The organism is Polynucleobacter meluiroseus (genome assembly GCF_900205755.1).
Taxonomy (GTDB): domain Bacteria; phylum Pseudomonadota; class Gammaproteobacteria; order Burkholderiales; family Burkholderiaceae; genus Polynucleobacter; species Polynucleobacter meluiroseus.
The window spans coordinates 1-54,658 of the sequence record NZ_OANS01000001.1; the positions used below are offsets into that span (position 1 = coordinate 1).

Consider the following 54,658-nt stretch of genomic DNA (forward strand, 5'->3'; position numbering starts at 1 on the left):
CTTTACTTTATCGGCATCATTTACTACATCATGACTAATGCGGTAATTCCTATTACCAAAGCGGGTGAGTGGAGAACAGTGATTGATGTAATCGCCGTTAGCACTTATGTCATCGCAGGATTACCATTAGTTTGGATTGCCCTACAAGAACTAGGGTTAGTTAATAAGGGGCTAGATCAAATGGCAAAGTTAAAGATCCATGCTATTTGCGTAGCGTTATTTTTAGTATTTGGTCATGTGGCAATGATTTCAGGAATGCTTGATCCTGCGATATTAGGCTACCAAGCTCCGCGTTCAATGGAGATGAATCATGAAGCGCCAGCAGAGCATGCGGGTCATATGAAGTAAGTATTTAAGGTGGATTAGACATCCTCGGCCCTGGTGGATTCTGCCCCGGGCCACCAAGATTTAAATAATGCCCTGCTTCGTGCGGGGCATTTTCTTTTGGTCGGGTGGATGAGATGATCACTTGACAAAGCGTACGCTTTTGCGTACTATTTTGAAAAGGAGCGAAATCATGACCACATTAACCGCAAGCGAAGCTCGAGCAGGCCTCTACCGATTGATTGATCAAGCGGCAGAGTCACACAAGCCAATAGTCATTTCTGGTAAGCGAGCAAATGCTGTTTTAGTTTCTGAAGAAGATTGGAGCGCTATTCAGGAGACGCTTTATCTATTGGCAATTCCAGGAATGCGTGAGTCAATTAAAGACGCTATGGCTGAGCCTATTACTAAAAGCAAAAGGGCATTGAAGTGGTGACTTGGAATTTAGCTTATTCCAAATATGCCATTAAGGACGCTAAAAAACTATCCGCCGCAGGTCTTAAAGATAAAGCGCAGACTTTATTGGATATTTTAGAAGTAGACCCCCTCCAAAATCCGCCGCCTTATGAGAAGTTAGTTGGCGATCTAAAAGGGGCTTACTCACGGAGAATTAATATTCAACATCGCTTAGTTTATGAAATTTTGCGCAAGGAGAAGACGGTTCGAATCTTAAGAATGTGGACTCACTACGAATAAAGTAGGCATTAGTCTAAGTGTGGATGTGGGCATCCTGTAGCCATGGTCTATTCCGTCCCGGGCCACCAAGAATGACCAAAACCACCTTCGGGTGGTTCTTTCATTTGGGAGCAAAGAACCAGATTTCCTAGGGGGTATGATTTGGTATACCAAAGGGACATTTATGAGCGAAATGACAAACCAAAACAGTATCGAAGCCGAAGCGCAGGCATTAGAGCGCCTTGCGGTCAAAATGATCCAGGATAAAAATTGGAATGCCCTAGAAAAAATGCTCGATCCAGTCTGCCAATTTGTTAATTCAAATGGCGCCTATGATCGTGAGAGTGCTATGTCATTAATGCGGGAAATGAATCTTGGTCCGGTGGACTTTAAAGACTTTAAGGTAACGCAGGCTCAAGATACCCTTATCGTTAGTTTTTGGCTTGCCGCTATTGAAGATCGTAATGGCGCAGCGCTCTCCTTAGAATATTTCCCTCGTTTAAGTGTTTGGAGAAAGGGCGATTCCCAGTGGCAATGTATTGCATATGCTGATTTAATTTCAGAAAAAATGCCCAAATAGATTCAAGCATCCTAGCGCCTGGATCGATTCTGCTCCAGCCACCAAGAAAACACCAAAACCACCTCAGAGTAGTTGTTGCTTCGCTTAAAAGAGTGCTGGAAGCTATTAAAGCAAGATCTAGGGAATGGGGTGCGCGACGTTTGTGAGTGGGAACTAGTTATCCCCAGTCCTATCAAAGATTGTATTGGTTCGAGTTAGCGCTTGGTTTAATCATTACCAAGACCAGCTTCAAGATAGATTCTGACTAGGTCCTGCAAGGAATCTGCACGCATCTTCTCCATAACTCTTGCCTTGTGAACTTTGATGGTGGCATCAACTATCCCCAACTTTACTGCAGCTTCTTTATTTAATAGGCCTTTGACCAATAATTCACAAACCTCTTTTTCCCTTGGCGTTAGAGTTCGAAAACATTTTTTGGCATCCAATTCTTTAGTCAGTCGAATCAGCCGTCGCTTATCAAGCTCAAGAGCGTCGCTCACTGCCACCAATAAATCTTCGAGATTAAACGGCTTGAATAAGAAATCAATCGCCCCATTTTTGAGCCCTGCCACAATTTGACTAGGATGACTTTGGCCGCTGATGAAAATAATAGGCGTTCTACGACCTAGATCTAATAGCTTTTGTTGCAGCTGAACACCCGTCATGTCAGGCATTTGCATATCTAAAAGAATCACGGCTGGAGAAATCGGGAGAGATTCTTCCAAAAAACTAATACCAGATTGGTAATGATTTACGGTATAACCTACTTCGCTTAGCATTCTAGAAAACGAGATGCGCATTGACTCATCGTCATCGATTATGTAGACATGCCCAGATTTAATCATAAAAATAATGTTGTCTAAGTTATTAATAAGCCAATTTAAAATAATGCAAATTCGATGGATATTAGCCTAAGAGCTAGGTCACGCCAATTCAAAATATCGTTTTAGATTCCTTCTATTTATACTTTTCTCAGGGTAGTAATATTCCAGGAAATGAAGTACGCTATCGAACTTTTCTTCGCTCTTACGGCCATCATCTATTGGGGCTTAGCTATTGGTTCCAAACATTTAATTCCAACAAAGAAGATTACCCAGCCCGAGGTATTTTGGTATGTGGCGCTATGTTCGTAATTGAATCACCAGCGAGCCAGCCTTCCAGCTATAAACCCAGCGCACAAAAAATAGTATTGACTAATTTTTTTAGAAATCGCCAACCTAAGATTGAGTTTGAAAAGTAGGGGCAAAAGGGGCTCATCGGAAAAGATTGGTGAATGTTTGAGCTGATAGCCTCGCTCCGTTCAGCACCTAAAAATTATTAAATTTACTTGCCGATGGTTGATTAATACTAGATATTCTATTTATTCATGGCGTCATGCATAAAAAATAAATTAAAGGTAAAGTGATCATGTAATTTAATAAGGAGACTGAAATGAATCGTATTAAAAGTGTATTAATTGGTTTGATCGCTACAGCTGCATTAGCTGCGTGTGGCTCTATGATGGGTGGAGCAATGGCGCCTTACACCAAAGTAGACAATGGCATGCTGGTGGGTAGCAACAATATGACTCTGTATACCTTTGACAAAGACGCTGCTGGTTCAGGCAAGTCTGCGTGTAATGGCCCATGTGCCACTAATTGGCCACCACTGTTGGTTGATGGTAGCGCAGCAGCATCAGGTGACTATTCTGTTATTACTCGTGAAGATGGCAAGAAGCAATTAGCGTATAAAGGCAAGCCCCTGTATTTCTGGGCTAAAGATACTAAGCCAGGAGATAAAACTGGTGACGGCTTCTTAAATGGCGCTTGGCATATCGTAAAGATGTAATAGTGTCAGCGCAGGAATAAATATCCTGCGCCTCGGTGGCACACTGAGTAAATAATGCCCTGCTGACGCGGGGCATTATTTTTTGATCCAGCGAGTTTAAATTATCTAGATTAGGATGAGACTTTAATTCACAAAGTAAATAAGCAAATTCATATGAGTCAATTCAATCGAAGCGTTCTGACCTTAATTATTGCGCTCTGCAGCTTATTAACAGTGTCCCAAGCTGAAGCAGCCCTAGTCGATAATTTAAAAGATGGACAACATGTATTGTTAATGCGGCACGCAGATGCGCCGGGTTATGGAGATCCAGCGGGCTATGTAATAAGTCAGTGCGCGACCCAACGTAATTTAGGTGATTATGGAAAAAATCAAGCCAAAGCGATTGGCTCTTGGCTAAGTAAGCAAGGAATAGACAAAGCGCAAGTGTTCAGTAGCCCTTGGTGTCGATGCTTGGATACCGCACAGCTTCTGAATTTGGGTTTTGTAAAAACAGAATCATCACTGGGCTCTTTCTTTGACGATATAAGTCTAGAAAAGAAACAAACAAAAGAATTAAGACAATTAATTAAAAGCGAATTAGATAGGCAAACAAAAGAACCCATTATTCTCGTTACACATCACGTGAATATTCAGGCATATACTGGCAAAGTTGTTGACGCGGGTGATATGGTTTTAGTTAAAGTAAATAAGAATGGGGAGTATCTTTCCCATGTAATTTACCCAAGCCCTAAACCACGGGGCGACAGTAAATACTAATTGGAGAAATTTATGAAATATCTATTTATGACGTTTTTACTGCTAGCGTCTTTAATCGGAGGCTCATGGGCTGCAGACACCGCCCCGATTGCATCGGATCCAGCCTGGTTAACTGAGGCAAGGGCAAGCATTAAGGCCGAAAAATATGATCAGGCGATTAAGCAGTTACAAAGCGCCAATGACACAAGTTCAGCTGACTGGAATAATCTTTTGGGCTATAGCCTACGCAAGAAGCGCCCACCAGATTTAGCAGGGGCAGAAAAGTACTATGAAGCCGCTTTAAAAATTGATCCAAATCATCGTGGTGCCCTTGAGTATTACGGGATGCTCAAATTAATTAATAATGATCTGCCTGGAGCTGAGGCATTATTGGCAAGATTAAAGAAGGTCTGTACTTTTGGCTGCGAGGAATATTCTGATTTAAAAGAGGCTGTACAAAAATATAAGTCGAAAAAGTAGGACTTAGAAATCAGCAGGATTAGTTAATTTTATTACTGGATGCCAAGAAACATCAAAACCATCTTCGGATGGTTTTTCATTAGCCGCATTTATGCAGGTTAATTGCACAAAGCTTATGAATAAATCAAAAACAAGTTATTAAGGATGCTTAATGAAAGACTGGTTATACCGACGCTCTAATATTTAAATACTGGGACTATTTCTTAGCATCACTGCAATAGCTGGAATTTTGATCCCCTTCCTTTGCAGAATGACAATGAATTATTTTGGTATTGTGATACCAGAGGCTCACAGTCATGGCGAGGCTGAGGTTCAAGTCAATCTGTTTGCCGGCTGCGCAATTTTGCTTATTTTTTTACTGAATGAAAATCAGGTTAATCATCGTCAATTAGAAAGTTCAGCCGCTTTAGAGGCGAGCTACATTAATAGCCTTGACTGTTTACTGCTTCGTTTTGGGCACCCACAAGCAATTGCTTTAAGAGAAGATGCATTCCTTTACATTCAATCCATTGTGGAAGATGAGTGGCCTAATTTGCATAAGGGTATTCAGAGTGACAAAACCCACATGCTTTGGCGCTCCTTATCAAGAAAGCTTATTGCCTTGGATCCAGAAAATTCGCGGCAATCCTTGCTTTATCAAGATATTCTGACTAAAGGCGATCAATTGCCTACTGCTCGTGAGTCTAGGTTGCAGGCATCTGCAGTTGGATTGCCCGATGTATTTTTCTACGCGATTATGGTTTGCATAACGCTATTGCTGATCAGAAATGGCGCAGTGATACAAACGTCCGGGGTCACTATATTAGAGGCCTTGCTACCAATTATGCTCGGCGCCTTGTTGGCATTATTGGTGATTACAGATCGGCCATTTAAGGGGGAGTACTGCGTTCATCCCACGGCCTTTAGAAATGCGATTAAGTCGATAAAGACGCGCACGAGCTAAATTGAGCCGTTAAAGAATGCTCTTACGTTAATTTAATGCAGTCTTGAATCCACGACCTTGGAGTGAAGATATGGGCAAGAGTTAAAACCCAATTAAATCAACCGATATTTAAGGGTTGGACGTATTAGCAGAAATGCAAATATCAACCTGATGCGTAGTATTTTTGTTAAAGTATTATTAGTTACAAAATTAATGAGATAAAAATGATAATCAAAAAAATACTTCTAGTTCTTGCGGCTTTAACCAGCAGTTTGGCGCTTGCGCAAACAGCACCGAATATTGTTGGAACTTGGGAAGCAGTTTCTGCTGTGAGTGCGTCCGGCGGTACCGAGGACCGGCAACAGCGCTCAGTGCTATCTAGCAAAAAAGATGCCGCTATCTTAAAGCTCACTATTACTACTCAAGAAGGCGCAGCCTTCCGAGGCGAGACGGCTTGGCAAGAGGGTATTAAGAATGTGGTAGTAGGAGTGTTTCAAAGAGATGGCAAAACCATCATTATTTCTAGCGACGTGGCAGTGGGCTCAGGATATGTCGAGAACAATGAAATGGAATACTGCAGCGCTAGTGTATTAACAACTAAAAATAGAGCTAGTTGCACCATACTTAAAAAAGTAAAATAAACGGAGGTTTTGCTCAGTACCTCCCCGAGCTTCCTAGAAATACGACAACCACCTACGGGTGGTTTTTTCATTAAAGCAACTCAAAAGCCCCAAACAGCAAATCTTAGTTTGTAGCAAATTAGTCAAAGTTAATCGAAGTAATCAGTTTGATCACCCAGTTATCGCTATTTGCAGTCACACCTTTACCGACGCCGAAATTGAAAGTTGATTTGTCATATTTGGCGTCCATAACTAAGTAAGTGGTATGAGGCTGTTGTGTGAAGTTATATAAGCTTTTGTTCGGTAAGTTATCTGCGTAATACTCTACCCCCACATCAACCGTGCGGGTGATTCCGTAAGCTACTTTAGCTGATGGCGAGAACGTTGCAGAGCTTGTTTTATTGAGCGTGACATCAATACTAGGATTGACGGTAAAGCGCCAGTCTTGTAGTTGAAGGGCTAATATGGGCGTGAACTCATAAAAGGTAGTTTCATTGCCGCCCACATCCTTAATGTAGTTAATTTCATTCTTTACACCATAATGCCAAAGCCCCACCTCATCATGAGTGGGGATATACATATAGCTAATTTTTCCACCGTTGACATAACTCACCCCGTTGTAATTGCTGAGATAAATATTCGCCCCGATTTCACTTTTTTCAGTAATGCCGTAACCGTATTCAAGCCGCATCTGAAACACATCTGTTTTAAGGCTCTGCGACGCCGGAGCTTGAAATAGGTTTGTTTCTAATTCATAGGCGGATTCTTGATAGTTCGCAATCAATTCATCATGAACCTTGATTTCAAAAGGAGCCGCATGCGTAATGCCAGCCATTCCGAATAAGCAGATAAACAATCCACAAGAAGTAAGCGACCTGCAAGAAAAGGACATGATTAGAGCAACTCAATTCCGAAGTGTTTCATCATCATGGCGAACAGTCCAAAGCAAACGATAGTTACCAGCACGCTAGCCCCCATCGTTAGCCAGAAGCCAAACTTTGGGAGCAGGTAAGAGAAAATCAGAAACATGGGTAGCGTTGGAATGACATACCAAAATGTGTAATAGGCGTGGTTGGCTATTTTCTCTTCGCCTTGATTTTCTATAAAAAGCCAAGTGAGAGTAAGTAGCGTCATTACTGGCAATGCTGCTACAAGGCCGCCTAGCCGATCACTTCGCTTGGCTATTTCAGAAATGAAGACAACCATTCCTGCGGTAAGTAGATATTTTGTAATGAGCCAGGTCATCTGGGCCTTAGAGGAATCGGTTAAGCCTTAGTATAAAAGCCGAATAAGATATTTCCGGCTTTTGTCTAATCTGCCTGTGTCTTAAGGTAGTTTTTTTATTTGTTTGGGCGTACAAATCAATTCATGAAATTGATCAAATTATTGCTGATGATCGCCCCTTTATTTTCTGTTTCGGCGCAGGCGCAGATATTAGACGTTTCATATGAGGACGATGCTCCCACTAGAACGCTTCATCTGCCGGCAATGAATCCTCAAGCGGTGGTGTTACTTTTTTCAGGGGGCAGCGGTATCTTACGATTACAAAATGACGGCTCAACTAACAGCCCCCATACTTTTGTGAGATCTAAAGAATTATGGTCTCAATATGGAATTGACGCCGTTCTTGTTGACACTCCCTACGGGCTAGGCGACGGAAGAGGTAACGCAGGATCTACTCGGGACCATCAACAAAGAATTTTTAATGTAGTGAAGTTCTACAAAGAAAAACTGAACTTACCCATTTGGCTATTTGGCCACAGCATGGGAAAGGTTAGCGTTTCAGAATTTGTTAACGGTGGTAAAGGGCAAGCTCAGATGACCAATGGCGTAATTATTGCCGGCACCTATCAAACAGTTTCAATGGAGGAAGATGAAAAACTACCGGTATTGGCAATTCATCATCTTTACGATGGGTGTGCGAGTACTCCCAAATCAACTTCAGAGAGGGTTATCAAGAGCAGACCTAAAGATTCGCGATCTCAACTAATTTTGATTGATGGCGGTATTAGTACGGGTGCTGAGTGTATGTCGTTTTCCCATCATGGCTTTAATCAAAACGAAGAGGCACTGGTTAAAGAGGTCGCGGAATTTATTTTGAAGAAATAGGATTGAGACTCTTTAGTCTTAATCGGTTGCCAAACTTAACTCATATTGAGGGTTTCTACTTAGGCATGATCTTCTAAAAAATAGTTATTCTTAATGCAGGCTTAAATTATTGTGGAAAAGGCGCCCATGAACACAGAGAACTTTAGCAACAGAAGAAAAATTATCACCACGGCATTGGCGGGTGGCGCCAGTACTTTGTTGCCTGCTTGGGCACTTGGAGCTGAAAAGACTACCTTGCCATTCGCTTACGGCGAGCGAGAGCTCATGGCTTTTCCAGAAAAGAAGCCGATGATTGTGCTAACTTCCCGTCCGCCTCAGCTGGAAACGCCATTTAAGTATTTCGATAATCATGTGATTACCCCAAATGATGAATTTTTCGTTCGTTATCACATGGCTGGCATCCCAACCTCAATTGATCCCAGCACTTATAGGTTAAAAGTTGGCGGTAATGTGGAAAAGCCTCTAGAGATTTCTTTAGAAAGCCTGAAGAAGAACTTTCCCTCGCAAAGAATTGTTGCTGTTAATCAGTGCTCGGGGAATAGTCGTGGATTATTTGAGCCCAGAGTGAATGGTGGACAGTTAGGCAATGGTGCGATGGGTAATGCTGCCTGGGTCGGGGTCTCCTTAAAAGACATTCTCAATGCGGTAAACCCCGGAAAGGGCGCAAAGCAAGTATCTTTCAATGGTCTAGATCAGCCAGTGTTACCAAGTGATTCAGACTTTGTAAAGAGTTTGAATATTGACCATGCTATGGATGGCAATGTTATGGTCGCCTATCAAATGAATGGTACGGATATTCCCTTTTTAAATGGTTATCCAATTAAATTAATTGTGCCTGGTTACTATGGAACCTACTGGGTTAAGCACTTGAGTGAAATCAATGTGATCAATGACGTGTATAACGGCTACTGGATGAACCCAGCCTATCGCATTCCCGATAATGATTGCAATTGCGTGGAGCCAGGCAAGGCGCCATCAAAAACAATCCCCATCAATCAATTTACTATTCGCTCTTTTATTACCAACTTTACAGACAGCAGTGTTGTGACCGTTGGGAAGCCTATACAGGCTCGTGGTATTGCCTTTGATGCGGGGTACGGCATTAAGAAGGTATTGTTCTCGCAGGACAATGGCCAAAGCTGGACTGAAGCTAGACTTGGTCAAGATTTAGGGCGTTTCTCCTTTAGAGAATGGCGTACGGAGTTTACGCCAAGACATGCGGGTACCTTAGACTTAAGGGTTAGGGCATTTAATCACGCCGGACAAGTTCAGCCTATGACCGCCACCTGGATGCCCGCAGGTTACATGCGTAACATTGTTGAGACTGTTAAAGTCACTGCGGTTTAAGGAAAAAATATGAAAAAACTAATTTATCTCTTATCCGCGCTTGCCTTGACACAAATTGCACAAGCTAAAACGATTGAGTTGCCAGCGGATACTGTTCTATGGAGACCATCTGATTTGCCTGGTTATGAACTTACCGTTCAACAATGCTCTTCTTGCCACTCTGCTCACTACGCTGAATATCAACCACCTAGCACCGGCGTAGGTTATTGGAACACTCAGGTCTTGAGGATGAAAAACGTGTTTAAGGCTCCAATTACCGATGAAGATGTGCCCGTTATCGTAGATTATCTGAATAAGACGTATGGAGCCAATCGGAAGTAAATTTCAGGCCGGGTTTTAAGGCATTAGGCCATTTAGCCTCTGGTCAGCGAGTGGTCTGAAAGACTAGAGTAAATTGGCATTGTTATGTTTAAAACCATCCTTGCCCTTCCCCGTACTGTTTGGCTGATTGGCTTTATTAGCTTAGTCAATGATTCTGCCAGCGAGATGCTGTATCCATTAATGCCTTTGTATTTAGTGTCGGTTCTGATGGCGGGTCCAAAAACCTTAGGGATTATCGAAGGCGTTGCTGAGGCCACTTCCAGCATTTTCAAATTACTATCGGGCGTCATTGTCGATCGCACCAAAAAAGCCAAGCCCTGGATTGTTTTGGGCTATACGCTTGCCAGTCTAGGCCGTCCTCTTATCGTGATAGCGAATTCATGGATATGGGTACTAGCTATTCGCTTTACTGATCGGATGGGCAAGGGACTTCGTAGCTCCCCTCGAGATGCCCTCTTGGCTGAGAGTGTGAATGAGAATCAACGCGGTGTTACTTTTGGCCTACACCGTTCAATGGATAATGCAGGCGCAGTTATTGGGCCCTTATTAGCGATGCTATTTCTGTCTATGGGTGTGCCACTCAAAGATATTTTTCTGTGGGCGATTATTCCTGGGGCACTGACCATTACGCTGGCTTTATGTATTCAAGAGCCGCAGAGAGGGTCTGCGGCAAAGTCGACTCCATTTAGTTGGTCCTTAGAAGGAATGCCAAATCAATTCAAAAGATATTTAGTGGTAGCTGGAATCTTTGCGTTGGGCAATTCATCTGATATGTTTTTGTTGCTGAGAGCCAGAGAGGTGGGGGTTCCTCAAGAGCAAATCCCCTTGCTGTGGGCGGCGATCTCTTTAATTACCACGCTATTCGGCACGCCACTGTCCGCCCTGTCGGATACTTTCGGGCGCAAGCGATTTATTTTGATTGCTTGGATTGCTTTTGCATTTTTTTACATTTGCATGGGTTTACCAAACATCTCTATTTATCAAATATTTGGACTGTTTGCTATCTACGGCTTATTTAAAGCCGCAACAGAGGGAGTAGAAAAAGCCTTAGTTGCAGACATGGCGCCTAAGGGTTTGGCAGGAACTGCTTTTGGCTGGTTTAACTTAATCACTGGACTCATGTTATTTCCAGCTTCATTTATTTTTGGCTGGGTCTATGAGTCGATTGCCCCTTTGTATGCATTTCTGTTTTCAGGGGCCTGTGCCCTGCTGGCATTTATCTTAATGGCAACTTGGGTGACTAGAGCAAAAGAAAACTAGGTTTGCCAGTCCTTTTGATGTCCTAAATAACTAGCAGTTAAACTAGCCCTTATTCAACCAAAGGCCCTACGCTTTAACAGCGCAAGAGAATACGATGACCGATTTTTATTCCTATGAACCTAAGCACGGCCACGGCCTGCCCCATGATCCATTTAATGCCATTGTGGGCCCACGACCTATTGGTTGGATTTCTTCAATCAGTCAGGCTGGCATAGTTAATTTAGCGCCGTACAGTTTCTTTAATGCATTTAATTACATCCCGCCCATTATTGGTTTTTCTAGCAATGGATATAAAGATACGGTTAAAAATGTAGAAGAGACAGGCGAGTTCGTGTGGAATTTAGTCACCTTCGATTTAGTCGATGCCATGAACCAATCCTGTGCCCCCTATCCTCCTGAGGTCAATGAGTTTGAAGTTGCGGGGCTTGAGCAAGCAAGTTCATCCATCGTAAAGCCGCCAAGAGTAGCAAAGGCGAAAGTTTCATTTGAATGTCAATGCACCGACATTGTTCAGCTCAAAGGAATCTCTGGTGAAAAGATCAAGACCTGGTTCATATTGGGCGAGGTTGTAAGGGTTCATATTGATAAAGCATTGCTCAAAGACGGCATCTACGACACTGCTACAGCAGGCCATGTATTGCGTGGTGGAGGTCCTGGTGATTACTTCACCATTGGCAAGGAGCAGCTCTTTCAGTTAAATAGACCTAAATGAGGTAGTGAGCAGTAATTAATACGCACTTGTAATTTCTTGATCCTGAATGCAAAATTCATTTAAGAACTGAATTTATTGGAGGTCTTTATGAAGCAGTTATTAAAACCCATTGCTCTTTTCATCATTGTTTTGTCTTTGGGTGGATGTCTTGCTAGTACGACTTCACCCGATGGTGTGAATTGTGGTCCTAGCGCGGAAAAGCCTATAATGGATAGGCCATTAGATTGCCAGGGCGGCCGCTAATTTCTTGTACTTCAGCTAGCCCTCAGTCAGGGGCGCTACTCATGGGAATCAAATGCCTTTTGTCAGAATTGATTTAAGCAATAACCATCCGGACGGATTTGCCCAAATTGTTGGTGACACAGTCTATGAGGTGATGCGCACCTGTATTAATGTGCCTGAGGATGATAAGTTCCAAGTCATTACAGAGCACGACAGTGGCGACTTAGTCTTTCCCCTAAGTTACCTCGGGATTCGTTATACGGCAGACATCATTTTTATTCAGGTGACCTTGAATATTGGCAGAACGACAGAGATGAAGAAGCTGTTTTATAAAGCAGTGTGCGATAGCTTGGTAAAAAAACTCCAAGTGCGACCCCAAGACATCATTATCAATCTAGTCGAAGTCCAAAAAGAGAATTGGTCATTCGGCAATGGTGAGATGCAATACGCTCCCAGCGAATAGTGCTGTAGCTGCTTGCTGATAGTATGAACATAACAGCATATTTAATATTAAATAAGGCAGCATGAACACACCCAACTATGATTTTGACTTGTTTGTAATCGGTGGAGGGTCAGGCGGCGTGCGCGCAGCGCGGATTGCCAGCCAATTAGGTGCACGAGTAGCCATTACCGAAGAGTATCAATACGGCGGCACATGCGTGATCCGTGGCTGCGTGCCTAAAAAATTAATGGTGTATGCATCCCACTTCTCGGAGACGTTTGAAGATGCCAAGGGTTTTGGCTGGTCCTTCGGGGAAATGACCTTTGACTGGAAGAAGTTAATTCAAGGAAAAAATCAGGAGATTGCGCGCTTAAGTTCGATCTACGAACAAAACTTACTAGCTGCGAACGTAAGCACCTTTAAAAGCCACGCAACCGTTGTTGATGGACATACAGTGGCACTTGATGGTCCTGAGCCAAAAAGCATTACCGCTAAATATATTTTGTTGGCAACGGGCGGCCATCCCAATTTACCCCAAATTGCAGGAATTGAATTTGCCATTAGCTCAAATGAAGTGTTTTATCTGACTAGTCAACCAAAGCATATTGTGATTGTGGGCGCTGGTTATATCGCATTAGAATTTGCAGGAATCTTTAATGGCTTGGGCACTAAGGTAACCATTATTCATCGCGGCCAAGACATTCTAGGCCCCGGCTTTGATAGGGGTTTGCGCACACACATCAAAGAGGAAATGATTACAAAGGGAATTGAATTTAAATTTTCTTGTGAGTTAAGCCGTATCGAACAAAATGACAGTGGCGGCTATTCAGTTCATCTTCAGTATGACCAAGGCGCATTGCATGAGATCGACCAAATCCTTATGGCAACCGGACGATCACCCAATGTTCGCAATCTCATTGATGGCAGCTTAGGCATTTGCCTGACACATCAGGGCGCAATTCACGTTGACCCTTATGGAAAATCTTCTGTCGATTCAATTTATGCAGTAGGGGATGTTTCTAGTCGGGTTGCTTTGACGCCAGTAGCCATTAGAGAAGGAAATGCCGTAGCTCAGACCCTATTTGGCCAAGGGCCCATGGCAGTTGACTTATCGCAAGTCCCCAGCGCGGTATTTACGCAACCCCCTATTGGGACGGTTGGATTAACTGAAGAAGAAGCCCTGAAGCAATATAAAACAGTCGATGTTTATGAGGCACACTTTAAGCCTCTGAAAAGCGCAATATCAGGCCGACACGAGAAGGTCTTCATGAAGTTAATCGCTGAAGTTGGCACGCAAAAAATCTTAGGTGCTCATATGATTGGTGAAGAGGCGCCAGAAATTATCCAGGCAATCGCAATCGCCTTAAAAATGGGCGCGACCAAGCAAGACTTTGATGCCACGATTGCGGTTCATCCCACGGTCGCAGAAGAATTTGTCACTATGAAAACAGCGGTTAGAAAAACACTCTAAGCCAATCAGCTTTGTAGTAGTTTTGTCACTTCCTTGATGTAGAATTTGAAGTAATTACATCTAGATCAGAATTGAAAAAAATACTATTCATCGCTTGCTTAATATGGGCCACCTCGAGTGTTGCTCAGTCAAGCCACTTCACAGGATTTAGTTTATCGCTGGATTACGCCGATAACGGGTTCGACGATACTTCGACCCCTGGCGGGCATTCATACAGTCAAAATGGTGTGCCTAGTGTGACGGCGCAATATTATCTGCCAGTAAACGAGCGTTTTGTAGCAGGCCCTTATGCTTCTTACGACTTAGCAAGCACAGACACTTCTCATATACAGGGCGCTGCTAATCATCCTTTTGAAACGGGCATCAAAGTGGGTTACGCCGTCAGCGATCAGTTGTTGGCGTACCTTAAGTTAGGCTATTCATTTTCACAATTTGTACAGCCCAGTGGATATGACTCATGGATGCACGGACCGTCTTACGGCATTGGCGCAGACTATCTAGTCACGGAGCATATTTTCGGCAGAGTGGAAGTGAGCCAACAAAACTACAACACCTTGCGCTGGAGCGATGGCTCCAGCGATAAATGTATTATTTCAAGTTATGGCGTTGCGATTGGATATTTGTTTTAATTCTGACCAGATCACCGCCTTTATTAAGGTATAAAATCTGATCTATGTTAATTCGTAGTAAAACAATTACCCTAGCCATATGCTTCTTTTTGATCGCATTCAAGGTGATGGCCTCAGGAATTTTTATTCAAGCGGCGCTTGAGCGAGCATCCTCTGCCGGCACCCCTGTAATCAGCATGATTGCTCCTGAGGGCTCGAGCGCCAATCAATCTAATGATGCCAAACATCATCAAGTGAGCTCTTTAAACCTGATGAGTCACGTTACTGCTAATTTATGTAATGCCAATACCACCCTGCTTATTCTTCAGTTGTGGTCGATCCCATCCGCAATTTCGAAATCTTCCGTATTTAAGCAAAACTTTCCCGACAGCGCCTTTAAGCCCCCAAAAGTAATGGCCTAAATTTTCTGGAGCGGGATTGATCATTCTTTGATCAATCCTCATGAATAGCCTGACTAAATATATTTAGTCACAATGAGGATTCTTAACATGTCAAAGTACGTAAATGTATTAACAATGGCACTTATCGCCCTGTGTATTTCTGCCTGTAGTAGCGTGAAATTAGATGACACAAACGGTGTTGCTTCAGTCAACGCATCAAGCGGAATAACTTACGATCCTATAAGCGATCCCAAGTCAAGTGTTTACGGTAAGCGCACTATTTATTTTGCTTTAGATAGCTACACTATTGATCCAAAATACGCACCCCTTCTTTCTGCCCACGCTGGATACCTAAAGTCTTTTGAGAAGGAAAGAGCTTCGATCATTATTCAGGGAAATACCGATGATCGAGGAGCTGCAGAATATAACTTGGCACTTGGACAGAGACGATCCGAGGCGGTTAAAAAGGCTTTAATCGGCCTGGGAGTTAGCGAGTTTCAGCTAGAGGCCGTGAGTTTTGGTAAAGAGAAGCCCGTCAACCAAGGGCAAAGTGATGCGGCTTATCAAGAAAACCGCCGTGCCGATATTGTCTATCACTAACCCTTGGGCATCTGAGCCCAGTCAGTATCAGATTAGGAAATCAAAATGAAAAAGATTCTCAGCTATATATGCTTATCGACCGTAATTTTAGCTGGCTGCGCTAGCAACAAGTCCAATTCTTCAGATGCAATTTCAGCAAGTAATGATGGCTTACAAAAACAGGTACAGGCAGTTCAGCAAAAAATGTCAGCCTGTATTGCAGACGTCAATAAAACTGAGGATGCGAAGTATGTTGATAGTTATGTCATTGCAATAACGCCGAACAACCCCAATGCAAAAAAATTATTTAACTCTGCTGACTTCATTACGGATGAACAGGCAACGATCTTAAAAAGATTTAAGGACTCAACCTTGCAGTGTCGGGGTATTACCAAAGAGCTACCAAAGCCTGAAATGGTTGCGGTGTACGAGTACTACTACTCAAAAGTTGATGATGTCTATGCCGATCTAATAAGCAAAAGAATCACCATTGGCGTGGCAAACCAAGAAAGAAGTATGCGCATTCAATACACCAGAGAAAAATGGGCGGCAGTAATGAAAGCGCAGAAGGCAAGCTAAATTTTAGTAAATTTTGTAGATGACTTAAGACAATCAGCCCTCATGAAGGGCTGATTGTGAAAGTTTTCACTAAATAATTTTATTGCCGCGCTTGGACTGGGCAATCGCTATATTAGTCCTCTAAAAGACTTCTCAGCATCCAAGCTGTTTTCTCATGAATATCTTGTCGTTGCGTTAGCAAATCAGCCGTGGGTTGATCTTTGGCTTTTTCAACAACTGAGAAGAGCTTACGTGCAGTGCGTGCAGTGCTCTCTTGTGCCTTAATTAAGAGCCTAACCATTTCCATCGCCTTGGGTGTTCCTGCCACTTCCTCAATAGAGGTGAGTTTTGCAAACTCCTTATAGGTTCCAGGCGCATGCTCACCCAAAGCACGAATGCGTTCTGCAATTAAATCTAATGCCGCCCATTGCTCGGTGTATTGCGCCATAAACATGGTGTGCAAGGTGTTGAAATGAGGACCCGTTACGTTCCAGTGGAAATTGTGGGTCATGAGATATAAAGAATAACTATCTGCTAATAAGGCGGATAGGCCTTGGGCAATTGCTTTGCGATCTTTTTCGTTGATACCAATATCGATTGCATGCTTCGCTGATTTAGTGCTCATTCTGTTCTCCAAACGTTTGCTGATTGTGTTGATTGATTATTTAACAGTGATTTCAATACTTTTTGATAACTTGCTGCCATAAGATTGATGGGCACCATTGGCAAATTGCAGGGTCAGCTTGTATTTTCCTGGCGGCAAGGCCACTTCAGTCTCAGTTTGACCTTTGCCGAAATGAATATGCGTTTCATCAAATGGAATGACATTTCCCTCCGGAATGCTTGCCGCATTAATCAGTAGATGATGATGCCCTGTGTTCTGGGCCATATCTCCCGCAGGAGCTACGGTCATACCCTTGACTGCAAAAATGACTTTAAATGGACTGCTTACGGTGGCGCCCTCTTTCGGCTCTACAAAGTCTACTGACTGCGCAAAAGCAAAATGGGTAGTAAAGGCTAATAGTGCGCCTAAGATCAAGGATTTCATTTTCATGGGTTTATCTCACATTCAAGTGGGTTAGAGGGCTTAAGTCAGCGACAAGTCGACTTCAACATTGGTGCGGGTATACGCGGCGCGTGAAACTTTTTCTCATGCTGTAGTCATGCAGCTTCCTATGGATGGATGGGCCTTCTAATGTGATTCCGTGGATAATACGCCCCATATTACTGTTCTTTGTGGTGTGATGGTTGTCTTTAAATGAAGAGTAATGCTGACGAAAGTAAGCAAAATAACCCCCATTTCCAGCAAAAATCCTAGGGATTCCCCTCACAGAGAAACGGAATAAATCTAGTAAAGTCACAAATATGACACGCATTTTTAAAGGGTAAAAGTATGTTTCAGTTTCTAAATAAAGAAAAAACCATTGCAGGTCCTGGCTTTAATCGCTGGCTTGTTCCGCCCGCCGCTTTGGCGATTCATTTATGTATTGGTATGGCCTACGGTTTCTCGGTGTTTTGGCTACCCTTATCCAAAGCACTTGGGGTATCGCAAGGTCTCACCGAGCGGATTAAGTGCGGCGCAGATGACGGCTTTTTTGCCCAACTCTTCACCACGACTTGTGATTGGCAAATTTCTACCTTGGGTTGGATGTACACCTTGTTTTTCGTCTTTCTTGGTATTTCAGCAGCGATTTGGGGTGGTTGGTTAGAGCGCGCTGGCCCTAGAAAAGCTGGCTTTGTAGCGGCAATTTGCTGGTGCGGCGGCATGCTGTTTTCAGCCCTTGGTGTTTACCTTCACCAGTTCTGGATGATGATTTTGGGCTCCGGAATTATTGGCGGTATTGGCTTGGGACTCGGCTATATTTCTCCCGTTTCCACTCTTATTAAATGGTTCCCAGACCGTCGCGGTATGGCGACCGGTATGGCCATTATGGGCTTTGGTGGCGGCGCAATGATCGGTTCACCATTAGCCGCTATGTTGATGAAAAACTTTTCCTCTGCAACCAGTGTGGGCGTGGCACAAACCTTTGTCGTGATGGCATTAGGTTATTTCGTGTACATGGTCAGTGGTGCAATGGGTTACCGCATTCCTGCAAGCGATTGGAAACCAGCGGGCTGGACTCCTCCTGTGGCGCAAGCCAGTAACGCCATGATTACGCAGCGAAGTGTGAACGTTAAAAAAGTATGGGGCATTCCACAATTTTGGTTGGTATGGGTTGTGTTGTGCATGAACGTCTCGGCAGGCATCGGGGTGATTGGCATGGCTTCACCAATGTTGCAAGAAGTCTTTGCGGGCAGCTTGATTGGTGTCAGCGCAACATTTACCGAGTTAGATAAAGTACAGCTCACGGCGATTGCGGGAATTGCTGCCGGCTTTACGGCTTTACTCAGCTTGTTCAATATCGGTGGCCGTTTCTTTTGGGCAAGCTTGTCAGATAAGCTCGGTCGAAAGTTGACCTACACCATCTTCTTCATCTTGGGCGCGGGTCTGTACTTCAGCGTTCCAAGTAGCGCTGCTGCAGGTAGCCTGGCTTTATTCGTAGGCGCCTTCTGCCTTATCTTAAGTATGTACGGTGGTGGCTTTGCTACTGTCCCAGCCTACTTAGCCGATTTATTCGGAACACAAATGGTGGGCGCTATCCATGGTCGCTTGCTGACGGCTTGGGCAACTGCGGGTATTTTGGGGCCAGTTGTAGTGAACTATATGCGTGACTACCAGTTGAGCTTAGGAATCCCAAGAGCTCAGGTTTACAACCAAACAATGTACATCTTGGTGGGCATGTTGGTTGTGGGTTTAATTTGTAACTTGATGATTCGTCCAGTTGCAGATAAGTGGTTCATGACGGATGCCGAATTGGCTGAAGAGAAGCGCTTGGCACACGAGAAGTCCTTGGGATCAATAGTGAAGGGTGAGGGTGGTAATGAGCACACTTCTAGTATTACCGTCTATCTCGCTTGGGCCGCAGTCGTAGTTCCGCTGTCATGGGGTGTATATAAAACCATCTTGAGCGTAATGAAGTTATTCGCATAATATGTAATTCATGCATGACTGATGAGTTGGAGCCACCCTGCGGGGTGGCTCTTTTATTTTGGCGCCAAGATGAATGAGCGCATGCTCCAAACTGACATAAAGCTCGCCTACACTCCCATCATGAAATTGATCTTGTCATTTTTGTTGAGCTTTATGGCCAGCATGGCCTTTGCCCAAAATGTCCCCACTCCAAATGATCTAAAGGTAAGTGTTAGTCGGGTTGGGGGAAAGTTTCAGGTGAGCGCAAGTTACCAAGTCCCCATTACCTTATGTGGCGCCTATGCATTTTTGACGGATTACGAAGGCGCTAGAAATATTCCTGGCATCGTTGAATCTAAGATCATTGCTAGGGAAGGGAATAAGGTGAAGGTGGCGAGAACGGTTGAAGAGCGTATTTTATTGATCCCCATTGAATTACACTCCGTTGTGGAATACACCGAATCCCTTAATCAAGGCCTCGCTTTTGAGCAAATTAGCGGTGATGCTAAATACTACAAAGGAACTTGGAGTATTGCGGCGGATGGAGAGTTAACCCTCTTCAAATACCAAGGCGCATTTGAGCCTCAGTCGAGCATGCCAAATTTTGTCATTGAATATTTCATCAAAAATAGCATGCGGGATCGTTTTCTACGCATGGCAGAAAGGGCAGCGCAAAAGAGCGACTCGCTAAGCCTTGCGTGTAGGTCATGAAGCAGGCCGTCAGCAGCAGTGCTCCCTCAAGCATCGAAATGGAAGAAGGCGAGGTTTTCTTTTGGTGCACGTGTGGCAAAAGCCAAAAGCAGCCTTTTTGTGATGGTTCGCACAGGGCGTCAGGCAAGAATCCCTTACGGGTTGTGGCGTTGGAGACAAAAGTAGCCCTCTTTTGTAACTGCAAGCAGACCTCAAGCCCCCCTTTTTGCGATGGAAGCCACCTAAACCAAGCCAAAAAGTAGTTATTTATGTTGCTTTGCAACAAATTAACTTGTTTTGTAGTCCGTATCTAGTTAATATGATGCAGTGCAGCATATTAATCGACTCTCATTAAAGGAAAATCATGTTTAAGAATCAATTTGCAGAAAATCAAGCGAAGACCCTTGAAAACGCCCAAGCCTTAGGCCAATCCGCCCTTGAAAGCGCTCAAGAATTAGCTGAAATTAGCTACAAAGCTGCTCAGCAGGTAGTAAGTTCAGCTCAAGAAAAAGCAACTGAACTGATGAATAGCAAAGATCCAAAAGCAGCTTTAGATTTATTGCAAAGCACTGAAGTACAAGGCGCGATTGCTCAAGTTGCTGAGTATCAGAAAAAAATTACCACTGTATTGCGCCGTGGCAATCAAGAGCTCGTGCAAGCAGTAGAAGGTGCAATTGAGCAATCACAAGAAGATTTAAAGAATTTTGTTGCAACAGCTAGTGCAAAAGCACCTGCTGGATCAGAGGCTTATGTAAGGGCTTTTACAAATGCATTTAACGCAGCAATGCAAAACTTTGATCAAGTGCGCTCTTCAGCGCAAGATGCATTTACTAACTTTGAGAAGAACATGGAATCAGTAATGAAAACTGCTCAAAGTCAGGCAACTCAAGCTAGCAAGAAGTGAAAAGGCTAAGTTGAGCAAGATGCATTTGTGAAATACAAAGCAGCAAACAAAAACCCCGTTATACGGGGTTTTTTTATTGGTGGCACTTACTTTGACCAAGCGAATAAAAATGGTCAAATCTCTCAATTAAGCTATATTAGGAAGAAGATTCTCAGGATAACTTTTAATAAAAACAACAAAGGAAACTATGTCACATCACGACAAACTCATCGAAGCCTTCGCGACCTATCAAGCTGAGCACGAGAAGTTTCAAGACAAGGGCGTGAAAGCATCAGCTGCTCGCGCGCGCAAGGCGCTCCAAGAAATCGCAGGTTCATGCAAAGAGCGCCGTAAAGAAATTACCGAGCAAAAAGAAGCAATGGAAGAGAAGTCAAAAGGTGACGGCATGTCTCAAGACGCAGCACGTCATGCCCATATTCGTAAATAAAGAATCTTAAAAAAATCTCTTTCGGGGAAGCCTGGTGCTAAAGCTCCAGGTTTCCGAGAGCAGGGTCATTCAGGTGACGCGTATCGGCCCAACGCTCTGTTGACCAAGACGCACCGTTATGACTAAGCCAGTTGAGAGAAGCATTCGGCATGGCAACTTGTCGCGGCGTATCTAAGGCTTGGCCGGTAGCAATGCGGTACATCATGTCAATACACCCGCCGTGGCTTACCAAAATAACGGTTTTTCCAGCATGATTTAATCGAATGCTTTCCAAAGCGTTTTCAATGCGCCGTGCAAACTGCAGAATACTTTCACCACCTTCTAATTCATGGTCAATGGTGCGAGCAATGTGCGCACGCCACAGGTCTGGTTTAAGGATAGGTGCTTCGGTAACGGTTAACCCTTGGAGTGCACCAACATTTCTTTCGCGCAGTTCGGGCATGGTGATAAATGAGGTGTTTAGCTTTTTAACAATAGCCTGAGCAGTATCCTGAGCGCGTTTAAGATCACTACTGTAAAGCTGGTCAACCTGCAGTTGCGATGCTTGCAGGGCTATTGCGACCTGCTCAGCTTGCTCAAGTCCGCGGGGGTTTAGATCAATATCAGTGTGACCCTGCAGTCGACCTTCCGCATTCCAAGGCGTTTCACCATGACGAATTAGACAAATGCGAGTTGGGTTCATGGTGTGTAGTGAGTGGAAAAGAAAAAAAGGAAACTTAAAGTAAGGTTAAGCGGTCGCCCAGGAAAAGCTTGCCAGAATCTAAAACGCTTGCTCTAATTCCGCCGCAGTTTGCAAATGCTTCCATAAAATTCATCTTTTTAGTAAGCAAAGCCGGCCTTTGACAAGGCTCGCATAACTCTACGCCTAGAAGTTTAAGTCCACCCAACTGAAAGGTAATGCCCACAAGCTGATTTAAGCCTAATGGCGTCATTCCATCAATCAGAATATTGCGCCTAGTTTCCGCAGCAGTAAATTGCGGGTGATGGCGCTCACTTAAAAAATCATTTGCTTGCGTAATGCCAGCCTGAGTAATCAAAGTAACATCACGCATCTTTGCTGGAGTAGTGTTGGAGAATGCTCCAAGGCCGTTTGCATAACGGTCACCGCTGATTCCGAGATGAGCAATCAACTCAATCTCTTCAATAGAGCGCATCGGCGCCCCGGCCGTTGGCGCAATGAACATCGAGCGAATCAAAGCATTGGACTTCATAAATAAACTTTATTACATTGCCAACCAATAAAAAAGCCCCATTTGATGTGGGGCTTGTTTTTATGCAACTACAGGCGCAATCGCTGGAGTAAATTTTCTGATGGCTCGTTGCAACTTATTTTTGTCTTTTGGCTTAGTGCTTGTTTCAAGCATTTTAGTAAGCTGAGCAAGGTTTAAGGGCCCCAATCTTGCTTTACCAGTCTTGGTAACCATGGAGTCGTTTTTTCTGTTTCTTTGGTTTTGGCCAGCAGCCATAATTTTTTCCTAGAGTATTGGAATGATGAATCCACGAGGCTGACTCAGCAGATTCCCCTATCTAGGGCGCGGTATAGTGATCACAGTTGAGAATAACAGTTCTTCTTGAACAATTTCGTTTTGTGAAAGAATTTTGATGAAAACCTATATTTCAGTCATTTTGGTAAGCTTATTTGGATTAATAGCCTGTGCAGCAGAAATTACGAATGGCTCTGACGCCAATCATGTGACATTTCTGAATAGCGACGGGGCATCAATGGCTACGCTTACTCAGAAAGCGAATGCTTATTGTGCGCAGTATGGCAAGAAAGCAACCTTTAGAAAGAATGACAGCAGCTTAGTGACTATATTTGATTGCAACTTGCCGCAATAAACTGCAGCAGCTTAGCCAGCTAAATTCGATTGATAAATCAGGCCAGCGTGTTCACGTAAGGCATGGAATTGAATAGATTCCCATCGTTGTTGGGCGACATCGAGTTCTGACTTATGTGAGGCCAGAAAAACAGAGGCACCTACAACATCCTCCGCCATCCGATGAATATTTTCCTGAATAAATTTTTTCAGGGCAACAGGATCATCAGAGCTAACCCAACGAGCCAAGTTGTAACGTGCGGGCAATAAGCGCACCTCTGCTCCATACTCTGTTTGTAGGCGATGACTCACAACTTCAAACTGCAACTGACCAAAGGCGCCTAATAACATGGTGCCGCCCATCATGGGGCGAAACACTTGAATCGCCCCTTCTTCACCAAGTTGCATGAGGCCCATACGCAACTGCTTTGAGCGCAAGGGATCGGCGGATTCAACCATGCGAAAAATTTCAGGGGCGAAGAAAGGTAATCCCGTAAATTGCAACTGCTCTCCTTCGGTGAGGGTGTCGCCTAGTCTGAGAAGACCATGATTGGGCAGGCCAATGATGTCACCAGGAAAAGCCTCATCCAAAATATCTCTGCGTTGCGATAAGAACGAAAGCGCATTGTTCGTGCGAACTTCTTTACCGTTGCGACAAATTTTAAGCTTCATACCGCGCTGAAAGTGACCCGAGCAAATACGTAAAAAGGCGACACGGTCGCGATGCGCTGGGTCCATATTTGCCTGAATCTTAAAAACAACTGCCGAGAATTTATTCTCCGCAGGACTGACTTCCCGTTGTAGCGCCTTGCGCGAGCCAGGTGATGGCGCCAATTCAACTAGGGTATTGAGAATTTCTCGCACGCCAAAGTTATTAATGGCAGAGCCAAAGAAAACCGGGGACTGACGTCCAGCCAAGAACGCTGCGCGATCAAAAGCAGGCATGGCATTTTTAATAAGATCAACCTCAGCAAGCGCTGTTTCGAGATCAGTTCCTAGGCGGGCTTTTAATTCAGGATCGTTGACATCCACTATCCCATGCGAATCTTCAGTCACACGATCTTCGCCTGACTTAAACATACGCATTTGCATCTTGGCGATATCAATCACGCCAGCAAAGGACTTGCCCATGCCTACAGGCCAAGTGAAAGGAACCACCTCAATGCCTAGAGCCGTTTCAATTTCATCCATTAATTCCATGGGCGGCTTCACTTCCCGATCCATTTTGTTAATAAACGTCACGATAGGTGTATTGCGTGCACGACAGACTTCAAGGAGTCGTAAGGTTTGCGACTCTACGCCGTTGGCTGCATCAATCACCATTAAAGCCGAATCGACTGCAGTGAGAACGCGATAGGTATCTTCGGAAAAGTCTTGGTGACCCGGCGTATCGAGTAGATTAATAATGCAATCACGGTATTCCATTTGCATGACTGAGCTGGCAACAGAAATACCGCGCTGCTTTTCAATTTCCATCCAGTCAGACGTAGCATGCCGCGTGGCTTTTCGCGCCTTAACGCTACCAGCAATCTGAATTGCCCCCGCATACAGCAATAGCTTTTCAGTAAGCGTCGTCTTACCCGCATCTGGGTGAGAGATGATGGCAAAGCTGCGACGTCTTAAAACTTCTGCGCCCGGGGTGTTGGATAAAATGGTATCGATGGTGATTCTGCGTGTGATCTAGTAGGACGGGATTATAAGCGGGTCAGGCTTGGCATCAGAACTGCTCCTCGGATCTGACAAAGCGCCATTTACCAGCTGGCAGCGCCCCCAAAGAAATTCGGCCCATACGCACGCGTTTGAGGCCCAACACCTTTAGGCCAACCATTTCACACATACGCCGAATCTGACGCTTGCGACCTTCGCGTAAGACGAAGCGCAATTGTTCTTCATTCTGCCAGCTCACTTGAGCAGGCTTTAAGGTGACGCCGTCTAGTTCTAGACCATGCTTTAAGCGATCGAGGTTCTCAAAAGAGAGCTCACCCTCGACTCTCACCAAGTATTCTTTCTCGATTGGACTGTTTTCACCAATGAGTAGTTTTGCAATTCGACCATCTTGAGTTAAGACCAGCATCCCCGTGGAATCAATATCTAGCCGTCCTGCTGGGGCTAAGCCGCGAGTATTAAAGCGCACACTTCGTCCTTTATCTAGGGGGCTGGCAAAGTAGTTCTCTGGCGTAATTAAAGAAGCCGCAGGGGGATAGTCTTTCTCGTCGTCAAAGTGGGAGATAAAGCCGACTGGTTTATTCAAAATGACCGTAACGCGAGAGGCCTGCTGCACTTTGGCGCCCGATTGCAGCTCAATTTTTTGGTAACGAAAGGCGCGTGAGCCTAATTCATTCACGACTTCACCATCCACGGTGACCAAACCCTGCTCTATATAAGAGTCTGCCTCACGCCGAGAGCACAGGCCAAGCTCAGACAATAATTTTGATACACGAACTTTTTCTTCCATCCCCACATTATCGAGCAAATACTTTCTACGCCATAGGGGCTTAATATAAAATCGTGACTCATTTGAAAACTTACGCAGTATTCCATAAGGGCAGTTAAATTGAAAACCACACTAAAAAAACCTCCAATTTATAAAATCCTTTACTTTCAAGTACTTACCGCTGTTGTAATTGGAGTTTTGCTGGGGCATTTCTATCCATCACTCGGGGTGGACATGAAGCCGTTTGGTGATGCATTCATCAAAGGCATCAAGATGATAATTGCCCCCATTATTTTTTGTACCGTTGTGGTTGGCATTGCGGGCATGGAAGATATGAAGAAAGTCGGCAAAACTGGCGGTTTGGCGCTCTTGTATTTTGAAATCATGAGTACGATTGCATTGGTGGTGGGCTTAGTTGTCGTGAATGTCTTGCAACCAGGCTCAGGCATGAATATAGATCCTGCGAGCCTCGATACCAAAGGGATCTCCGCGTACACCGGTCCCGGCAAGATGGGCAGTACGACCGATTTCTTAATGAATATCATCCCGAATACAGTGATTGATGCTTTCGCTAAAGGCGAGATCTTGCAGGTATTGTTCATTGCGGTTTTATTTGGCTTCGCTTTGCATCGTTTTGGCGGACGCGGAACCGTGGTATTTGATTTCATTGAAAAGACATCGCATGTGCTATTCGACATGGTGGGCGTCATCATGAAATTCGCACCTATAGGCGCGTTTGGTGCCATGGCATTTACGATTGGAAAGTACGGAATTGTTTCCTTATTTTCTTTAGGCAAGCTGATGGGTACTTTTTATATCGCCTGCTTTCTGTTTGTATTCGTCGTACTCGGCATCGTGGCGCGTTTAAACGGATTTAATATTTTCAAATTTGTGCGCTACATCAAAGAAGAGTTGTTAATTGTTTTAGGCACCTCCTCTTCTGAATCAGTACTGCCTCGCATGATGGAAAAAATGGAGCTCTTAGGCGCCAAGAAAAGCACCGTAGGCTTAGTGATTCCAACGGGCTATTCATTTAATTTAGACGGCACATCAATTTACTTGTCGATGGCCGCCATCTTTATTGCACAAGCCACTGACACACCAATGACCATTGTTCAGCAAGTCACTCTCTTGCTGGTTCTGCTCTTGACATCCAAGGGGGCTGCGGGCGTAACCGGAAGCGGCTTTATTGTTTTGGCGGCTACCTTATCTGCGGTGGGTAATGTACCTGTCGCAGGTTTGGCAATCATTCTCGGCATCGATCGCTTTATGTCAGAGGCGCGCGCTCTCACGAATTTAGTCGGCAACGGCGTAGCCACGATTGTGGTTGCCAATTGGACGGGCGACCTAGACCGGAAGCAATTAACAGCTGTTCTGAATCGCGATAATTGGATTGAATCGCAAGAGCCAGAGTTGATATTGGATCAACATCAGGACAAGATGCGCTAGTAAATGCTTTGCAACCTAGGTTACTTGTTAGTGATCTAGGTTCTCACAATATAGACACTGCAGGGGGCTTCTTCGACAATCTTTGTCATCGAGGTTCTCCAAGGCGTTACTTTGTTCGGTGTTTTATGAGAAGCCCCAATCATCACAAGAGAGGCCTCATTATCTCTTGCGAACTCCACAATACGCGCAGCCGCATCAATTGCCTCAAGCACATGATATGAAATACGCTCTGGCGGAAGTCCAAGTGGCTTTGCCCATTCCATCAGCTGCACTAAGTGACCTCGCACAATACCACTCGCAGTCTGACTCTCTTCAGCGCCTTCAAATGTCGGCGTATTGGCTATCGTACTAATGCAAATCAGGCGCGACTCCGAATGCGCCTGCAGTAAATTTTTAGCGGTTGTTTGCATGCGTACGCGCAAATCTTGATCTGACTGTCGTGTATCGATTGCGGCAACCAAAAGAGGCGCCTGATCATTCGCTTTGCTTGGTCTAGGAGAAGGCGAAGGCTCGTACCCAGCCGCCCTAATCCAGCGCTTGAGGCTATCCCAAAAGCTTAATGGGTCAACTCGCTCAGCACGTTCAGTCAGCGTGACGGTTTCATGTTCACGTAGGGCTTGCCGAAGATGCGCAGCACTTTGATAGCGATCCGCTGCCCGCGGCTCTAAGCAGCGTAAGACAATTTCTTGCAACCAGCGCGGAATCTCTTTACGTATTGCGCGAGGTGGCAAGGCCTGCGCCCACATGCGCTTGCGTAAACCACTCATCGTCTGAGGGTTGCCGAAAGGCAAATGACCAGTCAGTAGCTCATACAGGATGACGCCAATCGAGAAAATATCACTACGGTAATCATCCCGAATACCGATGACTTGTTCTGGCGAAATATAGGGCGCTGAGCCAATCCCTTTACGCATTTCCTCGGCGAGTAAGTCCGGAAAGCGAGCGTGATGCGATAAGCCAAAGTCAATTAAGGTGAGCTTACCTTGCTCATCTATCAAAATATTTTCTGGCTTGATATCTAGATGAATTGCATCTTGAGCATGGAGCGATTGCACTGCTTGAGCAAGTTCAGCGCCAATATTGACAACTTCGGCGATGCTAAATTGTTTACCTTCTTTAATGCGGTCTTCTAAAGGGCGACCAGCAACTCGTTCCATGGCTATGTAAGGAAAGGCAGCCATATTTCCCGAGCCGAAATATTTAGGTACATAGGGGCTTTTGAGGGCGCGCAGGATCGTGAGCTCTGTTTCAAATCCGATCAAGCTTTCTACCGGTTGATCGCGACCCACTCGTGGAATCTTTAAAAGGATGGGAAGCTCGACACCCTCCTTGGTTGCGGAGAATAAGCTGGCCATGCCACCGCGGTGAACTTCTTTACCCAAAACAAAGCCATCGACAACCTTTCCTGCTTGGAAGATATCGTCAACAGCTTGAATATTGGAGGTACTCATCATCAGTTTTCTATTTACCAGTAATCAGACGATTCGCTAATTCCTCTGGTAAGCCAGCACGTCGTACCTTTTCTGCCGCCTTAAACTGATCGTATTGCAAGCGATGAAAGGTTAAGGCTTCTGTCTCGGGCTCAAATACTGCGAAGCAGGCCTCTGGATTACCATCCCTGGGTTGACCCAAGGAGCCAACAACGCCTACCCATTGACGATGCCGCATTACTGGAACCGCGTCACCTGGATATGGCGCAAAGCGGATGAGCTTGCCAACCGCGCTTTGATAAAACAACGCTTGTTCATGGGCGTGCCCTACAAAGGTATAGGCTTTGCCAGAAGCTTGCACACATTGCCAGGCACTCATACTGTCGGTAACGTAGTTCCAGTCCGCCGGTTGATGAGCTGAGGCATGGGTAAAACAAATATCTTCTTCATGAATAATCATAGGAAGATCTTTTAAGAATTGAACTTGATCTGCATTTAACTGTGACTTGGTCCACTCGATGGCGGCTTGGGCATTCACATTCATACTGGCGCTATTGTCTTTAAATACCGCCTCATCATGATTGCCAAGCACAGCGATCGCTTTCTCGGCGGCAATCAGCTCGCCAATACGATCAAGGACAGCGCAAGGGTCTGCGTTATAGCCAACGAGGTCACCTAAGAAAACCATGCGGGTAACGCCAAGCTCTTCGGCCTTCGCCATGCCGGCTTCAAAAGCCTCTAAATTACTATGAAGGTCGGCAAAAAGCCCAATACGCTCGTTCATGCGTGCATGATAGGGCAAAAACCGCGATAACAGAAGAACTAGTAGGGATTGACTGCTTGATCGGGGCGATTTTTAAAGCGCTTGTGAACCCAATAGTATTCTGCAGGTCGCAGACGAATCGCCTCTTCAAACAGGCGATTTAAGCGAGCCGTATCCTCTTCAGGATCTTCGCTCGGGAAATTTTCCAAAGGTTTTTTGATGGAGCAAAGATATCCAGACTCATCTGACTTTAAGGTCGTAAACATCGTGCATACCTCTGCACCGGCTATCTTGGCTAGCCTTGAAACTGCCGTAATGGTATTGGTTTGAATACCAAAAAAAGGAACGAAGGTTGAGTTCTTGGTTCCCAAATCAATATCGGGCGCGATGATAATGAGATTGCCTTTGCGGATCTCACGAATGATTTCCATCGAGTTGCCTTGGCGATCAATGGAGTTGCCACCAAAACGATTGCGCCAATCAATAATTTTTTGATTGAAGAAGGGGCTCTTCATCCGCTGAAAAAAGCCTGATGTACGTGGCCAGCCTTTTTCGTCTGCAAGGGCGCTCAAAATAATGCTGCCTTCAATGCCAACAAAATGCATGTTCACCAAAATTCGTGGCTTACGATCTGAAAGGTCTATCTCGGATTGGACTTCAATCATTTGACTCAGTTGTTTTTTAGAGCCAAACCAAATAATGCTTTTCTCCACCAAGCTACGCCCAAGTAGGCGCCAATGCTGTTGACTTAAATGATCGATTTCTGCTGAGCTCAGGTCAGGAAAACATAATTGGAGATTGGCTTTTACGACTTGACTGCGATCACTAGAGATGCGCCCTGCGAGCCAGCCGATACCATAGCCAGTTGCGACCAACAGCTTGTAAGGCAGCATGGACAGGAGCTTGAGTAAAGCTACCCCTAAATAATTTAAAAGCGTTTTTAACAAATGTTTTATTCTGCTGCGTAGCGTTTTAAGGTCTGAGGATAGCGCGCATGCAACTCTTCTACAGAGCCGACGGATATATCCAGATCATTTATTAATCCAGTTTCTAGGCGGTAGGCCCAGCCATGAACACTCAAATCTTGGCCGCGAGCCCAAGCATCTTGGACGATAGTAGTTTCACAGACGTTGACTACTTGCTCAATCACATTGAGCTCACATAAGCGATCTTGACGTTTAAGCGTAGGAATGGCGTCGCCTAAATAACGTTCGTGCTTCTGATGCACATCTTTTACGTGCCGCAACCAATTGTCCGCAAGGCCCACGCGCAAATCATTCAGGGCCGCGTTCACTCCAGCGCAACCGTAATGACCAACAACTAGGATATGTTTTACTTTGAGCAAGTCAATCGCAAACTGAATCACGGACAGGCAATTGAGATCCGTGTGGACCACCACATTAGCAATATTACGATGCACAAATAATTCGCCAGGCAACAGATTCACGATCTCATTGGCAGGCACACGGCTATCTGAGCAACCGATCCATAAATATTCTGGAGCCTGCTGAGAAACTAGGCGCTTGAAGAAATCAGGATCTTTAGCGACCATGTCTTGCGCCCAGTCGCGGTTTTTGACAAATAGATGATCTAGGGGTTTGGAGTTCTTCATAATGTAGGATTCAGTTTAAAGTACTTTCATGACGCCTATTTGGTTAAAACAAACCCCTACCGGTATTAAGTTAAGCCTGCACTGTCAGCCTGGGGCAAAGGTAACCAAGGTAGTTGGTCTGCATGCAGGCTGCCTAAAGATCTCCCTACAGGCCCCAGCAGTGGAAAATAAGGCTAATGAAATGCTTCTGGCTTGGCTAGCAAAACAACTCAAAATACCCCAAAAACAAATTCAGCTTCTTACTGGTCAAAGTAGCAAGATTAAATGTGTCGAAATCTGGGGTTCAATTACCCCAGAGCAAATTGCGCAAACTTTAACTCCTACGTAGTTACCAAAAGATTGCCCACAAAATGCCTAATATGAGGACCCATTTGCCGACATAGTAAACAGTTCGATGACTGGCTTTCAATTTTTTGGCTTGCGCTCGAAGCGCGTAAAAGTATTTGAACAGGACGTTGACGAGCCCCACCTTTTCTCCTGCGACATTTTGCGAGGAGGCTGCGCTCATTACATAGCGTCCAAACCAACGATTCAGGACTTGTAGGAGCTTGGTGTAAACTGGCCGCTCAATATCGCAAAATAAAATAATGCGTTGTTGCTCCGTCTCATTAGCTGCAAAATGAATATACGTTTCATCAAACATGACCGCTTCGCCGTCTTGCCAAAAATAATGCTGTCCATCCACATTGATATAACACTTTGGGTCATTCGGCGTCATTAAGCCCAAGTGATAACGTAAGGAGCCTGCGTAGGGGTCGCGATGCCGAACTAAAGTCGCCCCCGGCGGTAGAGAGGCAAACATCGCCGCCTTAATTGAGGGAATAGATTTCAGTAAGGCCACTGTCTTGGGGCAATTAAGTTGAGCGGAAGGGAGTTCTTTGCCGTACCAATACAGATGAAAACGTTTCCAGCCAGTACGAAAAAAGGAATTGAAGCCAATATCGTTATATCCAGTAGCAGCCGCAATTGCCCCATCTGCATTAAGGGCGAGGGCTTCTTGACGAATCATTTCCCAGTGATCCTGTAAAGGTTTAAGATCCGGAAAATCATTTACTGGAATATAGGCGCCTGCCTTTATTTTAGAAAATAGATAAAGCAAGGAATTAATGGGCGCTAGTAATACTTGATAGTCTGTCAGAGAGCGTACTAGGCCAAACCGCACTTTCCCTCGAAAATAAACGTATATTGCAGATGCAATAAAAATAAAAAAGATGATGTGACGTAATTGCATAAAAGTGACCATTTAACCTTATAGACACTATTTTAATTTGTGTTGGGTACTTTTCTGTCAATTTCTATTCAAACTTTGCACATATACTAATTAAGATTAATTAACATTCGCTTTTAGGCATCTATTTGGCGCTGAAAAGGGGATTCACAGAGGAAATAATGATGGGCAAATTTATTCGATGGCTTTTCAGTCTGATATTGATTGGCTTGGTTGGTCTGGCAATTTACACTTGGGCAATGCTCAACTGGAGTTATGGCAGCGGGGAGCGTGCGGGATATGTTCAAAAGTTCTCCCACCGCGGATTTATCTGTAAAACTTGGGAGGGCGAGCTGGCCATGGTTTCCATGCCCGGTACGATGTCAGAAAAATTCTTCTTTACGGTGCCAGAAGAGGCTGTGGCGCAGAAAATAAATGCTAACCTTGGCAAGAAGGTTGCCTTAAAGTACAGCCAGCATATCGGTTTACCCTCAACCTGTTTTGGCGATACGGAGTATTTTGTCTACGATGTGTCTGTTTTAGAGGAATAATCGGCCGCTGTAGGGAAATTGCTGTATCGCAGCTTTATTTTTATAATTTTTTGTGGTTAAAATAAGTACAGCGCACAGTGCGCCTACACCAATATCTATAAGGAGCTTCACTTGAACAAAGCAGAACTAATCGCAGCCATTGCTGAAGATGCTGAGATCTCAAAAGCCAAAGCTGAATTTGCATTAAATTCTGCTATTGAGCAAATCATTAAAGCAGTTACTAAGGGCGACTCAGTTCAACTGATCGGCTTCGGTACTTTCGCTTCTGGCAAACGTGCTGCGCGTATGGGTCGCAACCCAAAAACTGGCGAGCCACTCAAAATCGCTGCTGCTAAAACAGTGAAGTTCTCTGCTGGTAAAGCATTTAAAGATTCAGTAAACAAGCGTAAGAAGTAATTCTGCCTTGCATAGAAAAGCCCGGCATGCCGGGCTTTTTTTTGTTGCCTACACTTTGCGCTAAATGACAAACAATGTCCGCGCACGAAAATCTTCAAAAGTACCTTAGCTTTGCACCAGGCGCTTATGGCGATGAATGCTCATCAAGATGCCCGCACCAAGCCCTAGGGTCACTAGGGCAGTTCCACCATAGCTAATAAAGGGTAGCGGGACGCCTACCACCGGCAGTAAGCCGCTCACCATGCCAATATTGACAAAGGCATACGTAAAGAAAATAAGCGTTACGGAAGCCCCAAGTAGGCGGGTGAATAAATTTGGTGCGCTTGCTGAGATGGCTAAGCCCCTTTTGACCAAAGCGAAAAATAAGGCCAAGAGAATCATATTTCCTAAGAGGCCAAATTCTTCCGAGTACACGGCAAAGATAAAGTCGGTATGTTTTTCTGGAATAAATTCGAGGTGTGCTTGCGTGCCATGAAACCAGCCTTTTCCAAAAAAACCGCCCGAGCCGATTGCAATCATAGATTGAATGGTGTGGAAGCCTTTTCCAAGCGGGTCGGTAGTGGGGTCTAGCAAAGTACAAATTCGATGCTTTTGGTAGTCGTGTACAAACGGCCATACAACATCATTTGCACAAATGGTATTACCAAAAATAATAATGAGCAGGATGCCTAGGATTGCAAGACCCACGAATGGCAGAATCCATTTCCATGGCAATCCGGCCAAAATAATCACGTAGAGACCCGCGGCAAACACCAGTAATGCAGTACCTAAGTCAGGTTGGCGCGCGATGAGCATGACGGGAATGCCAAGTATGACCGCCGCAACACCATAGTCCCAAGCTTTTTGAATGCCTTCCCGTTTTTGGAAATACCAAGCCAACATTAATGGCATAGCGATTTTCATAATCTCCGATGGCTGAATTACTATTCCAATATTGAGCCAACGCCGTGCCCCTTTCTTGACCAATCCAAAGGCGGCAACGGCAATCAGTAGGGCTACTCCCAGGCCATAAATCCAAACAGCAGAAATTTCTAGCCACTTGGGCGGAATGCGCGACACAAGCCACATCACCGCAAAAGAGAGCACGAGATTGCGAATCTCATCGCCAATCGACACCGGTGTATCTTGACTGGCAGATAAAAAGGTAAAAAAGCCGACTGCCGCTAAGCCAAGTAATATCAGGCCTAGCTGGCGATCGAGACCAGCAAAAAACCCAAAGAATACTTTTTGAACGACTTTTAAGGGGCTCTTTTCCACTCGGGAACCTCCGCAGGCCATTTACCTTCAAGGTAGTAATCCAATGCCTTGCGTGCAATCGGTGCCGCATACTGCGCACCAAAGCCGGCATTCTCAACAACCATGGCGAGCACAATGGTTGGCTTATCAGCAGGTGCAAAAGCAATATAGAGCGCATGATCGCGCAAGAATTCCGCAGTGGCCCCATGCTTATAGTCCTTAGAATTCAGACTGAAGACTTGTGCAGTGCCTGTTTTGCCACCCGCTCGGTATCCCGTATCTTTAAAGGCGGCTGCTGAGGTGCCGGAAATATTCACTTCGACCATGGCCTTCTTAATCACTTCAATATTTTCAGAGTTTAAATTGATCCGGTAACTTTCTTTTGGCGTGGTCAGCTGTTTTTGACGCGTAAAGGGGTCTTCAATCGCTTTCACCAAATGGGGCTTCATCACAATGCCGTTATTGGCCATATTAGCCATCCCATGCGCTAATTGCAAAATCGTAAAGGCGTTGTAGCCTTGACCAATGCCCAAAGAAATTGTTTCACCCTCATACCATTTCTGCTGCTCAGGTTTTTTGAAGAGATTTCTTTTCCATTCGGTCGAAGGTAAGACGCCTTTTGATTCCCCGCGTAAATCAATCCCCGTGATTTGACCTAAGCCAAAGGGTTTCATGAAGTCATGAATCATGTCGACGCCCATATCGCGGGCAAGCATGTAGTAGTAAGTGTCACAGGATTCTACGATGGACTTCTGCATATCGACGGTGCCATGCCCGCCTTTTTTATCATCACGAAAGGTGTGATTACCAAAATCAAAATAGCCAGGATCAAAAATAGTTTGTGATGGGGTGCGTTTTTTATTCTCTAAAGCAGCCAGGGCCATGAAAGGTTTATAAGTAGAGCCGGGTGGATAAATTCCTTTCAGCGGCCGGTTATAAAGCGGTTTCTGAGGGGAGTCATTGAGTTCTTTCCAGGTAACTGAGTCAATGCCCTCAACAAAATCGTTTGGATTGAAATTGGGCTTTGAGACAAAGGCAAGTACGTCACCCGTGGCTGGCTCTATGGCCACAAAGGCGCCCCGAAAATTTCCATAGAGCTGTTCAACTAAATATTGTAATTTGACGTCAACCGACAGAACGATATTTTTCCCGGCTATGGAAGGTGAGCTAGCTAAAGTGCGCACCGGTTTGCCGCCCGCAGTGATTTCTACCTGATCATATCCAGGCACGCCGCGCAAAACACTTTCATAACTTTGCTCTAGGCCAATTTTTCCGACGTACTGAATACCTGGCAAGAAGGAGGCTTGTAGAGCATCGGGGTCATCTGCTTTCGAGTCCTCAATTTCAGTCAGCATGCGCTCTCGATCTTTTTGGGATACGCGACCTATATAGCCAATCAGATGTGAGGCAAGTTCGTTATAGGGATACTCGCGGAAACTACGCGCATGGATCTCAACACCGGGAAAGCGAAAGCGATTAGCCATAAAGCGAGCTGTCTCGGCTTCTGTCAACATCGAGCGTAGTGGAAAAGTCCCCATCTTGCGCGAGTCTTCGAGAGAGCGCTTGAGATTGCGACGATCACGCGGTGAAATCAGCACAATTTGAGATAACTCATCCATCAACTCATCCACGCCGACAGTGATTGCTTCAGCGTTCACATCCAATGTAAGTGCTGAATAGTTCCTGCCAATCACAACGCCATTACGGTCAATGATCAGTCCCCGATTGGCTGGAACGGGTATGAGAGCAATGCGATTATTTTCTGCTTGAAGGGCATATTTATCGTGGCTCACTAATTGCAACCAAACTAACCTGGATAGCAGTAGCAAAAAACAAAAAGTGACAAACAAGGTCGCAATATGAATGCGCTCTTGAAATGAATTGAGATCGGGTTTTTTAAAAGAAACCATACCGCGTCTCAAATTGGACGGTTATGGTCAACATGAATTGGCCGACGTTGGGGCGCTAATAGAATCACGGTCGCTAATGGCCACAATAGCGCCTCTATGAGGGCCTGCAAAGCAGCGGACAATGCACTCCAGTACATCTCTCCACTGAGAATCCAGTGCGTCAGCACAGGAAAGAGTGACACCATCAGAAATAAAGGCAATAAATGGAGTGCCTGAGTCAGAAGACCCAAAGGCAGAATACGTCTGTGCCAAGAAATCGCTAGATAAGCCACTAGAGAGTAACTAAATCCATGTAAACCCAGTAGCTCCGAATTGTGTACATCCATTAGGAGACCAAGTCCAAACGCCAAAATAACGCTGACGTGACGATGCTGATGGATATTCCAAAACACAATGCAAATAATCAACCAGTCCGGAACCCAACTATAGTTATCTATAGGGAGTAGATTGAGCATCAAAGCGCAAAACAGGCTGAAATAAATAAATACCTGATTGACTGGGCGCAGAATGTAGCCGCTTTGATAATCAATCATTGCATTCCTCGCGCACGGGTTTGGCGTCTGCCAGGGGCGCTGCTGCTTGCATCATTCAATTTATTTCCTGATGAAGCCGCTTTTGCATCCCATTGTGGGTCATATAAAAAGGCGAGCGCTTGACGATAGCGATTGATGCCTGCTACTGGCGTACAAAGGACATTAGATGAATTTCTATCGGCATTGCGTTCAATGCGGTTGATGACAGCAACAGCAAAGCCAGGTGGATAGATGCCATCAATACCAGAGGTAATCAGTAAATCACCAACCTCTAGGTCGCTGGCAACCGGAAGGTAGCGCAACTCTAAGGGCTTGCCTCGCCCAGCTCCAAAAACGGCGGCTCTTAAGCCATTGCGGGCAACCTGTACTGGAACAGCGAAATCGCGGTCTTCAAGTAAAGAAACTTCAGCGGAATGATCGTATAGACGCACCACTTGCCCAAGAATGCCTGTGTCACTTGCAATTGGATTGCCGAGCTTTAAGCCATCGCTACTGCCCCGATTAATCACGATGCGCTGAGAAATGGAATTGGGCGGGTTAAAGAGAATTTCAACAGGGAGTGTTTTAAAGGTTACTTGCTTTTGTAAGTCTGCTAGTTGACGCAGATTCTGATTTTCAGTTGATAACAATTCTGATTGATTTGCCAACAAGGAAAGTTCTGCAAGGCGCACTTTCATTCCTTGATTTTCTTGTGCAAGGGTGCCGCGGGTCGTAAAGTATTCCGATGTTGCCTCAACCGCATCCCGTGGCAACAACATGACATACTCCAATGGGCGCAGAACCTGATTCACTGCATTGCGTACGGAATCCAAGGGTTTAAAGCGCGCATCGATCAGCATCAATGCCACGCTGAGCGAGAGACAGACAATCAGTTTGACTAAAGCGGGAACGCCTTGTCTGAACAGAGGAGGAGCGCTATATTGCAATTCCCAAATCGACGTTTAAGTCGCTTACTCTTGTGAGAACACGCCGCCCAACTTGTCCATGCGTTCTAAAGCAATGCCGCAACCACGCGCAACGCAGGTGAGAGGGTCTTCAGCAACATGAATCGGTAGGCCGGTTTCTTCCATGAGCAGGCGATCAAGATCTCGTAGCAGAGCTCCGCCGCCAGTCAACATCATGCCGCGCTCAGCAATATCGGAAGCGAGCTCAGGAGGAATCTGTTCGAGTGCCGCTTTTACTGCAGTCACGATTTGATTTAAAGGGTCAGTGAACGCTTCCAGCACTTCATTGCTGGTCACGGTAAAGCTGCGTGGAATGCCTTCGGAAAGGTTGCGACCTTTGACTTCCATTTCACGAACTTCCGCTCCAGGAAACGCAGAGCCAATGGTCTTTTTGATTAACTCAGCAGTTTGTTCGCCGATGAGCATGCCGTAGTTGCGGCGAATGTAATTGGTAATCGCTTCATCAAACTTATCACCGCCAACACGCACGGATCCTTTGTAGACCATGCCACCTAATGACATCACGCCAACTTCAGTTGTGCCGCCACCCACGTCCACCACCATCGAACCAGCCGCTTCAGAAACTGGCAGACCTGCACCAATGGCAGCAGCCATAGGCTCTTCGATCAGGAACACTTGGGAGGCACCAGCGCCCAGAGCGGATTCGCGAATGGCGCGACGCTCAACTTGAGTGGAGCCACAAGGTACGCAGATGATGATGCGTGGGCTCGGTTTGAGTAACTTACTCTCATGCACCAGTTTGATAAATTGTTTGAGCATTTGCTCGGTGATTGTGAAATCGGCAATTACGCCGTCTTTCATGGGGCGAATGGCTTCAATATTCCCTGGAACGCGCCCGAGCATGGCTTTTGCTTCTTTGCCAACGGCTAAAATGGTCTTTTTGCCATTTGGGCCGCCTTCGGTGCGAATTGCCACAACCGACGGCTCATCCAGCACAATACCCCGCTCACGCATATAGATTAAGGTGTTGGCGGTGCCTAGGTCGATGGCTAGGTCATTAGAAAAGTAGCTGCGGAAAAAACCAAACATGATGTAGTGGGAGAATAATAAAAGTTAATGAAAATATATACAGGAATGATACTCTAGCGCCCCATGAATCTGAACGATGTCCAGCGCATTGCGCACCTTTCAATGCTTGAATTAAGTCAAGCAGACGCCGAGGCACTTTTGCCCCAGTTACAAACTGTCTTCTCTTTGGTTGAGGAGATGCAGTCGGTTGACACCTCTGGAATGGCGCCTTTGGCGCATCCCATCCTTTTTCTGCGTGAACTGGCCCAACCACTTAGAGAAGATCTAGTGACCGAGCAAGATCACCGAGCGGAAAATATGCAATCCGCCCCCGCTCAAGAAGGCGGCTACTTTTTAGTTCCTAGGGTGATTGAATGAGCTGGCACAACACTCCAATCGCCTTAATGGCCAAGGCACTCGCAGCTAAAGAAGTCTCCAGCATAGAGCTCACACAGTACTTTTTAGACCGTATCGAGGCCGGGAAGCGTTGGAATGCATTCTTGGATGTAAATGCTCACTTAAGTTTAGAGCAAGCAAGTAAAGCAGACTTATTAATCTCATCTGGTCAATCTGGGCCGCTAACAGGTATTCCAGTGGCACACAAAGATGTTTTCGTTACGCGCGGCTGGAAGTCCACTGCCGCCTCAAAAATGCTAGAGGGTTACCTTAGTCCTTTCGACGCTACCGTAGTGGCTAATTTGGGAATGCCAAGCGAAGATAATCCTCGTGGAGCTGGCATGGTCTGTTTGGGGAAGACCAATATGGACGAATTCGCTATGGGCTCCTCCAATGAAAATTCAGCCTACGGTCCAGTGCCCAATCCCTGGAATGCCGAATGTGTCTCAGGGGGATCCTCCGGAGGATCCGCTGCGGCAGTCGCAGCTGGTCTGGCGCCGATTACTACTGGAAGCGATACGGGCGGCTCGATTCGGCAGCCGGCAGCTTTTTGTGGCTTGACCGGAATCAAACCCAGTTATGGCCGGGTTTCCCGTTACGGCATGATTGCGTACGCCTCTTCCCTCGATCAGGCCGGCCCGATGGGGAAAACGGCAGAAGATTGCGCGATGCTATTGACTGCAATGTCCTCCCATGACCCTCGAGATTCCACCTCACTGGCTGATTCTGGTGAAGATTACGGGCGCTATTTGCAGCAAGCTTGGAAGGCAGGCAATACCAATGTCGCTAAACCCTTAGAAGGTCTGCGCATTGGTCTGCCAAAAGAATTCTTTGCCGAGGGCTTAGCTGAGGAAGTAGCGAATTCAGTAAACACCGCTGCTAAAGCACTGGAGGCACTTGGTGCCACATTGGTGGATGTCAGCTTACCTAAAACGCGTTTATCGATACCCGTGTATTACGTCTTAGCCCCCGCAGAAGCCTCGAGCAATTTAAGTCGCTTTGATGGTGTGCGCTATGGTCATCGTGCCGCAGAATATCGCGACCTCTCTGACATGTACAAAAAATCTCGTACTGAAGGTTTTGGTGAGGAAGTAAAGCGCCGCATCATGATTGGCTCTTATGTCTTGTGTCACGGTTATTACGATGCCTATTATTTACAAGCGCAGAAAATTCGACGCATTATTGCCGCTGATTTTCAAGCTGCATTTAATCAATGTGATGTGATTCTGGGTCCAGTTGCCCCGGATGTAGCCTGGCGCTTTGGTGAAAAATCCAAAGATCCTGTGCAAATGTATTTAGAGGATATTTATACCCTGTCTACTAACCTCGCAGGTCTGCCAGCAATGAGCGTACCTTGCGGTTTTAATAAAAACAATTTACCAATTGGCATGCAACTGATTGGCAACTATTTTGCAGAGGCGCGTCTGCTGCAAGTGGCGCACCAATATCAGCAAGCCAGTGACTGGCATTTGCGTCAAGCAAGCGAGGTGGCATGATGCAATGGGAAATCGTGATTGGCCTAGAGAGCCACGTGCAATTACGCACACAGTCCAAAATTTTTAGTGGTGCCAGCATTCGTTTTGGTGCTGGCCCAAACACCCAAGCCTGCCCGGTTGACTTGGCGCTACCAGGCGTCTTGCCTGTGCTGAATCGACAAGCGGTCGAGCATGCGATTCGTTTTGGTTTGGCAGTGGGCGCAAAGATTTCGCCCGCGAGTATTTTTGCGCGCAAGAATTACTTCTATCCAGACTTACCTAAGGGTTATCAAATTAGTCAGTTTGAAATTCCGGTAGTCGTAGGGGGCCATTTAGAAATTTTAGTCGGCGATGAAATCAAGGTGATTGAGTTGACGCGCGCACACATGGAAGAAGATGCCGGCAAGTCGGTACATGAAGAAGATTTCACCGGCCCTCATGGCGAAGCATCGAGCGGGATTGATTTAAATCGTGCTGGCACTCCTTTATTAGAGATCGTGACTGAACCCGTGATGCGAAGTGCTGCCCAAGCAGTTGCTTATGCCAAAGCCCTTCATGGCCTAGTGGTCTGGTTGGGAGTATGTGACGGCAATATGCAAGAAGGCTCCTTCCGTTGTGACGCCAATGTATCGGTAAGACCTCTAGGTCAAGAAGAGTTTGGCACGCGCTGCGAAATTAAGAACCTCAATTCCTTCCGTTTTTTAGAAGAGGCGATTCAGTATGAAGTGCGCCGTCAAATTGAGTTGATTGAGGATGGTGGCACAGTTGTTCAAGAGACGCGACTCTATGACCCAGATCGCCAAGAAACCCGCAGTATGCGCAGCAAAGAAGACGCGAACGATTACCGGTACTTCCCTGATCCCGACTTACTGCCAGTAGTGATTGATGATGCTTGGATCGCGAAGGTGCGGAGTGACATGCCTGCATTGCCAGCGCAACTGCGCGAGCAATGGCAGGCAGAGTTTGGCTTGAGTGCTTATGACGTGCAATTGCTTACACAAGATCGCGCTACTGCCAAAGTGTTCGAGGATTTGTTAGAGATTGTGGGCAAGCCTTTGGCTAAGGCGGCAGCCAACTTAATTGCGGGAGAGTTCGCCTCAGCCTTAAATCGTGCGAACTTAAGCGCAGTAGAGGCGCCCTTGCAAGCCGAACATTTAGCGCCACTATTAACACGCATTGCTGACGGCACCATTTCGAATAAGATCGCAAAAGATATTTTTGCCACCCTTTGGGAAGAGGCCTTATCCGGCAAGCCAATCAGCACGGTTGATCACATCATTGACACTCAAGGCCTTAAGCAAATCAGCGATAGCTGCGAGCTTGAGGCCATCATTGATAAGGTCTTGGCCGCCAATGCTAAATCCGTGGAAGAGTTCCGCGCTGGAAAAGAAAAAGCCTTCAATGCCTTGGTAGGGCAAATCATGAAAGCCTCTCAAGGTAAGGCAAATCCGGGGCAGGTTAATGAATTACTTCGCAAGAAGCTAGGTTAAGTTCTTTTCAGAAAGAGATAGATGAGTGCAATAGATCCAAAGCAGGCAGAGCAAGAAGAATTAGTGGCGGAGTGGTTACGCTCTACCCCAGGTTTTTTTGAGCGCTATGCCACCCTCTTAAATGAAATCCGTTTGAAGCACCCCCACGAAGATCGCACGATTTCTTTGCAAGAGCGGCAAATGACTTTATTGCGCACCCAGAATCAAGAACTCAATCGCCGTTTAAGCGAGATGCTTCATTTTGGTAGTCGTAATGACAAAACCCAGCAAAGCTTGGTAGCTTGGTTGTTGCGCCTGATGAGTGCTAATAACCGAATGGAAGTTGAGGCTGCAGTCACGGCAGGTCTATCCGAGGTATTTGAAGTCGAATCTGCGCAATTACTTTCACCGAATTCCGCATTTGGACCTTGGGTTGACACGCCTTTGTGTGGCCCTGTGAAAGAGATGGCTGCGGCGAGTGTGGATCTGTTGGCCACCCAAGTGACTATAGATGATGAGGCGCAAAGTTTAGTAGCGATTGGACTACCTTTAGGTAAAAGCATTGGGGTTGCGCAGGCACCAGCCGCATTGTTATTGACTAGCAAAGACGAAACACGTTTTACTGCTGATATGGGCGCGTTTTATTTACGCCAAATCGCCGAACTGACTGCTGCTGCTTTGGATCGTATCCAGGCTTATGAGCACACAGCCGATTGAGCTTGAGTCACTCATGCAAGCGTATTTGCATGAGTTACATGTTTTACGTCAGCTTTCCGCGCATACTTTAAAGGCATATCGAGCCGACTTGACCGAACTGCAATCCTTTGCGGCCGAGGACTCAGTAGAGTTATTGCGCGTGACTAACGCCCATGTAAGACGTTGGGCTGGCCGACTGCATGCCCAAGGAAAATCTGCCCGTACTATCGCGCGCGCACTCTCCTCTTGGCGAGGTTGGTATGGCTGGCTCACTGAAAAGAATGCTCGTAGTGATGCGGCATCAGGCAAACTCAGCGCCCACTTAACAGCTAATCCAGTAGACGATGTTAAGGCGCCCAAGCGCTTAAAGTCTTTACCAAAAGCCCTATCGGTTGAGCAGGCCTTGGCGTTAGTTAAGCAAGCCTTAGATGAGGCCCAAGAAAAAAAAGATGCAGAGTCTATTCGGGACGCTGCCATGATTGATTTGCTCTATTCCTCAGGCTTGCGACTTTCAGAATTGCTAGGTATCGATGTGATGCAAAGCAAGGATCGCCAACAAGAATCTGCGGGATGGTTAGATTGGGACGCAGCCGAAGTGACCGTATTGGGTAAAGGCGGTAAGCGCCGCTCCGTCCCAGTTGGCGCTCCTGCAATGCAATCCCTGCAAGCCTGGCGCGCCGCGCGTAATGCCATTGAACCAGTACAAACTTCGTTAGCTTTGTTTACCTCTGCAACAGGCGCCCGTTTATCCCCCCGCACGGTCCAGGCGCGCCTTAGGACCTTGGCCATGAGGGCGGGGCTACCAACCCATGTCCATCCCCATATGATGCGTCACAGCTTTGCTAGCCACGTCCTGCAATCTTCCCAAGATTTGCGGGCCGTTCAGGAAATGCTGGGCCATGCCAGCATTGCGAGCACCCAGATATATACCTCCTTAGACTTCCAGCACTTAGCACAAGCCTATGACAAGGCGCATCCACGTGCAAAGGCTGGTAAAGACTAAAGAACTAGGTAAGATATTAGTTTTCTCATTTTGAGAAAGCTTCATTTCTAGATTTTGATTGGATTAGTAATGGCATTAATACCTGTAACGATTCTCACGGGCTTTTTGGGAAGCGGAAAAACCACGCTGTTAAAGCACATACTGACCGAGCAGCATGGCAAAAAGATCGCCGTGATTGAAAACGAATTCGGCGAAGAAAACATCGATAACGATATTTTGGTTCAAGACAGTCAAGAAAATATCGTACAAATGAGCAATGGTTGTATTTGCTGCACGATTCGTGGTGATTTAGTCGAAGCCTTGAATGCCCTTTGGGAGCAGCGTAAGGATAAAAAGATCAGTTTTGAGCGAGTAGTAATTGAGACCACTGGCGTAGCCAACCCAGGCCCAGTTGCACAAACCTTTTTTATGGATGACGATGTAGCCGATCATTATGTTTTGGATGCAGTGGTCACCTTGGTAGACGCTAAGCATGGTCAGCAGCAATTAACGGAGCATGAAGAGGCGCAGCGCCAAGTCGGCTTTGCAGATCAAATTTTCATTACAAAAACGGATTTGGTAAGCGAGGCCGAAGTAGAAGCTTTGCGTAATCGCCTGATGCATATGAATCCACGTGCACCGATTCAGGGGATTTCAAAAGGGGTAGTGCCGTTAGACGCCGTGCTAGATCTCAAAGGCTTTAATCTGAACGCAAAGCTGGATATCGATCCACACTTCCTAGAACAAGAAGACCACGACCATGCCGACTGCGGTCACGACCATAGTCACGACACGCATGGCCATGACCATGCTCACGATCACCACGGTCATACTGGGCATACAGATCGCATTCAATCCTTTGTTTTTCGTAGTGACAAACCCTTTGATCATAAAAAATTAGAAGACTTTTTAGGCGGCATTTTGGAGGTCTTTGGCGAGAAGATGCTGCGCTACAAAGGGGTGCTCTACGTGAAGGGTAGCAACCGTAAAGTCGTGTTTCAAGGGGTGCATCAGATGATGGGTAGCGATTTGGCTGGTCCTTGGGGTGCGGAACCCAAAAAAACCCGTATGGTCTTCATAGGCATCGATTTACCTAAGGACACTTTATTAGCAGGGTTGGAAGGATGTTTGGCGGGCTAAATTTCTAGTACAATCCGCCGCCACAGGCAATATTGATAAAAGGTAGCAAAACTTTGGCAGAATGAGGCAATAATGCTTCAAACCCATAGAAAGAATGAGATGACGGTAAAAACACCTACAAAATCTACAACTACTGCTAAAGCCAGTAGTAAAGCAAGCAAAGACGCCATCACCACTGATGCTGAACTGCTCGCTATGTCCGAGAAGGACTATATGAACGCAGCTCAATTAGATTTTTTCCGTCAGAAGCTCACGACTCTAAAAAATGATATTTTGAAGAATGCCTCACAAACTACAGAGCATTTGCGTGAAAACATTTTGGTACCCGATCCTGCAGATCGCGCGACCATCGAAGAAGAGCATGCTTTAGAGTTGCGCACTCGCGACCGCGAACGCAAGCTATTGAAAAAAGTGGAACAAGCTCTTGCGCGCACTGAGTCTGGTGACTACGGCTGGTGTGAAGAGACCGGAGAGCCCATTGGCTTAAATCGTTTGATCGCACGCCCTACTGCGAACTTATCGCTTGAAGCCCAAGAGCGTCGTGAACTGCGTCAAAAACTATTTGGCGATTAACTTGCAAGAGACACTGGCTTCAATGACTAAAGCGCTTCCTCACCTTTCCGATATCCCGCCTCTATTGAAGGCAGAAATTCTGGCAGAAGCTTTGCCGTACATCCGGCAATATCATGGCAAAACGATCGTGATCAAGTATGGCGGAAACGCCATGGTGGAAGAGCGCCTCAAAGAAAGCTTTGCCCGTGACGTCATCTTGCTTAAGCTAGTAGGCATGAACCCAGTGGTAGTTCATGGTGGAGGTCCGCAAATTGACGAGGCCCTGAAAAAGATCGGCAAATCGGGAACTTTTATTCAAGGCATGCGCGTAACCGATGATGAAACCATGGAAGTGGTGGAGTGGGTTTTAGGCGGCGAAGTGCAGCAAGATATCGTGATGCTGATTAACCACTTTGGCGGTCAGGCAGTTGGCCTCACCGGTAAAGATGGTGGCTTGATTCATGCAAGAAAATTACTGATGCCCGATGATAAAAATCCAGGCGCAACTATTGATCTCGGGTTTGTTGGGGAAATAGAAGCCATTAATCCAGCGGTGGTTAAGGCTTTGCAGGATGATGCGTTTATTCCTGTGATCTCACCAATTGGCTTTAGCGCCGAAGGACAGGCTTACAACATCAATGCTGATTTAGTCGCAGGCAAGATGGCAGAAATTCTGCGCGCAGAGAAGTTAGTCATGATGACTAATATTCCAGGGGTGATGGACAAGAGCGGCAACTTGATTACCGATCTGACCGCCCGAGAAATTGATGAGCTGTTTGCTGACGGCACGATCTCTGGGGGGATGTTGCCTAAGATCTCCTCAGCGTTAGATGCGGCTAAGAGCGGTGTGAATTCAGTGCACATTATTGATGGCCGTATTGAGCATTCGCTACTCTTGGAAATTTTGACCGAACAGGCTTTTGGTACGATGATTCGTTCCAAATAAAACAAATGACTATGCGCGATTCTCAAGAGCCAGAAGATCAAGCAATGAGTGTTGCCGAAGAGGGCAAGACACGTAAACGTCCGCGCCCTGGTGAGCGTCGCTTACAAATATTGCAAGTGCTCGCAGAGATGCTGCAGAACCCCAAGGCGGAGCGTGTCACTACCGCAGCTTTAGCGGCAAAAATTCAGGTATCTGAGGCTGCCCTCTATCGTCATTTCGCTAGCAAAGCGCAGATGTTTGAGGGTTTGATTGCCTTTATAGAGCAAACGGTCTTTGGTTTGATTAATCAGATCAATCAAAAAGAAGAATCCGGTCTTGCGCAAGCGAAGGGCATATTGCAGATGCTGCTCTTCTTTGCTGAAAAAAATCCAGGCATGACCCGTGTTTTGCTGGGTGACGCTCTTTTGCAGGAAGACGATCGCTTGCAAGAGCGTATCACGCAGGTCTTAGATCGGGTGGAGTCTTCACTCAAGCAAGCTTTGCGTATTGCGCAAACTGAGCGCGGTAATTTAGCTCAACTTGGTCAAGATGAAGTAAGCATTCGTGCCGCTCTATTAATGAGCTTTGTTTTGGGTCGCTGGCATCGTTTTGCGCGAAGTGGATTCAAAAAATTGCCAACCGAAGCATCTGAAATTAGTTTGCGCATTCTTCTTTCAGAATGAGTGAGTTACACCTCTCTAGAAACACTATTCACTTTGCCGAGCCCTTGCCTTTGCAGAGTGGCGCCGTTCTGGCTGGCTACAATTTAGTTATTGAAACTTATGGCAAGCTCAATGCAGACAAAAGTAATGCTGTTTTAATTTGCCATGCACTAAATGCATCGCACCATGTTGCTGGCCCTGATCCAGAAAATGATGCAGACATAGGTTGGTGGGACAACATGATTGGCCCCGGAAAACCGGTAGACACAGACAAGTTTTTTGTTATTGGCTTAAATAATTTAGGCTCCTGCTTTGGGTCAACTGGCCCGATGAGTCTTAACCCCGCTACTGGCAAGCCATACGGCGCCGACTTCCCGGTAGTTACGGTTGAGGATTGGGTAAATACACAGGCGCGCTTGGCTGACAAATTAGGTATCCGTCGTTTTGCAGCTGTCATGGGCGGAAGTTTGGGAGGCATGCAGGCCTTAGCTTGGGCTATCCAGTTTCCCAAGCGCTTGGCGCATTGCGTAGTGATTGCCTCTACACCAAAACTCAGCGCCCAAAATATTGCCTTTAACGAGGTGGCGCGCAATGCCATTTTGTCGGATCCTGATTTCCATGGCGGTAATTTTTATGAATACGGAGTCATTCCTAAGCGTGGCCTAAGGCTAGCGCGCATGATCGGCCATATCACTTATTTATCGGATGCCGACATGGCAGAAAAGTTTGGGCGTGAATTACAAAGGCCGCATGGTGAGTCCAATGACTACCGCTTTAGCTTTGATGTGGAGTTTGAAGTAGAGAGCTATCTACGCTATCAAGGCGATAAGTTTTCTACCTACTTTGACGCCAATACCTATTTGCTAATTACTCGCGCCCTAGACTATTTTGATCCCTCGCGCCGTTATGGCGGCAGCTTAAATCGCACGCTTGCTGAGGTGCAAGCAAAATTCTTAGTGGTGAGCTTTTCTACTGACTGGCGTTTTCCACCCAATCGCAGTCGTGAAATTGTGGAGTCGTTATTGAGCAATCGGAGTGAAGTCAGTTACGCCGAGATTGATGCTCCTCATGGCCACGACGCTTTTTTACTGGATGACCCGCGTTATCACAACTTGATTCGCGCTTATTTTGGACAAATGCTGGAGGTTCAAACATGATGCGCGCAGACTTTAAGGCCATTGCCGATTGGATTGCTCCGCACAGCCAAGTTTTAGACTTAGGTTGTGGCGATGGTGGTTTTCTGGAATATCTGCATAAGCAAAAACCCGTCCATGCTTACGGCGTTGAAATCGATGATGGACAAGTTTTATCTTGTGTAGAAAAAGGCTTGAATGTCATTCAGCAAAACCTGGAGGGCGGTCTAGCGCTTTTTGAGGACGACAGTTTTGACACGGTTGTCCTGTCGCAAACCTTGCAGACCATCCATCAAACAGAGAAGATCTTGCGTGAGGTAGTTCGGGTTGGCAAGGAGTCGGTAGTGTCCTTTCCGAACTTTGGTCATTGGTCGCATCGCTTGGCTGTTGGATTGGGCCGGATGCCAGTATCAAAAAGCCTGCCCTATCAGTGGTACAACACTCCCAATGTGCGCGTCCTGACCGTGGCCGACTTTGAAAAATTAGCATCGACCTTGGGTCTTAAAATAGTGGATCAATGCATCTTGCATGAGGGTCGCCCCGTCACTCTAATGCCCAATCTATTCGGCAGCTTGGCGCTCTTTCGTATTCGACGTGCTTAATGCAATCCGGTCATGGCTAAACGATTTTCGGGTTTACCTCGAATGGCCTTGCCTGCGAATGCTGTTTCTAGGTTTCTCAGCAGGATTGCCTTTATTGCTTATTCTTGGCACGCTCAGCTTTTGGTTGCGTGAAGCGGGTATTGATCGCAGCACCATTGGGTACTTGACTTGGGTCGGTCTGATCTATGCCTTTAAATGGTTATGGGCGCCACTAGTTGATCGGTTGCCCATTCCCTTCTTTTCTAGATGGTTGGGTAGAAGGCGGAGTTGGTTATTGTTGGCCCAAGCACTCATCATTGCAGGTCTTTTGGGAATGTCTACCTTAGATCCTAAGGTATCTCTGAACGCAATTGTGTGGTGTGCTCTATTGGTTGCATTTGGTTCAGCTACGCAAGATATCGCTTTGGACGCCTTTCGGATTGAATCGGCTGATAGCCAGCGGCAGGCTGCCTTAGCGGCTACATATCAAACAGGTTATCGCTTTGCCTTGATCTGGGCGGGTGCAGGCGTGTTGTGGCTAGCGGCTAGAGCGCAGATAGATTCCGCTATCTACGATCCCGGCGCATGGCAATTTGCCTATCGGTGGATGGCTGCTTCGATTGGTATTGGTGTGCTCACCACTTTATTGAGCAAGGAGCCAATCCGCGTCGTAATACCAAGAGCGCGGAACGCAAAAGCCTGGCTACATCAAACCCTGATCGAACCCTTTGCCGACTTTATTCAGCGCTATCGCTGGCACGCTGTGGCTATTCTTGGCCTAATTGCCATCTACCGAATTAGTGATGTGGTGATGGGAATTATGGCCAATCCCTTTTATGTGGATATGGGTTACACCAAAGATGAAGTAGCTGCGGTTAGTAAAGTATTTGGGGTCATCATGACTTTAGTGGGTGCTTTTATTGGTGGAGTTTTCACTATGCGCTTTGGGGTGATGCGGGTTCTATTTTTGGGTGCTTTTTTATCTTCTGCGAGTAACTTATTGTTTGCTTGGTTAGCCACGCGGGGCCATGATTTGCAAGGACTCATCTGGGTGATTTCCGCAGATAACCTGAGCTCAGGGATTGCAAGCGCGGCCTTTATCGCGTTTCTGTCATCGCTTACGAACGTGAAATATTCGGCGACGCAATATGCTTTATTCAGCTCCATGATGCTCTTGCTGCCGAAGTGGCTGGCGGGATTTTCTGGGGTGTTCGTAGATTCTTTTGGTTACCAAGCCTTCTTCTTTGGCACCGCCATTATTGGCGCTCCAGTCTTAATACTCGTCTGGCTGGTGATTCACTTCAAGCTAGTCGAATTTAAGCGGCACGATGCCCAAGTAGAGTAAAAAGCCTAGAGCTGCCAGTCGTAGTCCACTGTCAAGGGCGCATGATCTGAAAAGCGCTCTGCCTTATACACTGACGTTTTTTGCGCACTCGCTGCAATCCCTTGTGTAGCAAGGTGATAATCAATGCGCCACCCCACGTTCTTGGCATAGGCCTGACCCCGATTGCTCCACCAGGTGTAGCAGGCGTCCGTTGCCTCTGGCTCTAACTGGCGATACACATCGACGTATCCAACTTGATCGAATAGCTTAGTAAGCCACGCTCGCTCTTCTGGCAAGAAGCCAGAGTTCTTGAGGTTGCCTTTCCAGTTCTTGAGATCCATCTCGTGGTGGGCGATATTGACATCACCACAGAGCACTATTTCACGACCAGACTTTTTAAGCTCAATTAAGTGGGGCAAGAAAGAGTCGAGATAGCGGTATTTCGCTTCCTGGCGCTCAGGTGAGCTAGACCCAGAGGGCATGTATACCGAAAGAATAGAGAGCCTTTTAAAACGCACCTCAACATATCGCCCCTCAGCATCAAACTTAGCATTGCCATAGCCGTAAAGCACTTCATCGGGTTGGTGGGGGGTATAAATCCCGCAGCCGCTATAACCTTTTTTCTCAGCATGATGAAAGTAGGCATTCAAGCCATCTGGATGAAGAATGGCATCCTCCAAGTCGTCTTTCTGCGCCTTTAATTCTTGCATGCAAACAAAGTCAGGCTTTTGCTGAACTACCCAAGGTAGAAAGCCTTTTTTGACTGCGGAGCGAATACCGTTGAGGTTGGCAGAAATGATGCGTAACATGGAGGCCTATGAGCTCAAAAAATTCTAATCAAGATAACTTCATTCAATTCGCCTTAGAGGCAAATGTTTTGTCATTTGGGGAGTTTAAAACCAAAGCAGGACGTCTCTCACCTTATTTTTTTAATGCGGGTGGATTTAATGATGGCGCACGTTTACGTGCCTTAGGAAGCTACTACGCGAAAGCCTTGCAGCAGTCCAAAGTGGCTTTCGATATGTTGTATGGACCAGCCTATAAAGGCATCACGCTTGCGGCCGCCACTGCCATTGCTTTGGTTGATGAGGGGCGTAATGTTCCATATGCCTACAACCGGAAGGAAGCAAAAGATCACGGTGAGGGCGGCTCATTGGTGGGCGCACCCGTTAAAGGCAAGGTTGTGATTGTGGACGATGTGATCTCCGCCGGGACGTCGGTAAGAGAGTCAGTCAATCTGATTCGGGCGGCTGGCGCTGAGCCCGTCGCCGTTTTAATTGCCCTAGATCGTATGGAAAAGTCAGGTACTGCTGTTGACATTGGCGAGAAGTCTGCGGTACAGGCTGTCGAAGAGGAGCTGGGCTTACCCGTGATCGCTATTGCCAATTTAACCGACTTAATGTCTTTTTTAACTGCGTCGAGTGATGCACAGCTAAATCAATATTTGCCAGCAGTGCGGGCTTACCGAGAAAAGTACGGCATTTAGATCGAGGAAGACTTTAGCGATTTACTTTAAATCGCTACCTCGCCCTCAAAGACGGTCATGGCGGGACCAGTCATGATGACGGGCTGGGCCACGCCACCCCAAGCAACGAGTAAATCACCACCCCGAGTATGAACCGTGACTGGAGAGTCCAACAAGCCTCGACGAATGCCTGAGACTACCGCAGCACAAGCACCAGTGCCGCAGGCTAGGGTCTCACCCGCTCCTCGCTCAAAGACCCTTAAATGGATCTCATGGCGATTGAGTATTTGCATATATCCCGCATTGACTCGGTTTGGAAAGGCGCCATGCTTTTCTATCGAAGGCCCCTCTTCCAAAACGGGCGCGCTATTGATATCGCCGACTACCTGAACCGCATGCGGGTTACCCATCGACACAACCCCAACCCAACTATCGTGTGTGGCTGGCGTTGTCAAAGGTAAGGCATACAAGGTCTCATGAAATTCTTGCAGGGTATGAAGTCCTGCGGCATTAAATGGAATGAAGTCATGCTCAAAGATAGGTGCGCCCATATCCACCTCTACTTGACCATCGGGGTGTGACTTGAGGGTCAGCACGGTATGAGCCACCTCCACGCGAAGGGGGTTCTTAGAAGAGAGCCCTTGATCTTGTATGAAGCGCACAAAGCAACGCGAACCGTTGCCGCATTGCTCTACTTCGCCACCATCCGCATTAAAAATACGATACCGAAAATCAGCATCAGGTCGAGTGGCTTTTTCAACTATCAAAATTTGATCTGCGCCAACGCCTAACTGTCGGTGCGCTAACTTTCGCCATTGGTCGGGTGTGATGTTGGCAAGATCCTGATCAATTCCATTGAGCACAATGAAATCATTTCCAGCCCCGTGCATTTTGGTAAAGCGGAGTTTGCGGGAGGCTGTGTCCGAGGTTGGGTATAAAGTTGCGCTCACATGAGGTCCGATAAGTCAGGTTTTTTGATAGATGCTAGGCTCGCCAGGGGGCCGGTGTTTAAAGCGTTTATGTACCCAATAGTACTCCGCTGGTCTTTCGCGAACAAGGTCCTCAATGACTCGATTTAAACGCGCAGTGTCTTCTTCGACGCTATCGCTTGGGAAGTTTGGCAGAGGCGCGGTGATATTGCAGGTATAGCCGCGCAGATCCGGGTTGAGGGTGGTTGTCATGAGGCAGACTTCCGCCCCACTCATTTTGGCCAAACGAGACACTGAGGTAATGGTGCTTGTTTGAATGCCAAAGAAAGGCACAAAGATTGAATCGCGCGGTCCCAAATCAATATCAGGAGCAATGAAGATGAAATTCCCTGTTTGGATTTCTCGAATCAGGTCGCGTAGACGACTCTGCCTTTCGATGGATTTACCGCCAAAGCGATTACGCCACTCAATCATCTTTTGGTTGAAGAAGGGATTCTTCATGTTTTGATACAGGCCTGCACCTCGGGGCCAATCATGTTGACTGGCGAGAGCGGAGAGGGCCATAAAGCCACCCTCGAGCCCAACAAAATGAGGATTGATGAGGAGTCGCGGCTTGCGATCACCCAAAGTAATGGCCGACTTGATGGTGACAATATCCGTAATTTGTTTGCCACTACCCAACCAGATGCGACTTCTTTCCAAAACACTGCGACCAAATAACTTCCAATGCTGGAGTGCAAGATCGTCAATCTCTGTTTCGTTTAGGTTGGGAAAGCACAGGCGCAAATTGACTTTGACAACGCGGGCACGCTCATTGGGAATATGCGCAGCTAACCAACCCAAGCCATAGCCCATTTGCACCGTCATTGAGTAAGGCAAAAAAGCAAATAGACGCAGTAATTTAAGCGACAGGAAATTCAAGATGTTTTGTAAGTAAGTCATCGTGACCGTCTTATCAGTGGATGGCTTGTTCAGTCTCGGGCGGCAATTCTGCGCCAGCCGGATGTTTGTAGCGGTTGTACGCCCAAATAAACTGATTGGGCGCAATCAAAATGGCATTTTGGATGGCGATGTTCAGTTCGGTTGCCGCCGAAACTGAATCTTCAGGGAGTGGCGCCAAGCGAGTTGCTTGCATGAGCCATCCTTGACCAAGCGCCTTGCGTTTAGCAGTAAACATGACGATCGGGGTGTTGTTGCGATTGGCTAGACGGGCTGGCAAAGGAGTTGTGTAAGCAGGACGCCCAAAAAAGGGCACCCAAACCCCTTCACCGCCACTTGGAACTTGATCCGGCAGAATGCCTATGGCTTCCCCACGGGTGAGGGCGCGCGTCATTTGGCGCACCCCATGTAGATTCGTGGGCACAAAATGCATATTGGGATAAGAGCGACCCTCTTCCACTACCTCGTTAAGCCATTCTTGACGTGAGGGCCGATACAAAATAGTCGCTGGAAAATGTTGAGCTAGGACGCGGGGAATAATCTCGAAGCCACCAAGGTGGGGAGTCAACATGACTAAACCATGTCCCTCGCTAATAGCTGACTCCACTACGTCCCAATCTTGCACTTCGACCAACTTCAGGGCTTTTTGGGGATTACGCCAAATCCATAAGCTATCCGAAAACAGCATTCCAGAGGCCTTGACGGCAGTCCAAAGCGCTATTGGCAGGTGACGCGCCTGCATGACGGCCTCATATTGGGGGCGAAAAAGGGCGCGGTATTGCTGGGAGCCCGCATAAGCCAACATGCCTAAGGCAGCACCTATTATTTGGGTAAAACCAAGTGGGCAGGCGGCAATGAGCTTTAGGCCGATCTGAAGTAGGAATTTTCTCACCCTTCTATGATATTCAATGCTGAAGCAAGACCCTACTTCTTTATCAATTTGATGGCCTTCTTACTTTTGAGATAGAATGAATTCATCGCTGAGTTAAGGCAACTTGCAGGGCGATTCATAAATTCTGCTAAAGCGTCGCCGTTGTGGTTCCTGGCACGTCGAGTTGTCCATTAGATCGTGTTAATTTTCTTAAGGAATATGCAATGGCAAATGATTACTTCTTCACCTCAGAATCCGTCTCTGAAGGTCACCCAGACAAAGTTTCCGACCAAATCTCCGATGCCATCTTAGATGCCATTTTGGAGCAGGACCCCACTGCACGGGTCGCTGCAGAAACTCTGTGTAATACCGGATTAGTCGTTCTCGCCGGCGAAATTACCACCAATGCGAACGTAGACTACATCCAGATCGCCCGAAATACCTTGCGTGAAATCGGCTATGACAACACCGCATACGGCATTGACCATAAAGGTTGTGCTGTATTAGTGGCTTATGACAAACAGAGTCCTGACATTGCACAGGGTGTAGATCAGGCGCATGACGATGGCCTTGACCAAGGTGCTGGCGATCAGGGTCTGATGTTT

At 46.2% G+C, this 54,658-nt stretch carries 68 protein-coding genes and 1 pseudogene (1 of these 69 cut by a window edge); 45 read left to right on the plus strand and 24 right to left on the minus strand.

Annotated features, from left to right (window positions below):
- From CP950_RS09885 to CP950_RS00020, 4 genes are all read left to right on the plus strand, one after another.
- Positions 1–348 (plus strand): DUF6803 family protein (locus CP950_RS09885; RefSeq protein WP_207760165.1); only part of this gene is annotated, 348 nt, incomplete at its 5' end.
- Positions 349–517: 169 nt separating this feature from the next.
- On the plus strand, positions 518–760 hold the full coding sequence (locus CP950_RS00010) for a type II toxin-antitoxin system Phd/YefM family antitoxin (protein WP_096671823.1): 243 nt from the start codon (positions 518–520) through the stop codon (positions 758–760).
- On the plus strand, positions 757–1,020 hold the full coding sequence (locus CP950_RS00015; protein WP_096672370.1) for a Txe/YoeB family addiction module toxin: 264 nt from the start codon (positions 757–759) through the stop codon (positions 1,018–1,020). The genes CP950_RS00010 and CP950_RS00015 overlap by 4 nt, the downstream gene beginning before the upstream one ends.
- Before the next feature lie 163 nt (positions 1,021–1,183).
- Positions 1,184–1,579 (plus strand): nuclear transport factor 2 family protein, encoded by a 396-nt coding sequence (locus CP950_RS00020; RefSeq protein WP_165766379.1) that lies wholly within the window; start codon positions 1,184–1,186, stop codon positions 1,577–1,579.
- A gap of 206 nt (positions 1,580–1,785) precedes the next feature.
- Here CP950_RS00020 and CP950_RS00025 read toward each other — a convergent pair whose 3' ends face one another.
- Positions 1,786–2,403, minus strand: coding sequence for a response regulator transcription factor (locus tag CP950_RS00025; RefSeq protein WP_096671825.1), 618 nt, complete (start codon positions 2,401–2,403; stop codon positions 1,786–1,788).
- 586 nt (positions 2,404–2,989) lie between these two features.
- Here CP950_RS00025 and CP950_RS00030 point away from each other — a divergent pair.
- From CP950_RS00030 to CP950_RS00050, 5 genes are all read left to right on the plus strand, one after another.
- Complete coding sequence (locus CP950_RS00030; protein ID WP_096671826.1) at positions 2,990–3,385, plus strand: COG4315 family predicted lipoprotein; 396 nt, start codon at positions 2,990–2,992, stop codon at positions 3,383–3,385.
- A gap of 153 nt (positions 3,386–3,538) precedes the next feature.
- Complete coding sequence (locus CP950_RS00035) at positions 3,539–4,141, plus strand: histidine phosphatase family protein (RefSeq protein WP_096671827.1); 603 nt, start codon at positions 3,539–3,541, stop codon at positions 4,139–4,141.
- 12 nt (positions 4,142–4,153) lie between these two features.
- Positions 4,154–4,600 carry a tetratricopeptide repeat protein gene (locus CP950_RS00040; protein WP_096671828.1) on the plus strand — a complete coding sequence of 149 codons (447 nt, stop codon included), beginning with the start codon at positions 4,154–4,156 and terminating at the stop codon, positions 4,598–4,600.
- A gap of 250 nt (positions 4,601–4,850) precedes the next feature.
- Complete coding sequence (locus tag CP950_RS00045; RefSeq protein WP_096671829.1) at positions 4,851–5,543, plus strand: bestrophin-like domain; 693 nt, start codon at positions 4,851–4,853, stop codon at positions 5,541–5,543.
- Between the two features lie 203 nt (positions 5,544–5,746).
- Positions 5,747–6,163, plus strand: a complete 417-nt coding sequence (locus CP950_RS00050; RefSeq protein ID WP_096671830.1) for a hypothetical protein — start codon at positions 5,747–5,749, stop codon at positions 6,161–6,163.
- A gap of 118 nt (positions 6,164–6,281) precedes the next feature.
- On the opposite strand, the gene CP950_RS00055 is transcribed toward CP950_RS00050, so the two are convergent.
- Complete coding sequence (locus CP950_RS00055) at positions 6,282–7,034, minus strand: hypothetical protein (RefSeq protein WP_165766381.1); 753 nt, start codon at positions 7,032–7,034, stop codon at positions 6,282–6,284.
- A 2-nt stretch (positions 7,035–7,036) separates the two neighbouring features.
- Positions 7,037–7,387 carry a DUF3147 family protein gene (locus tag CP950_RS00060; RefSeq protein WP_096671832.1) on the minus strand — a complete coding sequence of 117 codons (351 nt, stop codon included), beginning with the start codon at positions 7,385–7,387 and terminating at the stop codon, positions 7,037–7,039.
- A 123-nt stretch (positions 7,388–7,510) separates the two neighbouring features.
- Here CP950_RS00060 and CP950_RS00065 point away from each other — a divergent pair, with 123 nt between their 5' ends.
- The 12 genes from CP950_RS00065 (at position 7,511) to CP950_RS00115 (ending at position 16,193) form a co-directional block, all read left to right on the plus strand.
- Entirely contained in the window at positions 7,511–8,251 is a 741-nt protein-coding gene (locus CP950_RS00065; protein WP_096671833.1) for an alpha/beta fold hydrolase, read from the plus strand.
- A gap of 126 nt (positions 8,252–8,377) precedes the next feature.
- Positions 8,378–9,598, plus strand: coding sequence for a SorA family sulfite dehydrogenase catalytic subunit (sorA, locus tag CP950_RS00070; protein WP_096671834.1), 1,221 nt, complete (start codon positions 8,378–8,380; stop codon positions 9,596–9,598).
- Positions 9,599–9,607: 9 nt separating this feature from the next.
- Positions 9,608–9,919 (plus strand): SorB family sulfite dehydrogenase c-type cytochrome subunit, encoded by a 312-nt coding sequence (gene sorB / locus CP950_RS00075; protein WP_096671835.1) that lies wholly within the window; start codon positions 9,608–9,610, stop codon positions 9,917–9,919.
- A gap of 84 nt (positions 9,920–10,003) precedes the next feature.
- Positions 10,004–11,179 carry an MFS transporter gene (locus CP950_RS00080; RefSeq protein ID WP_096671836.1) on the plus strand — a complete coding sequence of 392 codons (1,176 nt, stop codon included), beginning with the start codon at positions 10,004–10,006 and terminating at the stop codon, positions 11,177–11,179.
- Positions 11,180–11,273: 94 nt separating this feature from the next.
- The gene (locus tag CP950_RS00085; protein WP_096671837.1) at positions 11,274–11,891 is read left to right on the plus strand and encodes a flavin reductase family protein; all 618 of its coding nucleotides are present in this window, start codon (positions 11,274–11,276) and stop codon (positions 11,889–11,891) included.
- Positions 11,892–11,978: 87 nt separating this feature from the next.
- A complete protein-coding gene (locus CP950_RS09890) occupies positions 11,979–12,134 on the plus strand; it encodes a hypothetical protein (RefSeq protein ID WP_165766382.1) in 156 nt (51 codons plus the stop codon).
- 52 nt (positions 12,135–12,186) lie between these two features.
- A complete protein-coding gene (locus CP950_RS00090) occupies positions 12,187–12,576 on the plus strand; it encodes a tautomerase family protein (RefSeq protein WP_096671838.1) in 390 nt (129 codons plus the stop codon).
- Positions 12,577–12,637: 61 nt separating this feature from the next.
- Positions 12,638–14,026: a glutathione-disulfide reductase gene (gene gorA / locus CP950_RS00095; protein ID WP_096671839.1), complete on the plus strand. Its 1,389-nt coding sequence runs from the start codon at positions 12,638–12,640 to the stop codon at positions 14,024–14,026.
- Positions 14,027–14,097: 71 nt separating this feature from the next.
- The gene (locus tag CP950_RS00100) at positions 14,098–14,655 is read left to right on the plus strand and encodes an outer membrane protein (protein ID WP_165766383.1); all 558 of its coding nucleotides are present in this window, start codon (positions 14,098–14,100) and stop codon (positions 14,653–14,655) included.
- Positions 14,656–14,699: 44 nt separating this feature from the next.
- On the plus strand, positions 14,700–15,056 hold the full coding sequence (locus CP950_RS00105) for a hypothetical protein (protein WP_096671841.1): 357 nt from the start codon (positions 14,700–14,702) through the stop codon (positions 15,054–15,056).
- A gap of 87 nt (positions 15,057–15,143) precedes the next feature.
- On the plus strand, positions 15,144–15,635 hold the full coding sequence (locus CP950_RS00110) for an OmpA family protein (protein WP_207760166.1): 492 nt from the start codon (positions 15,144–15,146) through the stop codon (positions 15,633–15,635).
- 45 nt (positions 15,636–15,680) lie between these two features.
- The gene (locus CP950_RS00115) at positions 15,681–16,193 is read left to right on the plus strand and encodes a hypothetical protein (RefSeq protein WP_096671843.1); all 513 of its coding nucleotides are present in this window, start codon (positions 15,681–15,683) and stop codon (positions 16,191–16,193) included.
- Positions 16,194–16,305: 112 nt separating this feature from the next.
- On the opposite strand, the gene CP950_RS00120 is transcribed toward CP950_RS00115, so the two are convergent.
- Both CP950_RS00120 and CP950_RS00125 read right to left on the minus strand, forming a co-directional pair.
- Positions 16,306–16,809, minus strand: coding sequence for a Dps family protein (locus CP950_RS00120; RefSeq protein ID WP_419185550.1), 504 nt, complete (start codon positions 16,807–16,809; stop codon positions 16,306–16,308).
- Positions 16,810–16,833: 24 nt separating this feature from the next.
- On the minus strand, positions 16,834–17,220 hold the full coding sequence (locus tag CP950_RS00125) for a DUF4399 domain-containing protein (protein ID WP_243391902.1): 387 nt from the start codon (positions 17,218–17,220) through the stop codon (positions 16,834–16,836).
- A 345-nt stretch (positions 17,221–17,565) separates the two neighbouring features.
- Here CP950_RS00125 and CP950_RS00130 point away from each other — a divergent pair, with 345 nt between their 5' ends.
- The 5 genes from CP950_RS00130 to CP950_RS00150 all read left to right on the plus strand — a co-directional run bounded on the left by CP950_RS00130 (position 17,566) and on the right by CP950_RS00150 (position 21,203).
- The gene (locus CP950_RS00130; protein WP_096671846.1) at positions 17,566–19,203 is read left to right on the plus strand and encodes an OFA family MFS transporter; all 1,638 of its coding nucleotides are present in this window, start codon (positions 17,566–17,568) and stop codon (positions 19,201–19,203) included.
- Positions 19,204–19,224: 21 nt separating this feature from the next.
- Entirely contained in the window at positions 19,225–19,893 is a 669-nt protein-coding gene (locus CP950_RS00135; RefSeq protein ID WP_243391867.1) for an SRPBCC family protein, read from the plus strand.
- Positions 19,894–19,931: 38 nt separating this feature from the next.
- Positions 19,932–20,135, plus strand: a complete 204-nt coding sequence (locus CP950_RS10135) for a CDGSH iron-sulfur domain-containing protein (RefSeq protein WP_419185560.1) — start codon at positions 19,932–19,934, stop codon at positions 20,133–20,135.
- Positions 20,136–20,236: 101 nt separating this feature from the next.
- On the plus strand, positions 20,237–20,776 hold the full coding sequence (locus CP950_RS00145) for a phasin family protein (protein ID WP_096671848.1): 540 nt from the start codon (positions 20,237–20,239) through the stop codon (positions 20,774–20,776).
- 187 nt (positions 20,777–20,963) lie between these two features.
- Positions 20,964–21,203: a hypothetical protein gene (locus CP950_RS00150; protein WP_096671849.1), complete on the plus strand. Its 240-nt coding sequence runs from the start codon at positions 20,964–20,966 to the stop codon at positions 21,201–21,203.
- Positions 21,204–21,240: 37 nt separating this feature from the next.
- Here CP950_RS00150 and CP950_RS00155 read toward each other — a convergent pair whose 3' ends face one another.
- The 3 genes from CP950_RS00155 to CP950_RS00165 are packed head-to-tail and all read right to left on the minus strand — an operon-like array spanning position 21,241 to position 22,669.
- Positions 21,241–21,885, minus strand: a complete 645-nt coding sequence (locus CP950_RS00155) for a histidine phosphatase family protein (protein ID WP_096671850.1) — start codon at positions 21,883–21,885, stop codon at positions 21,241–21,243.
- A 34-nt stretch (positions 21,886–21,919) separates the two neighbouring features.
- Complete coding sequence (locus CP950_RS00160; RefSeq protein WP_243391868.1) at positions 21,920–22,414, minus strand: MOSC domain-containing protein; 495 nt, start codon at positions 22,412–22,414, stop codon at positions 21,920–21,922.
- A gap of 60 nt (positions 22,415–22,474) precedes the next feature.
- Positions 22,475–22,669 carry a hypothetical protein gene (locus CP950_RS00165; RefSeq protein WP_096671851.1) on the minus strand — a complete coding sequence of 65 codons (195 nt, stop codon included), beginning with the start codon at positions 22,667–22,669 and terminating at the stop codon, positions 22,475–22,477.
- Between the two features lie 136 nt (positions 22,670–22,805).
- On the opposite strand from CP950_RS00165, the gene CP950_RS00170 reads away from it, so the two are divergent.
- Positions 22,806–23,042, plus strand: a complete 237-nt coding sequence (locus CP950_RS00170; protein ID WP_096671852.1) for a hypothetical protein — start codon at positions 22,806–22,808, stop codon at positions 23,040–23,042.
- Between the two features lie 11 nt (positions 23,043–23,053).
- On the opposite strand, the gene CP950_RS00175 is transcribed toward CP950_RS00170, so the two are convergent.
- Both CP950_RS00175 and CP950_RS00180 read right to left on the minus strand, forming a co-directional pair.
- On the minus strand, positions 23,054–24,673 hold the full coding sequence (locus CP950_RS00175) for a peptide chain release factor 3 (RefSeq protein ID WP_096671853.1): 1,620 nt from the start codon (positions 24,671–24,673) through the stop codon (positions 23,054–23,056).
- Between the two features lie 64 nt (positions 24,674–24,737).
- Positions 24,738–25,475, minus strand: a complete 738-nt coding sequence (locus CP950_RS00180; protein WP_096671854.1) for a pseudouridine synthase — start codon at positions 25,473–25,475, stop codon at positions 24,738–24,740.
- A 99-nt stretch (positions 25,476–25,574) separates the two neighbouring features.
- Between CP950_RS00180 and CP950_RS00185 the strand changes: the two genes are divergently transcribed.
- A complete protein-coding gene (locus tag CP950_RS00185; RefSeq protein WP_096671855.1) occupies positions 25,575–26,903 on the plus strand; it encodes a dicarboxylate/amino acid:cation symporter in 1,329 nt (442 codons plus the stop codon).
- A gap of 35 nt (positions 26,904–26,938) precedes the next feature.
- Here the strand turns inward: CP950_RS00185 and CP950_RS00190 are convergent, their stop codons facing one another.
- From CP950_RS00190 to can, 4 genes are read right to left on the minus strand one after another with little or no spacing between them, the layout of a single operon-like run.
- Positions 26,939–28,357: a serine/threonine protein kinase gene (locus CP950_RS00190; protein ID WP_096671856.1), complete on the minus strand. Its 1,419-nt coding sequence runs from the start codon at positions 28,355–28,357 to the stop codon at positions 26,939–26,941.
- A gap of 7 nt (positions 28,358–28,364) precedes the next feature.
- The gene (locus CP950_RS00195) at positions 28,365–29,117 is read right to left on the minus strand and encodes a metallophosphoesterase family protein (protein ID WP_096671857.1); all 753 of its coding nucleotides are present in this window, start codon (positions 29,115–29,117) and stop codon (positions 28,365–28,367) included.
- A gap of 38 nt (positions 29,118–29,155) precedes the next feature.
- Positions 29,156–30,043 (minus strand): LpxL/LpxP family acyltransferase, encoded by an 888-nt coding sequence (locus tag CP950_RS00200; RefSeq protein WP_096671858.1) that lies wholly within the window; start codon positions 30,041–30,043, stop codon positions 29,156–29,158.
- A gap of 5 nt (positions 30,044–30,048) precedes the next feature.
- Positions 30,049–30,708 carry a carbonate dehydratase gene (can, locus tag CP950_RS00205; protein ID WP_096671859.1) on the minus strand — a complete coding sequence of 220 codons (660 nt, stop codon included), beginning with the start codon at positions 30,706–30,708 and terminating at the stop codon, positions 30,049–30,051.
- 28 nt (positions 30,709–30,736) lie between these two features.
- Here can and CP950_RS00210 point away from each other — a divergent pair, with 28 nt between their 5' ends.
- On the plus strand, positions 30,737–31,036 hold the full coding sequence (locus CP950_RS00210) for a DUF167 domain-containing protein (protein WP_096671860.1): 300 nt from the start codon (positions 30,737–30,739) through the stop codon (positions 31,034–31,036).
- On the opposite strand, the gene CP950_RS00215 is transcribed toward CP950_RS00210, so the two are convergent.
- Positions 31,037–31,939, minus strand: a complete 903-nt coding sequence (locus CP950_RS00215; RefSeq protein WP_096672373.1) for an aspartyl/asparaginyl beta-hydroxylase domain-containing protein — start codon at positions 31,937–31,939, stop codon at positions 31,037–31,039.
- Between the two features lie 158 nt (positions 31,940–32,097).
- Here CP950_RS00215 and CP950_RS00220 point away from each other — a divergent pair, with 158 nt between their 5' ends.
- Positions 32,098–32,466, plus strand: a complete 369-nt coding sequence (locus CP950_RS00220) for a hypothetical protein (protein WP_243391869.1) — start codon at positions 32,098–32,100, stop codon at positions 32,464–32,466.
- An 87-nt stretch (positions 32,467–32,553) separates the two neighbouring features.
- A pseudogene (locus tag CP950_RS00225) lies at positions 32,554–32,862 on the plus strand (HU family DNA-binding protein); the annotation flags it as partial.
- Positions 32,863–32,967: 105 nt separating this feature from the next.
- Here the strand turns inward: CP950_RS00225 and rodA are convergent.
- From rodA to CP950_RS00250, 5 genes are read right to left on the minus strand one after another with little or no spacing between them, the layout of a single operon-like run.
- The gene (gene rodA, locus CP950_RS00230) at positions 32,968–34,119 is read right to left on the minus strand and encodes a rod shape-determining protein RodA (protein WP_096671862.1); all 1,152 of its coding nucleotides are present in this window, start codon (positions 34,117–34,119) and stop codon (positions 32,968–32,970) included.
- A complete protein-coding gene (gene mrdA / locus CP950_RS00235) occupies positions 34,101–36,008 on the minus strand; it encodes a penicillin-binding protein 2 (RefSeq protein WP_096671863.1) in 1,908 nt (635 codons plus the stop codon). The genes rodA and mrdA overlap by 19 nt, the downstream gene beginning before the upstream one ends.
- An 8-nt stretch (positions 36,009–36,016) precedes the next feature.
- The gene (gene mreD, locus CP950_RS00240) at positions 36,017–36,541 is read right to left on the minus strand and encodes a rod shape-determining protein MreD (protein ID WP_096671864.1); all 525 of its coding nucleotides are present in this window, start codon (positions 36,539–36,541) and stop codon (positions 36,017–36,019) included.
- Positions 36,538–37,467: a rod shape-determining protein MreC gene (gene mreC / locus CP950_RS00245; RefSeq protein WP_096671865.1), complete on the minus strand. Its 930-nt coding sequence runs from the start codon at positions 37,465–37,467 to the stop codon at positions 36,538–36,540. Before mreC ends, mreD begins: the two co-directional genes overlap by 4 nt.
- A 24-nt stretch (positions 37,468–37,491) precedes the next feature.
- Positions 37,492–38,535 carry a rod shape-determining protein gene (locus CP950_RS00250; protein WP_096671866.1) on the minus strand — a complete coding sequence of 348 codons (1,044 nt, stop codon included), beginning with the start codon at positions 38,533–38,535 and terminating at the stop codon, positions 37,492–37,494.
- 63 nt (positions 38,536–38,598) lie between these two features.
- On the opposite strand from CP950_RS00250, the gene gatC reads away from it, so the two are divergent.
- The 12 genes from gatC to CP950_RS00310 all read left to right on the plus strand — a co-directional run bounded on the left by gatC (position 38,599) and on the right by CP950_RS00310 (position 49,870).
- The gene (gene gatC, locus CP950_RS00255) at positions 38,599–38,892 is read left to right on the plus strand and encodes an Asp-tRNA(Asn)/Glu-tRNA(Gln) amidotransferase subunit GatC (RefSeq protein WP_096671867.1); all 294 of its coding nucleotides are present in this window, start codon (positions 38,599–38,601) and stop codon (positions 38,890–38,892) included.
- Positions 38,889–40,406, plus strand: a complete 1,518-nt coding sequence (gene gatA / locus CP950_RS00260; RefSeq protein ID WP_096671868.1) for an Asp-tRNA(Asn)/Glu-tRNA(Gln) amidotransferase subunit GatA — start codon at positions 38,889–38,891, stop codon at positions 40,404–40,406. The genes gatC and gatA overlap by 4 nt, the downstream gene beginning before the upstream one ends.
- Entirely contained in the window at positions 40,403–41,875 is a 1,473-nt protein-coding gene (gatB, locus tag CP950_RS00265; RefSeq protein WP_207760169.1) for an Asp-tRNA(Asn)/Glu-tRNA(Gln) amidotransferase subunit GatB, read from the plus strand. The genes gatA and gatB overlap by 4 nt, the downstream gene beginning before the upstream one ends.
- A gap of 21 nt (positions 41,876–41,896) precedes the next feature.
- The gene (locus CP950_RS00270; RefSeq protein WP_096671869.1) at positions 41,897–42,571 is read left to right on the plus strand and encodes a DUF484 family protein; all 675 of its coding nucleotides are present in this window, start codon (positions 41,897–41,899) and stop codon (positions 42,569–42,571) included.
- Positions 42,552–43,553, plus strand: coding sequence for a tyrosine recombinase XerC (locus CP950_RS00275; RefSeq protein ID WP_096671870.1), 1,002 nt, complete (start codon positions 42,552–42,554; stop codon positions 43,551–43,553). The genes CP950_RS00270 and CP950_RS00275 overlap by 20 nt, the downstream gene beginning before the upstream one ends.
- A gap of 69 nt (positions 43,554–43,622) precedes the next feature.
- Complete coding sequence (locus tag CP950_RS00280) at positions 43,623–44,672, plus strand: CobW family GTP-binding protein (RefSeq protein ID WP_096671871.1); 1,050 nt, start codon at positions 43,623–43,625, stop codon at positions 44,670–44,672.
- A 195-nt stretch (positions 44,673–44,867) separates the two neighbouring features.
- Positions 44,868–45,245 (plus strand): RNA polymerase-binding protein DksA, encoded by a 378-nt coding sequence (dksA, locus tag CP950_RS00285; protein ID WP_419185561.1) that lies wholly within the window; start codon positions 44,868–44,870, stop codon positions 45,243–45,245.
- A 22-nt stretch (positions 45,246–45,267) separates the two neighbouring features.
- A complete protein-coding gene (gene argB, locus CP950_RS00290) occupies positions 45,268–46,170 on the plus strand; it encodes an acetylglutamate kinase (RefSeq protein WP_096672377.1) in 903 nt (300 codons plus the stop codon).
- Positions 46,171–46,175: 5 nt separating this feature from the next.
- Complete coding sequence (slmA, locus tag CP950_RS00295; RefSeq protein ID WP_419185551.1) at positions 46,176–46,832, plus strand: nucleoid occlusion factor SlmA; 657 nt, start codon at positions 46,176–46,178, stop codon at positions 46,830–46,832.
- On the plus strand, positions 46,829–47,968 hold the full coding sequence (gene metX, locus CP950_RS00300; RefSeq protein ID WP_096671873.1) for a homoserine O-succinyltransferase MetX: 1,140 nt from the start codon (positions 46,829–46,831) through the stop codon (positions 47,966–47,968). The genes slmA and metX overlap by 4 nt, the downstream gene beginning before the upstream one ends.
- Positions 47,965–48,546 (plus strand): methionine biosynthesis protein MetW, encoded by a 582-nt coding sequence (gene metW / locus CP950_RS00305; RefSeq protein WP_096671874.1) that lies wholly within the window; start codon positions 47,965–47,967, stop codon positions 48,544–48,546. The genes metX and metW overlap by 4 nt, the downstream gene beginning before the upstream one ends.
- Entirely contained in the window at positions 48,503–49,870 is a 1,368-nt protein-coding gene (locus CP950_RS00310; protein WP_419185562.1) for an AmpG family muropeptide MFS transporter, read from the plus strand. The genes metW and CP950_RS00310 overlap by 44 nt, the downstream gene beginning before the upstream one ends.
- 5 nt (positions 49,871–49,875) lie before the next feature.
- Here CP950_RS00310 and CP950_RS00315 read toward each other — a convergent pair whose 3' ends face one another.
- Positions 49,876–50,658, minus strand: coding sequence for an exodeoxyribonuclease III (locus CP950_RS00315; RefSeq protein ID WP_096671876.1), 783 nt, complete (start codon positions 50,656–50,658; stop codon positions 49,876–49,878).
- Between the two features lie 8 nt (positions 50,659–50,666).
- Between CP950_RS00315 and pyrE the strand changes: the two genes are divergently transcribed.
- Entirely contained in the window at positions 50,667–51,335 is a 669-nt protein-coding gene (pyrE, locus tag CP950_RS00320) for an orotate phosphoribosyltransferase (protein WP_096671877.1), read from the plus strand.
- Between the two features lie 26 nt (positions 51,336–51,361).
- Here the strand turns inward: pyrE and dapF are convergent, their stop codons facing one another.
- The 3 genes from dapF to CP950_RS00335 all read right to left on the minus strand — a co-directional run bounded on the left by dapF (position 51,362) and on the right by CP950_RS00335 (position 54,074).
- Complete coding sequence (gene dapF, locus CP950_RS00325) at positions 51,362–52,204, minus strand: diaminopimelate epimerase (protein WP_096672378.1); 843 nt, start codon at positions 52,202–52,204, stop codon at positions 51,362–51,364.
- 75 nt (positions 52,205–52,279) lie between these two features.
- The gene (locus CP950_RS00330) at positions 52,280–53,185 is read right to left on the minus strand and encodes an LpxL/LpxP family acyltransferase (RefSeq protein ID WP_096671878.1); all 906 of its coding nucleotides are present in this window, start codon (positions 53,183–53,185) and stop codon (positions 52,280–52,282) included.
- Between the two features lie 13 nt (positions 53,186–53,198).
- Positions 53,199–54,074: a lysophospholipid acyltransferase family protein gene (locus CP950_RS00335; RefSeq protein WP_096671879.1), complete on the minus strand. Its 876-nt coding sequence runs from the start codon at positions 54,072–54,074 to the stop codon at positions 53,199–53,201.
- Positions 54,075–54,277: 203 nt separating this feature from the next.
- On the opposite strand from CP950_RS00335, the gene metK reads away from it, so the two are divergent.
- A protein-coding gene (gene metK, locus CP950_RS00340; protein ID WP_096671880.1) for a methionine adenosyltransferase crosses the window boundary here: on the plus strand, positions 54,278–54,658 show its 5' end (the start). Its footprint extends 792 nt past the window's final position; 381 of the gene's 1,173 nt are visible here — the first part of the coding sequence; it begins with the start codon at positions 54,278–54,280; the stop codon falls past the right edge of the window.

What these genes read in the sequence shown, in the direction of transcription:
- CP950_RS00010 (WP_096671823.1), top strand. Translation starts at nt 518, where the DNA reads ATGACCACATTAACCGCAAGCGAAGCTCGAGCAGGCCTCTACCGATTG.
- CP950_RS00020 (WP_165766379.1), top strand. Translation starts at nt 1,184, where the DNA reads ATGAGCGAAATGACAAACCAAAACAGTATCGAAGCCGAAGCGCAGGCA.
- CP950_RS00025 (WP_096671825.1), bottom strand. Translation starts at nt 2,403, where the DNA reads ATGATTAAATCTGGGCATGTCTACATAATCGATGACGATGAGTCAATG.
- CP950_RS00030 (WP_096671826.1), top strand. Translation starts at nt 2,990, where the DNA reads ATGAATCGTATTAAAAGTGTATTAATTGGTTTGATCGCTACAGCTGCA.
- CP950_RS00035 (WP_096671827.1), top strand. Translation starts at nt 3,539, where the DNA reads ATGAGTCAATTCAATCGAAGCGTTCTGACCTTAATTATTGCGCTCTGC.
- CP950_RS00040 (WP_096671828.1), top strand. Translation starts at nt 4,154, where the DNA reads ATGAAATATCTATTTATGACGTTTTTACTGCTAGCGTCTTTAATCGGA.
- CP950_RS00045 (WP_096671829.1), top strand. Translation starts at nt 4,851, where the DNA reads ATGACAATGAATTATTTTGGTATTGTGATACCAGAGGCTCACAGTCAT.
- CP950_RS00050 (WP_096671830.1), top strand. Translation starts at nt 5,747, where the DNA reads ATGATAATCAAAAAAATACTTCTAGTTCTTGCGGCTTTAACCAGCAGT.
- CP950_RS00055 (WP_165766381.1), bottom strand. Translation starts at nt 7,034, where the DNA reads ATGTCCTTTTCTTGCAGGTCGCTTACTTCTTGTGGATTGTTTATCTGC.
- CP950_RS00060 (WP_096671832.1), bottom strand. Translation starts at nt 7,387, where the DNA reads ATGACCTGGCTCATTACAAAATATCTACTTACCGCAGGAATGGTTGTC.
- CP950_RS00065 (WP_096671833.1), top strand. Translation starts at nt 7,511, where the DNA reads ATGAAATTGATCAAATTATTGCTGATGATCGCCCCTTTATTTTCTGTT.
- sorA (WP_096671834.1), top strand. Translation starts at nt 8,378, where the DNA reads ATGAACACAGAGAACTTTAGCAACAGAAGAAAAATTATCACCACGGCA.
- sorB (WP_096671835.1), top strand. Translation starts at nt 9,608, where the DNA reads ATGAAAAAACTAATTTATCTCTTATCCGCGCTTGCCTTGACACAAATT.
- CP950_RS00080 (WP_096671836.1), top strand. Translation starts at nt 10,004, where the DNA reads ATGTTTAAAACCATCCTTGCCCTTCCCCGTACTGTTTGGCTGATTGGC.
- CP950_RS00085 (WP_096671837.1), top strand. Translation starts at nt 11,274, where the DNA reads ATGACCGATTTTTATTCCTATGAACCTAAGCACGGCCACGGCCTGCCC.
- CP950_RS09890 (WP_165766382.1), top strand. Translation starts at nt 11,979, where the DNA reads ATGAAGCAGTTATTAAAACCCATTGCTCTTTTCATCATTGTTTTGTCT.
- CP950_RS00090 (WP_096671838.1), top strand. Translation starts at nt 12,187, where the DNA reads ATGCCTTTTGTCAGAATTGATTTAAGCAATAACCATCCGGACGGATTT.
- gorA (WP_096671839.1), top strand. Translation starts at nt 12,638, where the DNA reads ATGAACACACCCAACTATGATTTTGACTTGTTTGTAATCGGTGGAGGG.
- CP950_RS00105 (WP_096671841.1), top strand. Translation starts at nt 14,700, where the DNA reads ATGTTAATTCGTAGTAAAACAATTACCCTAGCCATATGCTTCTTTTTG.
- CP950_RS00110 (WP_207760166.1), top strand. Translation starts at nt 15,144, where the DNA reads ATGTCAAAGTACGTAAATGTATTAACAATGGCACTTATCGCCCTGTGT.
- CP950_RS00115 (WP_096671843.1), top strand. Translation starts at nt 15,681, where the DNA reads ATGAAAAAGATTCTCAGCTATATATGCTTATCGACCGTAATTTTAGCT.
- CP950_RS00125 (WP_243391902.1), bottom strand. Translation starts at nt 17,220, where the DNA reads ATGAAATCCTTGATCTTAGGCGCACTATTAGCCTTTACTACCCATTTT.
- CP950_RS00130 (WP_096671846.1), top strand. Translation starts at nt 17,566, where the DNA reads ATGTTTCAGTTTCTAAATAAAGAAAAAACCATTGCAGGTCCTGGCTTT.
- CP950_RS00135 (WP_243391867.1), top strand. Translation starts at nt 19,225, where the DNA reads ATGAGTTGGAGCCACCCTGCGGGGTGGCTCTTTTATTTTGGCGCCAAG.
- CP950_RS10135 (WP_419185560.1), top strand. Translation starts at nt 19,932, where the DNA reads ATGGAAGAAGGCGAGGTTTTCTTTTGGTGCACGTGTGGCAAAAGCCAA.
- CP950_RS00145 (WP_096671848.1), top strand. Translation starts at nt 20,237, where the DNA reads ATGTTTAAGAATCAATTTGCAGAAAATCAAGCGAAGACCCTTGAAAAC.
- CP950_RS00150 (WP_096671849.1), top strand. Translation starts at nt 20,964, where the DNA reads ATGTCACATCACGACAAACTCATCGAAGCCTTCGCGACCTATCAAGCT.
- CP950_RS00155 (WP_096671850.1), bottom strand. Translation starts at nt 21,885, where the DNA reads ATGAACCCAACTCGCATTTGTCTAATTCGTCATGGTGAAACGCCTTGG.
- CP950_RS00160 (WP_243391868.1), bottom strand. Translation starts at nt 22,414, where the DNA reads ATGAAGTCCAATGCTTTGATTCGCTCGATGTTCATTGCGCCAACGGCC.
- CP950_RS00165 (WP_096671851.1), bottom strand. Translation starts at nt 22,669, where the DNA reads ATGGCTGCTGGCCAAAACCAAAGAAACAGAAAAAACGACTCCATGGTT.
- CP950_RS00170 (WP_096671852.1), top strand. Translation starts at nt 22,806, where the DNA reads ATGAAAACCTATATTTCAGTCATTTTGGTAAGCTTATTTGGATTAATA.
- CP950_RS00180 (WP_096671854.1), bottom strand. Translation starts at nt 25,475, where the DNA reads ATGGAAGAAAAAGTTCGTGTATCAAAATTATTGTCTGAGCTTGGCCTG.
- CP950_RS00190 (WP_096671856.1), bottom strand. Translation starts at nt 28,357, where the DNA reads ATGATGAGTACCTCCAATATTCAAGCTGTTGACGATATCTTCCAAGCA.
- CP950_RS00195 (WP_096671857.1), bottom strand. Translation starts at nt 29,117, where the DNA reads ATGAACGAGCGTATTGGGCTTTTTGCCGACCTTCATAGTAATTTAGAG.
- can (WP_096671859.1), bottom strand. Translation starts at nt 30,708, where the DNA reads ATGAAGAACTCCAAACCCCTAGATCATCTATTTGTCAAAAACCGCGAC.
- CP950_RS00210 (WP_096671860.1), top strand. Translation starts at nt 30,737, where the DNA reads ATGACGCCTATTTGGTTAAAACAAACCCCTACCGGTATTAAGTTAAGC.
- CP950_RS00215 (WP_096672373.1), bottom strand. Translation starts at nt 31,939, where the DNA reads ATGCAATTACGTCACATCATCTTTTTTATTTTTATTGCATCTGCAATA.
- CP950_RS00220 (WP_243391869.1), top strand. Translation starts at nt 32,098, where the DNA reads ATGATGGGCAAATTTATTCGATGGCTTTTCAGTCTGATATTGATTGGC.
- mrdA (WP_096671863.1), bottom strand. Translation starts at nt 36,008, where the DNA reads ATGGTTTCTTTTAAAAAACCCGATCTCAATTCATTTCAAGAGCGCATT.
- mreD (WP_096671864.1), bottom strand. Translation starts at nt 36,541, where the DNA reads ATGATTGATTATCAAAGCGGCTACATTCTGCGCCCAGTCAATCAGGTA.
- CP950_RS00250 (WP_096671866.1), bottom strand. Translation starts at nt 38,535, where the DNA reads ATGTTTGGTTTTTTCCGCAGCTACTTTTCTAATGACCTAGCCATCGAC.
- gatC (WP_096671867.1), top strand. Translation starts at nt 38,599, where the DNA reads ATGAATCTGAACGATGTCCAGCGCATTGCGCACCTTTCAATGCTTGAA.
- gatA (WP_096671868.1), top strand. Translation starts at nt 38,889, where the DNA reads ATGAGCTGGCACAACACTCCAATCGCCTTAATGGCCAAGGCACTCGCA.
- gatB (WP_207760169.1), top strand. Translation starts at nt 40,403, where the DNA reads ATGATGCAATGGGAAATCGTGATTGGCCTAGAGAGCCACGTGCAATTA.
- CP950_RS00270 (WP_096671869.1), top strand. Translation starts at nt 41,897, where the DNA reads ATGAGTGCAATAGATCCAAAGCAGGCAGAGCAAGAAGAATTAGTGGCG.
- CP950_RS00275 (WP_096671870.1), top strand. Translation starts at nt 42,552, where the DNA reads ATGAGCACACAGCCGATTGAGCTTGAGTCACTCATGCAAGCGTATTTG.
- CP950_RS00280 (WP_096671871.1), top strand. Translation starts at nt 43,623, where the DNA reads ATGGCATTAATACCTGTAACGATTCTCACGGGCTTTTTGGGAAGCGGA.
- dksA (WP_419185561.1), top strand. Translation starts at nt 44,868, where the DNA reads ATGTCCGAGAAGGACTATATGAACGCAGCTCAATTAGATTTTTTCCGT.
- argB (WP_096672377.1), top strand. Translation starts at nt 45,268, where the DNA reads ATGACTAAAGCGCTTCCTCACCTTTCCGATATCCCGCCTCTATTGAAG.
- slmA (WP_419185551.1), top strand. Translation starts at nt 46,176, where the DNA reads ATGACTATGCGCGATTCTCAAGAGCCAGAAGATCAAGCAATGAGTGTT.
- metX (WP_096671873.1), top strand. Translation starts at nt 46,829, where the DNA reads ATGAGTGAGTTACACCTCTCTAGAAACACTATTCACTTTGCCGAGCCC.
- metW (WP_096671874.1), top strand. Translation starts at nt 47,965, where the DNA reads ATGATGCGCGCAGACTTTAAGGCCATTGCCGATTGGATTGCTCCGCAC.
- CP950_RS00315 (WP_096671876.1), bottom strand. Translation starts at nt 50,658, where the DNA reads ATGTTACGCATCATTTCTGCCAACCTCAACGGTATTCGCTCCGCAGTC.
- pyrE (WP_096671877.1), top strand. Translation starts at nt 50,667, where the DNA reads ATGAGCTCAAAAAATTCTAATCAAGATAACTTCATTCAATTCGCCTTA.
- dapF (WP_096672378.1), bottom strand. Translation starts at nt 52,204, where the DNA reads ATGCACGGGGCTGGAAATGATTTCATTGTGCTCAATGGAATTGATCAG.
- CP950_RS00330 (WP_096671878.1), bottom strand. Translation starts at nt 53,185, where the DNA reads ATGACTTACTTACAAAACATCTTGAATTTCCTGTCGCTTAAATTACTG.